This is a genomic window from Capnocytophaga sp., from assembly GCF_030532915.1.
Taxonomy (GTDB): Bacteria; Bacteroidota; Bacteroidia; order Flavobacteriales; family Flavobacteriaceae; genus Capnocytophaga.
This window is the reverse complement of sequence record NZ_JAUNKD010000002.1, coordinates 1-57671: the sequence shown is the minus strand read 5'-3', so window position 1 is coordinate 57671 and position 57671 is coordinate 1. Positions and strand designations below refer to the sequence as shown.

Genomic DNA, 57671 nt, shown 5'->3' with positions numbered 1-57671 from the left:
AAACTTTGATGCAGCAACAGGACGATTTATAAACCTACCGCCAAACAACTATACGGTAACGGTTAGAGATAATGTATTGGGTTGTGTTGTTTCCGAGCAGTTTAGATTCATCGACCCTGCCTTGCTTTCTGTGGATGCAAGCACCGTGAGTGAAACTTGTTACGGAGACAACGACGGACAAATTTCCTTTGAGATAAAAGGAGGACGACCAACGTACAGTTATGTATTGACCAATGCACAAGGTCAGCAAATAGATGCTGCCAACGCAGTGGCTGCCGGTCAGGTAATTAACCGTACCGGATTGGTACCGGGAAGTTACACCCTAACGTACGGTGATGCAGGTGGCGTTTGTACGCAAACACACACCTTGGTGGTGGGTGCTGCACCAAACTTGAAACCTGTTAATGATTTGGAAGTAAGGTATGAGTGTGCTACGAGCATTCCGTCAAATTATCTTGAAGTGGTCTTTGACAGTATGTTGTTCAACCAAGCCAATGTGTTCTACGCGTTGAATAGTACAAACATTGCGGATGCCCGCAGATTTACCGAGTTTAACGGCAATGTCGGAATTATCAGAAACTTGCCGGTGGGAAGTGATCAGTACATAACCATTTTCTATAATTCGTGCAGTTACACCATTCCGGTAAGTCAGTACTTTGATGTAGAAGATTATCAACCATTGACCTTGCAGAATATCTCTGATCCGCGACAAATGAATCAGATTAAGGTACAAGCAAGTGGCGGAAAACCGGCATACAGGTATTACTTCAACGGGAAATTGAGCGATGACGGAGATACGTACTACGTTTCAGCAAATGATCCGGGTCGTACCGATGCCAACGGACGTGTAATCAAACAAGTTGAAGTAATGGTAATTGACGCACTGGGTTGTACACGAACATTGACTATCGAGAAAGAGTTTATCGATATCCGAATTCCGAATTATTTCACGCCAAACGGCGACGGAAATAACGACGGTTGGGCGCCGGAAAATACACGAAGCTACCCACATATCGAAATATTTATTTACGACCGATATGGAAGGCATTTGGCAAAATTACGCCAAGGTGAAAAATGGGACGGTAAGTACAACCAACGTGATTTACCAACCGGTGACTATTGGTATCTTGTTAAACTCAACGGAGAAGGTGATGATGGTCGTGAGTTTATAGGAAACTTTACGTTGTTCAGATAATCAAAGTGTTATAAAAAGAATCAAGAGCCTGAGATGCGCACTGCATCTCGGGTTTTTGTTTTTTTATTATGAATTTTAAGATTTTTTTTACAAATTCATTGCCGATAATTTTTTTCTTTCAAAAAAAAAACATACTTTTGGATTTTATTTAAAAGTAGTAAGAAATTATGAATATTCCATCAGAATTAAAGTACACAAAAGACCACGAATGGGTGCGTATCGAAGGTGAGTTTGCCTTTGTAGGTATTACCGATTTTGCACAACGCGAGTTGGGTGACATTGTTTATGTTGAGGTTGAAACACAAGGTGAAACCCTTGACAAAGAGGAAGTTTTTGGAACTGTTGAAGCGGTAAAGACCGTATCAGATTTGTTCTTGCCTCTCAGCGGCGAAATCGTAGCCTTTAACGAGGCGTTGGAGCAAGCCCCCGAAAAAGTAAACGCTGACCCTTACGGAGACGGCTGGATGGTTAAAGTGAAGTTCAGCGATGCCTCTGAAATAGATACACTGCTCAGTGTAGAACAATACAGAGAGTTGATAGGTGCTTAAAAAACACAAATTTACGATTTTGCTGGTACTATGGCTTGGCGTTGTAGTAACGTTGAGCCTAATGCCGGCAAATGAGGTTAGCGATTTGCCTCGCATACCCCATTTAGATAAATTAGCACATTTTACGTTCTATTTTGTGTTCACGATTTTGTTTTTTTTAACATTAAAATATGAATGTAAATATGTTAAAAAAGTAGTTTATTTTTACACTTTTTCATTTATTGCTGCTTTTTTGTTAGGAATTTCACTGGAAGTGTTGCAAAAAATAACAACTTCAACACGAAGTGGCGAATTTTTAGATGTTTTATTCAACACTTTTGGCACGGTTGTTGCTCTATTATTTGTGAAAATCATTGATAAAAAGCTTTTAATTAATGTTAAGTGAATGTTTAATAACCTTTTAAAAAGATTTAAGTTATGCAACCTAAAAAAAATCCAAAGGCAGATTTAACCAAAAGTAGCGGGTTATTTTTTGCCATCGGTTTTGCTTTAATTTCAGCCTTGTCGTATGCAGGCTTTGAAGCAAAAACGTACGATAAACAAATTGTTGACGATAGAAAGTCTGACGTTGACAAAAATTTAGATGAAGACGTGGAGGATATCGTAATGGAAACTCCCGAAATGCCACCACCGCCACCACCACCGCCGGCTGTTGTTGTTGAGGTAGAAGTTGTGGATAACGAAAAGGATATTAAAGAGGAAATTATCCAATCAACTGAAACGACCAAAGAAGAAGTTATTCAAGTAGCTGACATTAAAGAAGTAGAGGTAGAAGAAGAAGAGGTAGATGTTCCTTTTACCATTATTGAAGATAAACCGATGTTTGAGGCGTGTAAAAATATGTCAAAAGCAGAGCAAGAAAAATGCTTCAAACAAAGTTTGGATAACCACGTGAAGAAACATTTCAATTACCCGCCTTCAGCATTAGAGATGGGAATCCAAGGAAGGGTAAACGTGAGTTTCCGTATCAACAAAGATGGTTCAGTAACTATTGTAGGGGTTCGCGGACCCGATAAGTCTTTGGAAGCCGAGGCACGCCGAATCATCGAAAAACTACCGAAACTAATCCCCGGAAAACAACGCGGAAAACCAACTTCCGTAATGTTCTCTTATCCGATAGTATTTAGATTGAACAATTAAAAATAAAATTAAGAACCTCAATGTTGAGGTTCTTTTTTTTGCCCAACCTTTGGCAAAGTTTTGAACTCTGCCAAAGATTGGCGTGTTATCATTAATCAATACCATAGAGGCGAAACATTTTTATCTGTTATACAGGAGATAAATATAACCGACAAGAAATATTTCGCTCTTGTGTAATAAAAATAGTAAAAAAATCAAAATTTCGGCTTCTTTCTGTGTAAAAAGTAATGAAAATTCTGAAACGATAGGTGTTTTCTGATAAGAAAGTATTCGGAATTCTGAAATTCTAATGTATTTCCGTGTGGAAAGTTGAAAGAATTTCAGGATTCCGGTTTCTTTCCGTAAAGAAACGGCTAAAAAACTTCAAATGATGCACGAAATCTTTGGCAAAGTTTTGAACTCTGCCAAAGATGCCCAAACGGAAATATTTAGCGGGCTTGCTTCGGTTTTTCGTGAAAAAGCCTTATTTTTGTCGGTGGAATGAACGTTTATTCTTTCTTTAAAGCGTATGAAATCTCAGAAAATAACATTAAAAATCATTTTGGGGTATTCCTTGTTGATACTCACTTCGGCAACGGTTGCCATTATCACCTACGGGGAAATTCAGAAATTAACCACTTCGGAAGAAATTCATCAGATGAATCGCGGCAAAATGCTTCGAATCAATAAAATACTTACGCTTATTAACGAAGCGGAAAGTGCCGGAAAAATTGCCATTCGTTCTGATGACGAGCAGGCGCTTGGTTTCTTTTTGGAAAAGAACCGCATTTTGGAGGATAGTATCGCCAAGTTTCGCGAAAGTGTGTCATCAAGCAAGCATTTGCAAATGATTGATTCCGTGCAGATTTTGTTGCAACTCAAAAGTAAAAACCTGCAAGAGCTTAAAGAAATTCAGCGTAATGACAGTTCAACGATTATCATACGCAACGCCATCAAAAAACTTTCGAGTTTGGAGCCTTCATTGGGCTATTTTTTGCTGAATGACAATCTGGCTTCTGCCAAGGAAAAGGAGAAGACCGAACCGCGCTTGGATTCGGTCAGAGAGGCAAACCGCTCGGATATTCCGTCGATTTTAAACCGATACAAAGACATTAAAATTCCGCCAACGCGCAGTCAATCAAAGTTTGACGAAACCGTACTGGAAGCCTTGCGCCTGCTCAATCGGGTGCATAAAGAAACACTCAAACACGAGTACAAGCAAAACGAAAAGATACAAACCCTGTGGCATAACGACAACCGTATGTCGGAGAAACTCAACGACTTGCTCTCTAATTTTGAGGACGATTTTTTGGCAAGTTCACAAGAAATTAATCGCGAACGGCGCATTATTTTTGAAAAGAGTAAGACTTACCTGATTATTTCCTATATTTTTGCCATTATTATTACGATTTTCTTTTCGTTTGTGATTGTTCGTGACTTCTGGAAAATTCAAAAATACCGACACGAATTGGAGCGGGCAAACCTGAAAAGCAACCGCCTTTTGAAAAGCCGCGAGCAACTGGTCTCGATGGTGAGCCACGATTTGCGCACGCCGCTAAGTTCCATCATCGGGTACTCCGAGTTGTTGGGCAAGCAGGAAATCACCGAAAAGAGCAAGAATTACCTCTCGCACATTAAATATTCATCGGAATATATTCAGAAATTGGTTGACGAACTGCTTGATTACTCGAAACTTGAAGCGGGGAAGGTCAGCGTTGAAAAAGTACCGCTAAATATTGCCGAGATTATCCGCGAGGTTACCGATAACGTGCGGTCTATTCATAAAGCCAAGCCCATCGCGCTACGTGTGGAGGCATCGGAAGTGGTGCAGCAAAGTAAGTTTTCAAATGATTCGTATCGCATTAAGCAGATTCTTTACAATTTGATTTCCAATGCGTTTAAGTTTACCGAAGCGGGTGAAATCTGCATAGAAAGTCACGCGAAAGCCATTTCGGACAAAATCTATGAGATTGTCATTGCGGTTACCGACTCGGGCATCGGCATCAAAAAGGAGCATCAAGCGCATATTTTTGATGAGTTTACTCAGGCAAGCCTTGATGTATCAAAACGTTACGGCGGGTCGGGCTTGGGCTTGCACATTTCGCAAAAGCTGGCGCACTTGCTCAAAGGTAACATTACACTTGTGAGTGAAGAAAATGTGGGGAGTACCTTCACGCTGACGTTTGTTGCCGAAAAAGTGTCGGAAGCGCCGAAAGTGAGCGCCCCGCAGGTTACTTCCGAAAAAGCGCCCGAGCAGATAACCATTCTCGCCATTGACGATGATGCCACAATTTTGGGGCTGATTGAAGAACTTTTACAGCAGAAAAACATCAAAGTTTTTCCGTTTAATAACGGAAAGGAGGCTTTCTCGAAAATGAATTCGTTGGAGTTTGATATGGTTATTACTGACATTCAGCTTCCGGAAATGAATGGTTTTCACTTTGTTACGCTTTTCAATGAGAAGTACAAAAACAACCCGATTCCGGTGTTGGCAATTACCGGCAGGAAGGATGTTCCTGAGAGTTTTTACACTCAAAACGGATTTTCAGGGATTTTGTCGAAACCTTTTTCGCCACATCAATTCTATCAGAAACTGAATACTTTTTTTCCGCGAATTGAAGTAAGCCCCGATGTTGTTGAGCCTCTCCCAACCGAAAGCACGGCATATCAGCCCGAGGTGTTGGAGCAATTTATGGGCGATGATAAAGAGGGAATCATCGCTTTGTATCAGAGTTTTATCAGTGAAACACAAGATAATATCGCTCGGCTAAAACTCTATGCCACCACCCGAAATAACGACGAGGTCAGAGCCATAGCCCATAAAATGCTCAGTATGTTCGGACAAATAAATGCCCGACGCGAGGTGGATGTTTTAAACCACCTGAATCATATTTCAACCGAAAGTGTTTTGGAAATCATTCTAAAAATTGAAGAACTGGAAGATTTGTTTGTGCAAGAGTGCAAACCTGCCATTGAAGCCTATTGCAAATTGTGAAAAAATAGGGTTTCAGTCAAAATTGGTACGGTTATTGCTTCATACTTTGAAATTTTAATTTGTTTTATTATGAAAAAAACGATTTTATTTTTCGCAGCGATGCTGGGGCTACTACTGTTTCCGTCCGACGGATACTCGCAGGTGAGTTTGGGGGTAAAAGCCGGAGCCAATTTGGGTAAACTTGACGGAATTGCCTATGATAAGCAATTTAAATTGGGCTACCAACTGGGCGGCTTTGTAAGCGTGAATCTGTCAGATGATTTTGCTTTGCAGGGCGAGGTTTTGTTTGACCAAACCAACACCACCTTCCGTGATTCGTATGCTTCGGTTTGGGATGATAAGTTTAATAAGGGCAAGAAACTGAACTACTTAAATCTGCCCGTGCTGTTGAAGTACAATCCCGACGGATTTATTTCATTGCTTGCCGGTCCGCAGTTTGGTATTTTAACCAACAGCAACGACAACTTGTGGCAAAACGGAGAAAAACTCTTTAAAAATCCGGACTTTTCATTCGTTGCCGGCGCAGAAGTAAATCTCGGAATCTTTTTCGTTTACGGGCGTTATGTTTGGGGCTTTGCCAACATTAGTGACTTTGGAGCCGAAGCAAAAACACAACAAATACAAATAGGAGTCGGTTTAAAATTTTAGTTTTGAAATGAAAAAACCTCGGAAAGAAAAACCTTTACCGAGGTTTTTTTTGTGATTTTCGGTCTTTATCTAATCTCGGTAAAAAACGAGCCATAAAAAAAATCTGCCCAAAGAAAGAAATTTTCCTTTGGACAGAAAAAAATAAAAAAACAAATTGTATAACCCTCAAATTTAAGTGTTAAAACTCCGCGTTTTGCGGTGTTCTGGGGAATGGAATTACGTCGCGGATGTTGGTCATTCCGGTAGTGAAAAGCACCAGGCGCTCAAATCCGAGTCCGAAACCGCTGTGTACCGCCGTTCCGAATTTGCGTAAATCCAAGTACCACCAAAGTTCTTTCTCGTCGATGCCCATCGCTTTGATTTTTTCAACCAGCACCTCGTAACGCTCCTCACGTTGCGACCCGCCGACGATTTCTCCAATGCCGGGGAAGAGAATGTCCATCGCACGAACGGTTTTTCCGTCTTCGTTCAATCGCATATAAAACGCTTTGATTTTCGCCGGATAATCGAACAAAATCACCGGACATTGGAAGTGTTTTTCCACCAAATAACGCTCGTGTTCGCTTTGTAAATCAGCCCCCCATTCGTCGATAAGGTACTGGAATTTTTTCTTTTTATTATGGTTTGAATTTTTCAGAATATCAATGGCTTCGGTGTAGCTCACGCGTTTGAAGTCGTTGTTGATGACGAACTCCAATTTCTCGATAAGCGACATTGAACTGCGTTGGTTTTGCGGTTTGGTTTTTTCTTCCTCCAAGAAGCGTTTGTTCAAAAAATCAATGTCTTCACGGCAACGTTCAAGCGTGTATTTCAGCACGTATTTGATGAAATCTTCTGCCAAATCCATATTTCCGTCAAGGTCAAGGAACGCCACTTCGGGTTCAATCATCCAAAACTCAGCCAAGTGACGTGAAGTGTTGGAATTTTCGGCACGGAACGTAGGTCCGAACGTATAAATTTTACCCAAAGCCATCGCAAAGGTTTCGCCTTCAAGCTGCCCCGAAACGGTCAAATTGGTTTCTCTTCCGAAGAAATCTTTTTTGAAATCGACTTTGCCTTCGTCGGTAAGTGGCGGATTTTTAGCATCTAAGGTTGTTACGCGGAACATTTCGCCGGCACCTTCGGCATCGCTTCCGGTGATGATAGGCGTGTTCACGTAGAAAAATCCGTTTTGTTGGAAGTAATCGTGAATGGCAAACGCCAATGCCGACCGCACCCGCATAATCGCCCCGAAAACATTGGTACGCACCCGCAGATGGGCATTTTCGCGCAAAAATTCAAACGAGTGTTTTTTGGGCTGAATCGGATATTCTTCCGGATTGGAATCACCCAAAACGTTCACTTCCGTTGCTTGAATTTCAATGGATTGCCCTTTTCCTTGGCTTTCCACAACAACGCCTTTCACTTCAAGGGCGGCTCCGGTGGTGATGCGTTTTAGTAGGGCTTCGTCCGTTTTCTCGAAATCCACAACGATTTGTACGTTTTCAATGGTTGAACCGTCGTTCAATGCAATGAAACGGTTGCTTCGGAAGGTACGAACCCAGCCTTTTAAGGTTACTTCTTGCGCTATTTTTCCTTTGTTTAATATTTCTTTTATGCTGATATACATATATTTGCGTTTTATTCTCTTCTGTCGAAAAATGAAATGTTTTGCAAAGATACTAATTTTTGTTGAAACGAAATCAGAAAAACACGTTTTGTTGTTCAATTTTATGCTTTTTACGCCGAAAATCAACCAAAATTTCGTTACCTTTGCGGGAAAATTTATTTTCGTTACTTATAAACAATTTAATATGCGTAAATTTACATTCTACCTATTGGCTTTGCCTTTCTTTTTTACTGTAAATGAAGCAAATGCACAGCTCTTCAAAAGTAAAAAGAAGAAAGCCCAAATGGAGGCGGAGGCAAAGAAAAAAGCCGAAGCCGCCAAACCCAAAGGCTTCGATGCCATCATTCCGAAATCGGCAAAAACCTCGCAGGGGCTTTTCACGCTCCATCAAGTGAATGACAAGTTTTTCTATCAAATCCCCGATTCGCTTTTAGGGAAAGAAATGTTGATGGTTACCCGCATTTCAAAAACGGCTTCGGGTATCGGGTTTGGCGGTGAAGAAGCTAACAATCAGGTAATTCGATGGGAGAAAAAAGATAAAAAAATCTTGGTGCGAATGGTGTCGCATCGTGTGATTGCCAGCGATAGCCTTCCGATTTACGAAGCCGTTATCAATTCGAACGTAGAACCGATTTTGGCAAGTTTCGACATCAAAACGCGTGGAAAAGACAGCATTTCTTCCGTTATCGAAATAAACGAACTTTTTGACAAAGACGTAAAACCCTTCGGATTGACAGAACGTTACCGCAAGCAGTTCAAAGTAGGCGGTATCGACCCGAAACGCAGTTTTATCGAACGCATCAAAACCTTCCCGAAAAATGTGGAAGTACGCAGTATCAAAACCTATTACGCTTCGGAGGCTCCCGCTCATACCAGTCGCATTGCCGGAATTATTACGCTTGAAATCAACAATTCAATGATTTTACTTCCTGAAAACCCGATGAAACGCCGTTATTTTGACGAACGCGTAGGCTGGTTCACTTCCCAACAAACCGACTATGGGCTTCCCGTTCAGAAAACAAAATCTGTTACGTACCTTGACCGTTGGCGGTTGGAAGTCAAAGATGAAGACATCGAAAAATTCAAACGAGGCGAATTGGTAGAGCCTAAAAAGCCCATCGTTTATTACGTGGATAGAGCCACACCCAAAGAGTGGATTCCGTACATAAAACAAGGCATTGAAGACTGGCAAAAAGCCTTCGAGGAAGCCGGATTTAAGAACGCCATCATTGCCAAAGACCCGCCCACCAAAGAGGAAGACCCCGATTGGGACCCGGATGATATGCGTTATTCGGTGGTGCGTTACTTGGCTTCCCCCATACCCAACGCCAACGGTCCGCACATCAGCGACCCCCGTACGGGCGAGATTCTCAATGCCAACATCAATTGGTATCATAATGTGATGACCCTGCTCCGCAATTGGTTTTTTGTGCAAACGGCGGCCATCAATCCTGATGCGCAAAAGCCTGAATTTAAGACGGAAATTATGGGGCGACTCATTCGTTTTGTGTCTTCGCACGAAGTGGGACATACCCTCGGATTACCGCACAATATGGGAAGTAGTAGCGCCTATCCTGTTGATTCACTGCGTTCTGCATCGTTCACAAAAAAACACGGAACTGCTCCTTCTATTATGGATTATGCCCGATTTAATTACATCGCTCAGCCCGAAGACAAAGGCGTGGCGTTGATGCCCGAAATCGGGATTTATGACAAATACTCCATCGCTTGGGGATACCGCCCGATTTTGGATAAATCCGCCGAAGAAGAAAAAGAAACTCTGAATCAGTGGATTTTAAAACATGCAGGCGACCCGCTTTATCGATTTGGACATCAGCAAGTTAATCACATTGTAGACCCCAGCTCGCAATCCGAAGATTTGGGCGATGATGCGATGAAAGCTAGTACTTACGGAATTGCCAACCTCAAACGCATCGTTCCGAATTTAATCAAATGGACGAGCAAAGAGGGCGAAACTTACAACGATTTGAAAGACCTTTACGCACAAGTTTTGGGGCAATATCGCCTGTATATCGGACACGTAGCTGCCAATGTCGGAGGGGTTTATGAGCATTACAAAACCACTGACCAAGCGGGCGAGGTGTATGTGTATGTTCCGAAAGAAATTCAAAAACGTGCGGTTCAATTCCTTAATAATGAAGTTTTTAAAACGCCATCTTGGCTTATCAATCCTTCGATTATCAAACGTATTGAATATGAGGGAACTTTGGAGCGAATCAAAAACACGCAATCGGCAGGGCTTAGTCATTTGTTGAATATTGCTCGATTACACCGAGTGGTTGAAAATGAGGCACTTCACGGAGAAAAAGCCTACAAAATTACCGAACTGATGAACGACATTCGCAAAGGCGTTTGGACGGAACTCACAACAGGTTCAAAAATAGACGCTTACCGCCGAAACTTGCAACGGGCTCACGTAGAGCTTTTAGGGAATATACTACTGGAAACCAAACCATTGCCTTCGGCTCCTGCCAGTCCGTATTACAAAGGAACGCGAGCCAATGCCCATACGTCGGACATCAAAGCCGCGGTTCGTGCCGAACTTTCGCAAATCCGTTCGATGGCACGCTCGGCAGCTTCGGCAGATGCAATGACCAAAAACCATTTGAAAGACATCGCCGCCCGTATCGATAAATTATTTGAAACGAAGTGATTTTCAGTTTTATGGCATTTTTAAAGTAAAATGTCATAAAATTGACGTAACGCAATTCTGTGAAAAAAGTTGCTGGTATCGTATTTTTGTAGAAAAAAAGTATGGACATCGAAATTTTATCCCAACAGATTAAAGAATTGAGAAAAATCAAATGCCTTTCACAGGAAGAATTGGCTACGCAATCGGGCGTGTCATTACGAACGGTGCAACGGGTAGAAAATGCTGAACGCACACCTTCGGCAGAAACGCTGAAACGGATTTTGGGCATTTTAGGAACGACATACGAGCAACTCAAAAAACAACAGCATAGCCGACCTTTGCGGACGCTCAAAGGTGTTCGGGAATTTGTACATATATTTGATAATAAATTGATAATCAGTAAATCGATTAAAGAAAAAGATGTATTACAAAATTATAAAACATCGGTGGCGAATTTGATGGAGGCATTCGGATTTTTTATGATTTTCATACTTTCATCGGTAATATTAACCATTGTGCTTTACTTTTTGGAAGCGAAAACCGTTGCTGCTTTGCTGTTGGTTTTTACCATATTATGGATAATAATGATTCAGTTTTTGATTCCGTTTTCGTGGGGAATTCCTTACATTGACCGTCAGCACATTGTGGAGACAAAAATGGAAAAAACAGGAGTGGGATACGCCAATTTTTTAATCGCTTACCGAGAAGGAAATCATATTAAAGAAAGGTGTATTGTGTTTAAAATGGAAGATTTAAAATACATTCTTGAAGGTTTACGAGCTGAAAAATTACTTGATGAAAAACCCATAAAGTTGAATTTTGATAACATCGTGCCTTTTCTTCTTATTCCTGTTATGGTGCTGTTAATGAATAAATTTTCCGTAGAACTTATTGCAATGGCTATCTATTGGATTATTTCGATGTCTTATGTTATGATACGAGTTATAATAAAATTTGTGTCGTATCAGAAAAAACACGCAAGGCAATCGTTATCAGTTTCTTATGTAAGATAAAAAACGATGAAAATTTTGTTTCATTTTACTGAAATTGTCGGTTTTGTATAAAATCGGCAATTTCTTTTTCTATTTTTTCTGTAAAAAGCCGTTTTTGTCGTTTCAATATAGTATCTTTGCCCACTAGAAAGATTACAACTGCGACCTTCGTAAGATGACGGACGCGCTTTTAAGCATAAGAATAACAAATAGAGAAATTTATGGAAAACAGAAAATATTCTGACCGCGAAAATTCAAATTCGCAACGCAACACCTACAAGAAAAAAGCGTATTCAACCGGTAATTACAAAAAAAAGGAATACGCCCCTTCTGAAAATTCGTATAACAAGCCGAAAACGAGCGGTTTTAGAAAAAATACCGATAATCGTTTTTCTTCCGAAAAAACGGAAACAAACACCTACAAAAAGCCGTACAACCCTAATTTCAAAGAGAATTCCGGAAAGAAAAAAACATACAATTCTAATTTCTCAAAAAGTAATAACTATAAAAAACCGTTTGTTAAAAAGAATTTCTACAATACGGACGAAACTCCGAAAGTGGAAGCTACTGAAATTCGTCTTAATAAATATATTGCCGATGCCGGAATTTGCTCGCGTCGGAATGCTGATATCTATATTGCTGCCGGAAATGTGGAAGTAAACGGCGAGGTGATGACCACTTTGGGGTATCGCGTAAAACCCGGCGATGTTGTGAAATTCGATGGAAAAGTGCTTTCTTCCGAAAAGAAAGAATACATTTTACTTAACAAACCAAAAGGATTTATCACCACCACCAGCGACGAAAAAGGACGAAAAACCGTGATGGATTTGGTTGCCAACGCCACGAATGCCCGCATTTTGCCCGTCGGACGTTTAGACCGCCCCACAACCGGATTATTGTTGTTTACAAACGATGGCGAGCTTGCCAAAAAACTCACTCACCCTACTCACGGCGTACGGAAAATTTATCACGTAGCTCTTGATAAAAAGTTGGAATACAGAGATTTTTTAAAAATTGAAGAAGGCATTGAATTGGAAGACGGCTTCATTCAGGTTGATGAAATCAGCTACGTGAACGACAAGCCTAAAAATGAAATCGGGATAAAAATTCACAGCGGACGAAACCGCATTGTGCGTCGCATTTTTGAGCATTTGGGCTACAATGTAGAAAAGTTAGACCGTGTTGTTTTTGCCGGACTCACTAAAAAAGACTTGCCACGTGGGCATTGGCGACGACTTACGCAACAAGAAATCATCAATTTGAAAAACATAAAATAACAGAAAAAACTGCTTTGATGGCAGTTTTTAGTTTATAAATACGTGTTCCAAATGTATTTTTCATAATAAGAAGGTAAGATTGAGTTTGTAAAAAAATAGAATTAAACTATCCGAACAGGCTTATTTTAAGCGAAACAAAAACAACTTTTCAGTAGATAATTTTGATAAAACACAAAAAAAACTTTTCAGATAGCTTATTTTTTAATTTAGAAGAATTTTGACTTAATACCAATTCCAATCAACGGAATTATGTATTGATAATCTTTGAATTTATTGTCAGGCAATTCGTGGGAATCAAAATAATAGCTCATTCCCAAACTAATAAAAGGTTGAACCTTACCGTTAGCTAATGAATTAAAATAACATTGAAGCCCTGCTTTCCCTCTAAAAAATACCCAATCGGGGTCGGATTTTGCTGAGGGACTCAAATCACATACACTCAAAATTACATCAGCCCGAAGCGAAAGAGCCTCGTTTGAGTACAGCAATACGTTTGCGTTGAAGCCCAAACCAACAGAAACTCCTTTATGTTTTATATTGAGATCATCGTTAAAAACCATATACGAAACCGGCAATACCGCTCCTATTCTGAATTTTTCAGAAAATTCATATCCCCCAATAAAATCCAGGTCAAGGGCGGTCATAACATTGGTGTTTTTACTAAAATTAGAACCAAAACCCACTTCTATGCTTTCATAAAACCCTTTTTGTGCCTTGATAGTCAATGAAAATAACACAAAACACCATAAAAATACCTTCTTCATAAAAATCTATTTCCTATTGAAACAATAAAACTAAAAAGAAAGCGATGTAAAAAGTATGACATATCAAAAAAGAATATTTTGCTCAGCCTTATGATCTATACTCACTTCATCTATAATAAATTAAACTCTAAACAAAAACATCATTCCTTTCGTTGGCGTTTCGCTTCAAAAATCAGAACGGCGGCAGCAACCGATACGTTCATCGAGTCAATAACGCCTTCCATCGGGATAATGATATTTTGATGTGAATGTTGTAGCCATTCTTGCGTAAGTCCCTCATCTTCCGTACCTACCACAATCGCCGAAGCCTCTTTAAAAGTCGCTTCCGTGTAGGGTTTTGAAGCGGAAAGTGCCGCGCAGTATATTTTTATGTTTTTTTCTTTCAGAAAAGAAATTATTTCGGAAGTCGTTCCCATTCCCACCGAATTGGTAAAAACGCAACCCACGCTTGAACGGATAATATTTGGGTTGTACAAATCCGTTTTAGGATTGGCAATCAAAACTGCATCAACGCCTGCCGCATCAGCCGTACGTAACAAAGCCCCGATATTGCCCGGTTTTTCGGGAGCTTCGGCAACTAAAACCAATGGATTTTCTGATTTAAAACTCACATTTTCAAGTAAGTGCGATTTTGATTGGGCAAGGGCAATAACCCCCTCGGTGGAAGAGCGATAAGAAAGTTTTTCGTAAACTTCTTTTGAAATTCGCACTGTTTCCACGTTTTGTTTGTAAGCTGAAAGTAAGTCGTTTGTCTTTTCTTCCGAAAAAATATCTTCCTGAAAAAGAAGCATTTCCAAAGTATAATTTCCTTGAATGGCAAGCCCGACTTCACGTATGCCTTCAATGAGAAAAACGCCCTCTTTTTTGCGGTTTCGAGATTTTTCACGCAACAACATCAATCGCTTAACAAGCGGATTTTGCACACTGGTAATTGCCTTCATCATCGATACGATTTCACCGCCTCCACAAAGGCTTTCGCATTTTCAACAGGAATATTGGGCAAAATTCCGTGACCTAAATTCACCACGTATCGGTCTTTGCCGAAATTGTCAATCATTTCGTGTACCATTTTTTTGATTTCCGAGGGTGGGGAAAGCAATCGCGAAGGGTCGAAATTTCCTTGTAGCGTGATTTTTCCTCCCGTGAGTTCGCGGGCTATTTGCGGCGTGCAAGTCCAATCCACACCCAACGCTGAGGCTTTGGATTTCGCCATTTCGGGCAGTGCGAACCAGCAGCCTTTCCCGAAGACAATCACCTTGGTAAGCGGAGCCAAGGCTTCCACAATTTGGTTGATGTATTTCCACGAAAACTCCTGATAATCAACAGGTGAAAGCACACCGCCCCAGCTGTCGAAAATCTGAACGGCATTAACGCCTACTTTTACTTTTTCTTTCAGATATAAAATGGTCGTGTCCGTGATTTTTTGCAACAATCGGTGTGCGGTTTGCGGGTCGGTAAAGCATAACTCCTTGGCAATGTTGAAGTCACGCGAACCTTTGCCTTCCACCGCATAACAGAAAATCGTCCACGGCGAACCTGCAAACCCGATAAGCGGAACGCGATTGGCAAGCATTTCTTTGGTAAGTTTGATGCCGTCCATTACGTAGCCCAGCGTTTCGTGAATGTCAGGAACTATCACATTTTCAACATCTTTGGTAGAACGAATCGGATTGGGAAGCCACGGCCCCACACCCGATTTCATTTCCACTTCGATGTTCATCGCCTGCGGAACTACCAATATGTCCGAAAATAAAATAGCCGCATCAGTCCCCACAATATCAATGGGTTGCACAGTAATTTCCGCTGCCAGTTCAGGCACTCGGCAGCGCGTAAAAAAGTCGTATTTGTCGCGTAAAGCTCTGAATTCGGGCAAATAACGCCCCGCCTGACGCATCATCCACACCGGCGGACGCTCAACCACCTCGCCATTTAAGGCTCTTAAAAATAAATCGTTTTTTAACATAAAGTTAGGCAATAGGCAATAGGCAGTAGGCAACAATAAACTATTGCCTAATCACTATTCCCTAAAACAATTAAATTCCGTTAATAACTGTAATTTTTAGCACAAAATTAAGAAATAGGCAACAGGATAAACTATTGCCTAATCACTATTCCCTATTCCCTAAAATATTAAATTCCGTTAATAATTGCGATAAAATCGTCTGCTTTGAGTGATGCTCCTCCGATAAGTCCGCCATCAACATCGGCTTTTGCGAAGATTTCTTTGGCGTTATCGGGTTTTACGCTTCCTCCGTAAAGAATTGATACACTGTTAGCTACGTCATTTCCGTATTTATCAGCAAGCGTTTTGCGGATAAAAGCGTGCATTTCTTGTGCCTGCTCGGGAGAAGCCGTTTCGCCCGTTCCGATTGCCCAAACGGGTTCGTAGGCCAAAACGATGTTTTTCCACGCATCGGCAGGCAAATGGAACAATCCATTTTTAATCTGATTTTCAACTACTTTGAAGTGATTGTTGGCTTTTCTGTCTGCCAATTCTTCTCCGATACAGAACACCATTCGGATATTGTGTTTCAAGGCCGTATCCGCTTTTTTGGCAAGCGATTCATCCGTTTCGTTGAAATAAGCACGACGCTCGGAATGCCCCAAAATAACGGTTTTCACGCCGATTGATTGCAACATTTCAGCCGAAATTTCGCCCGTATAAGCCCCATTTTCAGCAAAGTGCATATTTTGAGCAATCACTTCAACGGCGCTTCCTTTGGCGGCTTCCACTGCGGGGATAAGATTCACAAAAGTGGGAGCAACCATCACTTCGGCTTGCGTTTGTGGTAATTTTTTCAACAAATCGGAAATTAATTCCGTTGATTTTTTCAGGTCATTGTTCATTTTCCAATTTCCTGCAACAATTTTTTTTCTCATATAATGATTATTATTTTGATTTGACGTTTTCCGAAGCCACAAAGATACGTTTTTTATAAAAGCGAAATGCTAAAAAAATCAAAATATTTTTTTACTTTCTTTAACAATTTATAAACGATTGTATTTCAGTGATAAGTATGAATTATGTTATATTTATAACGAAAAAAATTAGAACGGAATTAAAAAAATTAGTATTATTGACCACTGAAATTGTTAATGTAAACTAAAATGAGAAACAAAGTTTATTATATTTTACTTTTTTTATCGGTTTATTTGGCGGGCGTAAAGGCACAAAACAAACCGATTTCTTTGGAAGACATCTGGGCGAGCGGAACTTTTTATCCGGAGCGAATGACACACCTCTCGGCGATGAAAAACACCAACCGATATACAGTAGTGGAGGCATCGGGGAAGCAAATCGGGGTGTATGATTTTGCTACTTTGCAAAAAATTAAAACACTTTTTGACGCAAATCAATTCCCCGAAGTGGCGCAAATTCACAGCTATACGTTTGACAAAACAGAAAACCAAATTTTAATTGCCACACGAAGCGAATCGATTTACAGAAGGTCATTTTTAGCCGATTATTTCGTGTATAACATTACAACCAATCAGCTGCGAAAAGTTAGCAACAAAAAAATACAAGAACCCGTCTTCTCGCCTGACGGAAAACGAATTGCATTTGGTTATCAGAACAATCTGTATATTTATTCGCTGGAAGATGGCAATGAAATTCAGATTACTTCTGACGGAAAACGCAATGAAATCATTAACGGAATCACCGATTGGGTTTACGAAGAGGAATTTAGTTTTGTGCGTGCCTTCGATTGGAATGCCGACGGAACAAAACTCGCTTTCTTGCGGTTCAACGAAAAAGACGTCCCTGAATTTTCAATGGATATTTACGCAAATGAATTGTATCCGCAGCAGCAGGTGTTTAAATATCCTAAGGCGGGCGAAAAAAATGCCGAGGTTTCCCTTCATTTGTATGACGTGGCTTTAAATCAGCAGCGTGAAATAGGTATCGGTGCATACTATATTCCTCGCCTTCAATGGACTAACGATGCCAACTTCCTTAGTGTGCAAACCCTCAACCGACATCAAAATGATTTTAACTTGATTTTGGTCGATGCCCGAAATTTTTCGTTTAAATCCGTTTTAAATGAAAAAAGCAACACTTATGTGGATGTTTCCGATAATCTTAGGTTCCTCAGTGACAACAGTTTTCTATTTACTTCTGAAAAGGACGGATTTAATCACATCTATCATTATGATAAAAACTGCAAATTAAAGAAACAAATCACGCAGGGCAAGTGGGAAGTAACCCAATTTTACGGACACGACCCCCGAAGCGGACGCATTTTCTATCAATCTACCGAAAACGGCTCAATCAATCGGGGCGTTTACAGCATTTTGCTCAGCGGCAAGAACAAAAAACAGCTTTCCGTTAATGTGGGAACCAATAACGCTACGTTCAGTCCGGATTACACTTTATATATTAATCAATTTTCGAGCGTAAACAAACCGCCTCACTATACGCTGAACGAAAGCAGCAGCGGAAAAGAAGTAAAAGACATTGTAAATAATTCGGCTTACATCAAACGTATTTCCGCTTACGATATTCCTAAAAAAGAATTTCTGGAACTCAGTATAAATGGCGAAAAATTAAACACTTACCTGATAAAACCGACTGATTTTGACCCGAAGAAACAATATCCGCTGTTGATGTATCAATATTCAGGACCGGGTTCACAAGAAGTTAAGAATGCGTGGCTTAACAGTAATGATTTCTGGCATATGCACTTGGTGCAACAAGGCTATATCGTGGCTTGTGTGGACGGTCGCGGAACGGGTTACAAAGGCAACGACTTCAAAAAATGTACTTACAAGGAATTGGGAAAATACGAAGTACAAGACCAAATCGATACAGCCAAATTGTTGGCTTCTTATCCGTATATTGATGCAAATCGCGTCGGGATTTGGGGTTGGAGCTTTGGCGGATTTATGTCCTCCAACTGTATTTTTCAAGCCGGCGACATTTTTAAAACAGCCATCGCGGTAGCTCCGGTAACTTCGTGGCGATTTTACGACACCATTTACACGGAACGCTTTATGCAAACCCCGCAAGAAAACCCGTCGGGCTATGACAATAATTCGCCTATCACACACGCTAAAAAACTGAAAGGAAACTATTTACTCATTCACGGAACAGCCGATGACAACGTGCACGTTCAAAACGCTATGGTGCTGATTAACCAACTCGTTCATCTAAACAAACGTTTTGACTGGCTGATATATCCGGATAAAGACCACGGTATTTACGGTGGTTACACAAGATTGCAACTTTATCAAAAGATGACGGATTATCTGTTGGAAAAGCTTTAAAAAATTATCAATATTTTGAAGCAATACAACGTAATTAACGTAGGGGCGTATTGTATACGCCCTAAACACCGATGAAATACTTTAGCGGACGTATGCAATACGCCCCTACCAGTGTGGAGATTATAAAAAAAAACAGAAAAATAAGATGCAAATAAAAAAATATTCATTTTTTCTTGCGTAAAACAATATTTTTTTTATACCTTTGGAAAAAATTTAGAGTACAACCAAAATCAACCGATTGCAGTGTATGTACTTTTTTAAGTTCTGTAATGTAATTTTATGATTTTAGCTAAAATCAGCAAGTGTATTTTTATAAAATTACGAATTAAACAAATTACGTACGATGCAATTGTTTTAAAATAATAAAATAAACCCATTGCACTTGACGAAATAAATTTAAATTAACAAATCAAGCTGATTGCAGTAAATGAAATAAGTTTATTTTTAGATTTTAAATTTACTTCACAAGATGAAATAATTTTAAAGTTATAATATAAACAGAATTCACTTGATGTTATTGGTTAAATTTAGTAAAACAAACTAATTACATTGAGCGAAACAATTAAAATAGGGAAACAAATATTAAACAAACTATAAGTAATTAATTTCTAAACTAAAAACATATAAAATATGAGATTAAATTACAGAAAATTATCAACAAAGGATTTAGCAGCCCTTGCCGAACGAATTATTGAGGCTGTAAAGAAATCAGACATTAACGAAGCGAAAAGACATTTGTTTATGACTAAATTAGAAGCTTCGTATGAAAAGTATTACCCTTCGGTATCTAAACAAGCATTCAGCGGAAAGGGAAAAACTGTGGCGCAAGCTAATAAAGAACGCGACAAAGCTTTTTCTGATATGAAGGTGTTTTTATCAGGTTACACGCGTGTTTCATCTGTTCCGAACTATAATGATGCTGTTGCGCTCTACGAGCAGTTTAAATTGTTTGGTTTGAAACAAGATCAGCTTTCGTATGCTGAACAAACCATCCAGTTAGGGAAACTCATTGAAGCACTTTCGTCCGCTGAGAACCAAGAGTACATAAAAAACTTGGCGCTTGAAACTGCTTTTGAAACAATGAAGGTAAAACACGAAGAGTTTAAGATGCATTTCAACCAGCAAGCGCAAGCCAATGCTGAACTTCGTGAAAAAACCTCCGCAACAAAGCAACGCAAGGAATTGGAGCGTGATTTACGTCGCTTTTTAGACCTTGTCACGCTGATGTTTGATGCAGATGCGTGGGTTTCTTTGTACAACAACCTGAATGAATTTGTAAAAGCTGCCAAAGGTTAAAGAATATGTATCGTGTTTGATAGAAAAAAGCTGTTTTATATTTAAAAATTTACTATTTTAAAATGTTTACCTGATAACTTTGACAAAGTTTAAAACTTTGTCAAAGTTCAGCGGGTAAAATGCTTTGAAAAACAGCTGATAACTAAATAACTAATAAATATTACATACTATGACAGATAACAGAAAACATCCCAAGGGGTTATTTTATCTCTTTTTCACGGAAATGTGGGAGCGATTCGGGTATTATTTAATGCTCGGAATCTTTGTATTGTATATGATTGACCCCAAATTAACGGGGGGGTTGGAAATTGACGATAAAAATGCGTATGATATTTTCGGAACGTTCATTGCACTTACGTACTTAACACCCTTTTTAGGCGGATTTTTAGCCGATAGGATTTTAGGATATGTCAAAGCAATTTATATCGGTGGTGCATTGATGGGGCTCGGATACATAGGGTTAGGAGTTTTTAAGGAACTTCCGTTGTTTTATGCCTCAATGGGTTTAATTATCATAGGAAATGGGTTTTTCAAGCCGAGTATATCTACCCTACTGGGGAATTTATATTCGGAAGAGCCTTATCGTGATAACAAAGATGCCGGATACAATATCTTTTATATGGGAATAAACATTGGCGCTTTTGTATGCAATATCATTGCTGCCTTTATGCGTAACAAATTCGGGTGGAGTGAAGCATTCATAACCGCAGGTATCGGAATGTTTTTAGGATTGTTTATCTTTACGATGGGGCGTAAGCACATTTTGCACGCAAATGTTTTAAAACCCGTACAGCAAGGCGATACAACCATAACTTCGGTTCTTGTGAAGGTATTTTTACCTGCTGTTGTTATGGGGGCAATTGGTTGGGTGATTGAAGGCAATATTTTTGGAAGCGATAGCACTGATGCCTTTATATTTGCTTGTGTTCCGGTGATTTTCTTTTACGTTTCGCTCTATGTGCGGGCAAGTTCAACCGACAAAAGACCTATCGGGGCATTGTTGGCTATTTTCGCCGTGAGTTTGATGTTCTGGGCGGTATTTAAACAAAATGGCACGGTGCTAACCACTTGGGCGAAGTACTATACCGACCGAAGCGTGCCTGCATCGATTGAAAAACCGATGGAAAGTATTTACCTCGTGGAAGTAAAGGATTATCAGGACAAGGAAACAACGCTTTATGATTCGGAATACAGAATAATGAAGGACGAAGCAGGCAAACCACAGAAGGAAATAGGTAAAGACATCTATTTTAGAAATATTCCGCAGGAGCAAAAGGCTATGTTGGAGGCAAATCCAACCGAAAAAGTGTTTTTATACAATCCGGAATTGTTCCAATCAATTAATCCGTTTTGGGTAATTGTTTTAACACCGCTTGTAGTAGGCTTTTTTATGTTCTTACGCAGGAAAGATAAGGAGCCGACAACTCCCGCGAAGATTGTATTGGGTATGTTTATCTCCGCTTTAAGCTGTTTGGTGATGGTAGCAGCTGTATATGCTTCGGATAACGGAATGGTCAAGGCTTCGGCATTATGGTTGGTGGCTGCTTACGGTGTTATCACGGTGGGGGAACTTTGTTTGTCGCCAATGGGATTGTCTCTCGTATCGAAGTTATCGCCTCCACGCATTACGGCACTGATGATGGGCGGTTTTTTCCTTTCCACGGCGATAGGCAACAAACTCTCGGGCGTGCTTGCGGGTATGTGGTACGGATATGAGCATAAATCGTACTTCTTTTGGGTGAATTGTGGTCTGTTGTTAGTAGCAACGCTGATAGGTTTAGCCATTTTGAAGTCGCTCAACCGAGCTTTAAAAGAAAAAGGCGTAAAATAGTAGTTTTTATAGGTGATTTTTATGGGGTTTTTATTTTAGTATCACGAAAATATACAAAATCTGTTTAAAATCTATTTACCCATAGTAAATAGTGCTTTGATTTTTGATAATTCATATGCTGAACCTTGTCTTCTTGCTGAAAGTAGTGAAGGGAAATTAAAAGTAAATGATATTGATAAATTCAATAATTTAAAATTGTATAATGATGAATGAGCAAAACACCCATTTTCAGGAAATGAAAACCAAAATTCAAAAGGGATTGGAACTTGCTTACGTACGTTTGTTAAAAGAAAAAATTAAAAATAACGGTAAGCTCGTTGTGATGCGTGATGATAAGGTTGTCATACTTAAAACTCCTGAAATAAAACAATTATTACACGACAAAAGGAATTCAATTCAAAAATAAATTAAATTAATACTAAGTACTATATGTTAAATCCAGATTACAAATTAATGTTAATAGCGTGGCTTGGAGTCGCGTTGTGGGTCGGGTTTGTTATTTTCTCGAACCGTAAAATACATCCCAAAGCTCTTTTTACACTTTTTATGGTGGAACTGTGGGAACGTTTCAGTTACTACGGTATGCGGGCGTTACTTATATTGTATATGACCGCCAATTTGGTTGATGGGGGCTTCCAGTTTGATGATGCCAAGGCTTTTGGAATTTACGGAGCCTACGGTGCATTAGTTTACTTAACGCCAATACTTGGCGGATACTTCGCCGATAAGTTAATCGGGTTTAGAAAGGCCATTGTTATCGGTGCTATACTAATGGCAGCGGGGCAATTTACTTTATTTATGAACAATCAAACTACTTTCTTCATCGGATTGGCTTTATTGGTTGTCGGAAATGGTTTTTTCAAACCGAATATCTCTTCAATGATTGGTCGTTTTTATGCCGACGGCGACAAACGACGTGACGGGGCGTTCACTTTATTCTATATGGGGATAAATATGGGTGCATTCTTGGCTCCTTTAACCTGTGGCGCTATTGGGGAGAATGAAGGTTGGCAATATGGATTCTTAGCAGCCGGTGTAGGGATGTTACTGGGCTACATTATATTCTTCTTTGCCAGTAAAACAACTATTTTTGAGAATGTGGGATTAACCCCCGATGAAAAACCGGTTAAAAATGTGGTTAGCGGCGTGCCTAACAGCGTGCTTCCGTATGCAGCCATCGTTGCCTTAGTGATTATTTCGTGGATTTTAATTCAATATAACGATGTTGTGGATTATATGTTGGGCGGTTTGGCTGTTATCATCATCGGATATTTATTATTCCAAGCCGGTAAAATGGAATTGGTTGCCAAACAACGTATTTGGGTGGTTGTAATCCTTTTGTTGTTCACCACGATATTCTGGACGTTCTTTGAGTTGGCTGGTTCGGCACTGAATCTATTCACTGCACGCAACGTTGATAAAACAATCTTCGGGGTTGGAATAAAAACAACTTTCTTTCAATCATTTAACCCGTTGTTTATAATGCTTTTCGCGCCTGTTTTTTCTTGGATATGGATAAAGTTATCAAATCTCAACAAAGAGCCGGCTGCTCCGTACAAGTTTGGAACAGGTTTGCTTTTGCTAGGGCTTGGTTTCTTGGTGCTTAAATTCGGCGGCGGCTATGCAAAATTAGGAATGGTGCCTGCTTTATTTATGGTTTTCTTGTATTTATTACATACGCTTGGGGAATTAACGCTTTCACCCGTAGGTTTGTCATTAGTAACCAAACTTTCACCAAAACATATGGTGGCTTTTATGATGGGAATCTGGTTTTTATCCTCTTCCATCGCGCATCAAGGCGGAAAACATATCTCAAAACTCACTACGGTGAACGAAAAGACAATTGTAGAGAGCGATGCATTCCAAAATTCGGATATTGATAGTGATTTGAAGGCTGTTTTATCTGAAAACGAATTTAAAACAATGCTTGAAGGTCAATCTGTGGAAACTGTTTTAGTGTCAGACAATTTTATTAACGAGATTAATAAGAAAAATCCTCAGAAACAATATGCCAAGTCGGTAGTTACGATAAAAGAGGCGTTGGATGAAGCTGAAAGTTACAGCGGAATCAAAAAGCAGAAGATGATTAAGTCTGCCACGCAAGAATTTCTTTCTTTCAAAGGAAGCGAGGTTAATACGGAAGTGGCTACATTTGCCGACTATGAGAATTTAGTTGAAAAATCGGCAAGTGTATCTGTTGCAAACGTAATTAAAGGAGAATCACTCAATAAGGGATTGTCTGTCTTCACGATGTTAGGTTTTATTGCCATTGGTTGCGGGATTGTTTTGTTCCTAATGGGTCCATTCATCACCCGTTGGATGCACGGCGTGAAGTAATTTTAATTCTTTTACATATAATAAATCGCCCCGCAAGAATTTTCTTGCGGGGCGATTTATTTTTTGTTTAATTGCAAATGATTTTTTGATATTAATCCTTCTTATTATAAATCACTTAAAAGTAGTTTTTAAACAACATTGTATAGATTAAAGGAAAAACGCCGGTTGATAAACATTTGAATTGGTTAAACTATTAGCTTCCACCACTTTTTGTGTTAATCAACCGGCGTTTTATGTATTTTCAATTAGCGTTTTTGTTGCGCCTTGCGTTGTGCTTCGGCTTGTTCCATCATTTCACGCATTTTTCGCTGAAAATTACTCTCTTTTTTAGGTTTTTTCTTGTTTTCCTCAATCTGTGCGTGGATTTTTTTCTCGTCAATAATCCAATGCTTGATAGCCAACATAATAAAGATAGTCAGTAAGTTTGATACGAAATAATATAAACTCAGTCCGCTGGCATAATTGTTAAAGAAGAACAACATCATTATGGGCGAGAGGTAAATCAAAAACTTCATATTGGGCATTCCCGGTTGCTGCTGCTGCATCGTTTGTGACATTGTCATTAGTGAATAAATCAAAATCGCTACCGATGCCAAGAACGGAAACAAACTAAAATGACTGCCGTAAAACGGAATCGAGAACGGAAGTTCAAAAACCGCATCGTACGATGAAAGGTCGTCTGCCCAAAGGAAGGCTTTTTGTCGCAAACCGAATTCCGTCGGGAAGAAATTAAATAACGCCAAGAAAACGGGTAATTGTAACAGCGCTGGAACACAACCACTTAGCGGACTTACGCCGGCTTTGCGGTACAGCTCCATTGTTTCTTGCTGGCGTTTCATTGGTTCTTTGTATTTTTCGTTAATTTCGTTGATTTCGGGGCGTAAAACTTTCATTTTTGCCTGTGAAATGTACGATTTGTAAACCATCGGCGAAAGCAACACCCGAACGATGATAGTCATCAAGATGATACACAGCCCGATAGAGAAATAACTCGACAGAAAATCAAACAACGGAATAAACAACCATTTGTTCAACCAGCCGAATATGCCCCAACCCAGCGGAATTAAATCCGTTAAATTATATTGTTCGTATTTTTTAAGAACTTGATAATCACTTGGTCCGAAATATAAATGTAACGATTCGTTAATGTCGCCACCTTTCGCCGCAATCGGGATTTGAGCTAAATATTCTTTGGTGAATTTCACTTCTTTTCCTTCGTCTTTCACCAAATTTTTGGAAGTGAATTTTCCGTTTTCAAAAGGTTTGTCCGAAATCAAAATAGAAGAAAACAAATGTTGCTTGAAAGCCACCCATTTCACGTTGGTATTTTCTTCATCATCATCGCCTCCTTCGCTCATTCGGTTTACCTTATCGCCCTCATACATAGCGGTTAATTGCGTATATCGATTTTCGTACGTAACACTTTTTTCCATTCGGCGGGCTTTGAGTCCCCAATCCAACGTAATTGATTTTGAGGTATCAAGCACGTTTGAAAATCCTTGCGAACGCACTACAAAATCAAGCATATAGCCTTCGGAAGGAAGCGTGTAAACATATTCTAAATACTGATTTTCAGAAGTTTTGAGTTTCATTGAAACCATTTTATTTCCGCCATTTTCTGAAACTGACGGCTGAAAATATAAATCTTTCGTATTCAGATTTTGATTTTGTGAAGTGGTGAAATTCAACGAAAAAGAAGCGTTTTGGTCTTTAATCAAAAATAACGATTTTTTGTCGTAGGTTTTGAATTCTTTTAGGAAAACTTCTTGAATTTTTCCTCCTTTATTGCTGATTGTCAGCTTAATGTCTTTGTTTTCCAAAACGGTAACTTCGTCTTTGGCAGAAGGCAAACTCGCCGAATAGGCAAACGCACCTAACGATGATTTATAATTTGCCAACGCCACCGAGTCAGTCGGAATGTTTTGAAAAGTAGTTGTATTTTGCGTTGCGATGGTTGTATTTTGTTTCGCTTTTTCAGCTTCAACGCGTTCTCTTTCAGCTTTTTGCTTTGCCAGTTCTTCGGGTGTTGGTTGGTTGTTGTACATCACCCACATCAGTAGCCCAAAAATAAGGACAAATCCCAAAATGGTTTTAAAGTCTATTTTTTTTTCTTCCATTTATCTTGTTGAATTTATTTTGTATTTATTAATTAAATGGTGTATTTCTGAAAAAACAGAAAATCGCATTATTTTTTACCTAATTTGTGCTTCAAAGCTGCCTTCACGAATGCCACAAAAAGCGGGTGCGGATTGGCAACCGTACTTTTGTATTCAGGGTGATATTGCACGCCTACAAACCAAGGATGTTCTTGAATTTCAATCACTTCCACTAAATTGGTTTCCGGATTTACGCCCGTGCATCGCAAGCCGGCTTTTTCCAGAATCTCTTTAAAATCGTTGTTAAACTCGTAACGATGACGATGACGTTCCGAAATCTGTTCTGTTTCGTAAGCGCTGTATATATTACTGTTTTTTAGCAATTTACAATCCCAAGCTCCTAAACGCATCGTTCCGCCTTTGTGCGTGATGTTTTTCTGATTTTCCATCAAGCTGATAACGGGAAATTCCGTATCTTGATTCATTTCTGTGGAATTGGCATTCAGCAAGTTAGCTTTATTTCTGGCAAATTCAATAACCGCCATTTGCATTCCTAAACAAATCCCTAAAAACGGAATTTTATTTTCTCGTACAAAACGAATCGCTTCGATTTTGCCTTCAATTCCCCGATTTCCGAAGCCCGGAGCTACCAAAACGCCGTCCAAATGACCTAATTTTCCTTTGATATTTTCTTTGTCAAGATGCTCAGAATGAATACTTTCCACTTCCACTTTTACCTCGTTTTCCGCCCCTGCGTGAATGAACGCTTCCAAAATGGATTTGTACGAATCTTGCAATTCCACGTATTTGCCCACCAATCCGATTTTTACGCGATTTTTCGGGTTTTTATGTCGTTGCAAAAAGGCGTTCCATTGCGTTAAATCGGGTTCTTTTTTGTCCGGAAGAGCCAATTTTTTCAGCGCCACTCTGTCCAAACCTTCCAAAAGCATCATATTCGGTACGTCGTAAATCGTTGAAGCATCGATAGATTGAATGACAGCTTCGCGTTTTACGTTACAGAAAAGTGCCAATTTGTAACGCAAGTCGTCTGAAAGCTCGTGTTCGGTGCGGCAAACCAAAACATCGGCTTTTATTCCACTCTCCATCAAGGTTTTAACACTGTGTTGAGTTGGTTTGGTTTTGAGTTCACCGGCAGCTGCCAAAAACGGAACCAAAGTCAAATGCACCACCATTGCGTTATTTTCGCCCAAATCCCACAACAACTGACGAACCGATTCGATGTATGGAAGCGATTCAATGTCGCCCACCGTTCCGCCTATTTCCGTGATAACAATGTCATAATCACCGGTTTGCCCCAAAATTTGCATTCGCTGTTTGATTTCATTAGTGATGTGCGGAACCACTTGCACGGTTTTTCCTAAAAACTCGCCACGACGTTCTTTTTCGATGACACTCTGATAGATACGCCCTGTGGTTACGTTGTTCGCCTGCGAAGTATGCACGTTTAAAAAACGCTCGTAATGCCCCAAATCAAGGTCGGTTTCGGCACCGTCTTCGGTTACAAAACATTCGCCGTGTTCGTACGGATTGAGCGTACCGGGATCAACGTTAATGTACGGGTCAAACTTCTGAATTGTAACACGATAGCCTCGGGCTTGCAAGAGTTTGGCAAGGGAAGCCGCAATGATTCCTTTTCCTAATGAAGACGACACGCCGCCCGTTACGAAAATATATTTGGTTGTAGCCATTTTATGATGATGTTGTTTTGATTTTCAACTTGCAAAAGTAGAAATTTTAATTGAAAGCACCAAAGAAAAGAAGTAAAGATACGCAGAAGTTGCTTATCATTCAGTTGTTTGCCTTTTTTAAGCGGAAATTTTTACAAATCAACTAAGTGGAACGAACACTTGAAACATCATTTTTGGAGAAAATGTTCAATAGTTAATTAATTATGGTAAGAAGTTTTTATATAAAAGTGCAAACTTAAAAGTGTTTACTAATAATAATTCTTAGTTAAAACCTTTTATAGTTTGCTTAGTTTTTTAGTAATATATTATAATTATTTCCTAAAAATAGTAAATCAAATTAGTTTTCTTATTAAAATAATTTCTTTTTTAAGTAATCTATCTTCTTAAAAATAGACTGCTGACAGAATAATAAATACTACTTTAAACTAAAATATTATCAAATAATTATAAATACTTACTTTTTTAAAATCCTAATACAATTTTTGCAATTGAAAAGTAAATCAGAATTCCTAATACATCATTACTTGTAGTGATAAATGGACCTGTGGCAACCGCCGGGTCAACACCTCGTTTATGTAAAAAAATAGGAATGAATGTTCCGATAACTGCGGCATTGATAATCACGGTAACTAAGGCTATTGCTACAGTCAGGCTGATTAAATAACTGGTTTGGAAGGCAAAATGACTAACAAGAATCACTACACCGGCAATAGCAAGTCCGTTTATTAAACCCAAAAGGAATTCTTTGAACAACCGGCTCCATATTTCTCCATCGATGGAATCATTAGCAAGTCCTTGAACCACAATGGCTGATGACTGCACCCCAACGTTTCCTGCTGTTGCTTGAATGAGTGGTATGAATATCAAAAGCACCGGAAATCGTTCCATAGCACCTTGAAATCCATTAATAATACTTGCTGCTCCCAATCCGCCGAACATTCCGATAAGTAACCACGGCAGTCGTGCTTTCGTTAGCTTCCATATACTGTCATCGGCTTCTACATCATTGGTAATACCGGCTGCTAATTGGTAATCTTTCTCTGCTTCTTCCTTAATAACGTCCACTATGTCATCAATAGTAATTCGTCCGACTAACCGTTTCATCTCATCGACTACCGGAATCGCCTCTAAGTCATATTTTGCCATTATTCGGGCTACATCTTCCGCTGTATCGTTTACATAAACGTAATCTACCTTTGGTATATAGATGTCTTTGATATTTGAACGCGTTGATGTTGTTAGTAAATCTTTCAGTGATAAACGCCCTTTTAATACATCATTATCATCAACAACGTAAATAGAATGTACACGCTTCACAAATTCAGCTTGTTCGCGCATTTCCTTTACGCATTTTAATACATTCCAATTCTCATTGACCCGTACCAATTCTTTTGCCATCAATCCCCCTGCCGTATCGTCATCATACCGAAGTAAATCAACGATATCCTTAGCGTGCTCGACGTCTTCGATATATGAAATGACCTCTGTCTTCCGTTTTTCAGGAAGTTCTGAGATAATATCTACTGCATCGTCCGTGTCAAGCTCTATTAACTCATCGGCAATCTCTTTTGCGGACATATTTTCAAGGATTTTGTCCCTGAAATCTTCATCTAACTCCGTAATAACGTCTGATGTCTTTTCCGTATCGAGCAGTCGGATAATATAAATCGCCTCTTTGATATGCAATTCGTGTATAATCTCTGCAATATCAGCGTAGTGCATATCATTTAAAAGCGACTCCAATTCCTTGTTTCGCTCCTCATTGATTAATAATTTAATCTGCTCGATAAGTTCATCTGTGAGTTTAAATGTTGCCATACGGTCTGTTAGTTTAATTGAATGGTTTTAATAGTATATCTATTTCTATTCCTATTTTAAAGAATAATAGAAAGCATTAATATGCTGATTTTTATTATTTATATGCTAATAAAAATCTATTTTATTATATTTATTTCTTCTGAAAGGAAGATTTATAAAGTGTTATGACTACTTTTTTACACTTTGCTTTGAACACGTGCAAGTAACTTTGAAATCGTGTACTCTGACTTTTTATAACTGTCTTTGTAAATTATTTTACCGGCATCTGCAATTTCACTTATATACTTATAAAGGTTTTTATAAATGGGTTTTCGCTCATTACTCATCTTTTTTACTTCATTCGTATATTTGTTTTGTTCTGTATTAAGTCCTTCAATAGCAGTAACAAGCGGTGGTATTTTATCTAAAAAGTTTTCAGGCATATCAACCAACGATTCTTGAATGCTAATGAAGTACGGAAGTATATCACGCAATGATTTTATAGCACCTTCTATATTCTTTGTCTTCAGATAGGTAATTGTTTCTTGTAATTTAGGTGCATCAACTGATGCTCGTTGTGCATATTTTTTCAAAAATACAAGAATATCACTTAATTCTTTTGCTTTTTCGTGCAGATTTTTTGTTGTTTGCTTTCGTTTTACAACCAATTCTGTTGGTGCAACCGAATTTTTAGCTACTTCAATTGCTTGTTTAAAGGTTTCTAAATATGATTCATTCATTGTTTTGAATGTTTTGGAAAAATCGGCTAAATCTCTCTCAAAACTAACAGCAATAAAGTCAGCTACTGCCGTATAATGTTCTTGTTTGAAGTTCATTTTTTTTACCATAATTACGTATTTTTAGGGTTGTTACTAATTTTATTTTATTCTTGAAAAATTTTCACGCGGTAAAAGTACGTAATAAAATAATACAAAGCAAATTTTTCTTCAAAAATTTTATTTTTTGAAGAAAAAGTGTAGATTATTTTTCAGTTGAAATTTTTTAATAAAAAGAAAGAAGTGCTGAATATAAATAGATATTCAGCACTTCTTATAATTTTGCTCTAAAAGAAAAAATATAAAGGATTTTATTAAATTAGGTGTATTTTTTTAAATAGTTACTATTCCTTTTTTGGTAATACGAATATATTTTTAAGAAATTAATTGTATTTTTTCGATACTGCCAATGGATTTTTATTTATTTTAATGTCTTTTTTGTGTAATACCACATCTTTTTTATTTATTTCTGATGGATTATCGTTTGATAAAGTGTCTTTTTTGCTTGGTTTGTATGTGTTTTTGCTTAGTAAAATGTCTTTTTTGAGTATTTCTATTCACTTATCATCTGGGTGATATGGATAAAATCTTGCCACGATAGTTGTTCAGGACGCTTGTCAAAGATTTTATGCTGTTTTGTTTCTTCGTTAGTCAAGTATTGTTTCAAGCTGTTACGAAGCGTTTTTCTTCTTTGATTAAATGCAGTTTTTACAACGGAAAAAAACTTTTTTTCATCGCAGTCAAGGCGGTAATTTTCTTTTCTTTGCAGTCGTAACACGCCACTTTTTACTTTTGGCGGCGGATTAAACACGTTTTCTGACACGGTGAACAGGTATTCTGCTTCATAAAAGGCTTGTGTCAGCACAGAAAGGATGCCGTATGTTTTGGTTCCGGGTTTTTCACAGATGCGTTCGGCTACTTCTTTTTGAAACATACCGCTAAATTCGGGAATATAATCGCGTAATTCTAAGGTTCTGAATACGATTTGCGAAGAAATATTGTACGGAAAGTTACCAATCACGGCGAAAGGCTCACTTTGGAAGTATGACAGAATGTCGAACTTTAAAAAATCACCGCTAATGATTCGGTTTTGCAAACTCGGGAAGTTTTTTTGCAAATACCCAACCGATTCTTTATCAATTTCAATGACGTGCGTTTCAGTTTCTTTTCGTAACAGAAATTGAGTGAGTACGCCCATTCCGGGACCGATTTCTAACACCTTACTATATCCGGAAAGTGAGAGGGTCTCGGCTATTTTTTGAGCAATATTAAGGTCTTTTAAGAAATGTTGCCCCAGATATTTTTTAGCTTTTACGGTTTCCATAGCGGTTTGTTATTTTTATGATGTGGTTTTATATTTATTTTATTGAGTTCGATTTATTTTAGCGAAACTTCTTTCAGTTGTGTGCCAAATGTAAGTACTTTGTCTCCAAATAACTGAAAACACCTGCTTTGTACCCGCGGAATATCCTCTTGTGTAAAGCTAAGAAGCTGCTGTGGCGATTCCGTTTGGTGGTGTATGGCGTATGTAGGCTCGGGTTGAGTGGTTAGAACTTTAAAAACCCTTACCTGACTGACCAGTTTTGAAGTTTTAAGGCTTGGGAGATATTCTTTTTCAAACCATTCAAGCCATTGATTGTGAAGTTGATTGTCAATTACGAAAGTTAAATTATAAATATACATAGGTTTTGTTTTTTGATAAAGATATAAAAAGTTATGATTGCTTACAACAGATTGAAAACTAGGTGTTTTATTGTTTTTATGTAATACTACTTAAAGAAAAATGTTCACTTTCAATTGCATATTGTTCACTAATAAAATTTATTCATTTGCAACCAATTGCATTAGTTTCAGTGCTTGATTTACGCTGGTAACTCGCTCGAAGTGAAGCAGTAGTCGCAGTCCGTTGCGGGTTTCTTTTTCCTGCATTTTGCATCGGTCGGGGTGGCGTTGCACGAATTGCAAGATTTTATAAAACCGCGGACTTTGATAAAACGGACTTTCTTGGTCGGAAATAAAATAACCCGTCATTTTGCCGTTTTTCATCACCAATTTTTCGATGCCCATTTTGGTGGCAATCCATTTCAGGCGTACGCTTCCTAACAAATCCACCGCCTGCGGAGGCAACTGCCCGAAACGGTCAATCAAATTTCTTTCGTAAATCGCCAATTGTGCTTCCGAAGTGATGTTACTCAGCTCGTTATAAAGATTTAAACGTTCCGCCACCCGATTTACGTAGGTGTCGGGGAACAGAAGCTCAAAATCGCTATCAATTTGGGTGTCAGTAAGGTAGGATTTGTCTTCTTCTTTGGTTTGATAGAGGTCGGCAAACTCGTTTTCTTTCAGCTCTACGATGGCTTCCTGCAAAATTTTCTGATAGGTTTCAAACCCGATTTCGTTAATAAATCCGCTTTGTTCACCGCCGAGCAGGTCGCCCGCCCCGCGTATTTCGAGGTCTTTCATCGCAATGTTAAATCCGCTTCCCAAATCGGAAAATTGAGCAATCGCCTGAATGCGTTTGCGGGCATCGTCGCTCATCGCCACAAACGGAGGCGTGATGAAATAACAGAAGGCTTTTTTGTTGCTTCTCCCCACACGCCCACGCATTTGGTGCAGGTCGGAAAGCCCGAAATTATGGGCGTTGTTAATAAATATGGTGTTGGCATTGGGCACGTCCAACCCGCTTTCGATGATGGTCGTGGCAACCAAAACGTCGTACGCCCCGTCCATAAAGGCAAGCATCGTTTCTTCGAGTTTTTTGCCGTCCATTTGCCCGTGTCCGACAGCGATTCTGGCATCGGGAACGAGCCTTTGCAGCATTCCTGCCACTTCGCGAATGTTTTCCACCCGATTATTGATGAAAAATACTTGTCCGCCCCGCTGAATTTCATATGCCACGGCATCGCGGATTATTTCTTCGTTAAAATGAATTACTTGGCTATCAATCGGATAACGATTTGGCGGAGGCGTATTTATAACGGAAAGGTCGCGAGCCGCCATCAAGCTGAATTGCAACGTACGCGGAATGGGCGTTGCCGTAAGTGTCAGTACGTCAAGGTTTTCTTTCAGCGTTTTGAGTTTGTCTTTTACGCCCACGCCGAATTTCTGTTCTTCATCAACGATTAAAAGCCCTAAATCCTTGTGTTTCACGCTTTCATTTACGATTTGATGCGTACCGATGATGATGTCGAGCGATCCTTTGGCGAGTTCGTCCAAAATGGCTTTCTTTTCCTTCGCCGTGCGGAAGCGATTCAGATAATCCACCCGAACGGGGAAATCTTTCATTCGTTGGCTAAACGTCTGATAATGTTGGAACGCCAGAATGGTTGTCGGTACAAGCACCGCCACTTGTTTGCCGTTATCGACCGCCTTGAAAGCGGCACGAATGGCAACTTCCGTCTTCCCGAAACCAACGTCGCCACACACGAGCCTGTCCATCGGTTTGGGGCTTTCCATATCGGCTTTGACCTCGGCAGTGGCTTTGCTTTGGTCGGGCGTGTCTTCGTACAAAAACGAAGCTTCCAATTCGTTCTGTAAATAACTGTCGTGAGCGAAGGCAAAACCGCTGGCTTCCTTGCGTTTGGCGTAAAGCTGAATGAGGTTGAAGGCGATTTCTTTAACGCGGGCTTTCGTTTTCTGTTTCAGGGCTTTCCACGCATTGGAGCCGAGTTTGTAAATCTTGGGCGGTTTGCCGTCTTTGCCGTTGTATTTCGTGATTTTGTGCAGGGAATGAATGCTGACAAACAGCACGTCGCGGTCGCCGTAGATGAGTTTGATGGCTTCCTGCATTTTGCCTTCCACCTCGATTTTTTGCAAGCCTGCGAACTTCCCGATACCGTGGTCGATATGCGTAACGTAATCGCCCACAGTGAGTTGCGTGAGTTCTTTTAGTGTGATGGCTTGCTTTTTGGCATATCCGTTTTTTAGGTGGAATTTATGATACCGCTCAAAAATCTGATGGTCGGTAAATAGGTTGATTTTGTTGTCGTTATCCGAAAATCCGCTGTGGAGCGACAAGATGGCGGTTTGGTAATGCACTTTTTGTTCTATCTCGCCGAAAATATCGTCAAAACGCTTTGCCTGTTGCTCGGTAGAGCAGATAATATAATTAGTGTAGCCTTCTTCGTATTTTTCGTTTAAATAACTGATTAACAGCTCGAATTGTTTGTTGAAAGACGGCTGGGGTGAAGTGTGAAACGCAATGTTTTCGGCAGGAAAAACGGAATTTACGCCCGTGAAAATCGTTTGAAATCCGCTGAATTGCCGTAAAAGTTCGTCGCTTTGGCAGAAAAGCATTTGCGGCGGAAGATGTTTGACTTCCTGCGAAAGTTTTTGATGAATTTCTTCCGATTTTTGGAATAATTTATCGATTTTTGGTTGAAATCCGTCTATATCTTTGGCGATAATGAGCGTTTCTGCGGAAATATATTCCAAAATGGATTGGCGGACTTCCTCCACTTCCTTGTTTTCCACATTCGGAATGATGGTAATTTGCGAAAGTTGTTTGGTAGAAAGCTGACTTTCAACGTCAAAACACCGAATGCTGTCAATCTCATTGCCGAAAAACTCAATCCGATACGGTTCGTTGTTTGAGAAGGAAAACACATCGACGATTCCGCCCCGCACGGAAAATTCGCCGGGTTCGGTTACGAAATCGGTTCGGTTGAAATGATAAGCGAAAAGCATTTCGTTGAGGAAGTCCAAGGTGAGCGAATCGCCTTTTTTCATTTTTAACGTGTTCTTTTCTAACTGTTTGCGTGTGATAACTTTTTCAAAAAGAGCTTCGGGATAGGTAACGACCACCAAAGGCTTTGCGGATGAGCCTAATCGGTTCAGCACTTCGGCACGCAGCAATACGTTGGCGTTGTCGGTGTCCTCAATTTGATACGGACGACGATAACTATCGGGAAAGAAAACTACGTTTTCATCGCCGAGCAAACCCTCCAAATCGTTCAAAAAATAAGCGGCTTCCTCCTTATCGGAAAGCATTACAAACAGGTTTCGCCGAGCAGATTGAAAAATACTGGCAATGGCAAACGATAAAGCTGAACCTGTTAAACCACTGATAGATAGTTGTTTATTGGTTTTGATTGAAGTGAGTAGCTTGTCATAAAGTTTGTTTTCAGCAAATAGGTTTAGTAACGTTTTCACGGATATTAAATTTGAAATAAGGGATTTTTAGTTGTATTTTTTCAACCTGCAAATATACGACAGAAAACATAAAAGAGGGTTAATTACAAACAAAAAACTCGACTTTACGCCGAGTTTTTACATTTACAAACAAGAAAAATTACATTTTATCTCCTTTATCTTTACTGCAAGATTTTTTGTCTTTGTTACAAGATTTTTTTGATTTACAACATTTTTTTTCTTGCTTTGGTTCACTTTGTTCAACTTTAACTTCTTGGTCTAAGGTAATTGCTTGAACATTAGAACTAAATACGAACATACAGAACGCTGCTGTGACTAACTTTAAAGTGTTTTTCATCTGTTTGAATTTTAAAATTTATAAATTATTATTTTGTTACTTGGTTAGACGCTTCCACAGATAAAAGGTTTAATGGTTAAGCAAAGAATATGCCATTGAAGCAATGCCTATTTTTGTGTTTGGGGCTTTTGTTAGTTGGTTGTAACAGCTCTCAATGGTTGAACCTGTGGTAATTATATCATCAACCAGCAAAATGTTTTTATTTTCAATTTTTTTTTGATTTTGTATGGAAAAAATGTTTTTACTGTCATTAAACCGCCTCCATACGTCTTTTTTCGTTTGGGTTGAATTGGTTTTAATTTTGATAAGTACGTCATCAAGATAGGTTGCCTGCAAAATTCGAGCCAATTCTTGCGCAAAACGGGCAACTTGGTTGTATCCTCGTTTTTTTAACTTTTCTTTATGTAAAGGAACCGGAATTACAACGTCTGTTTTTTGAAATTCGTTTACGGTTTTGATTTTTTCGCCCAGCCATTTTCCTAACCATTGCCCGATTTCTTCTTTGCCTTTGTATTTCAGTTCGTGGATTAAATGCTGTACGGCACTGTTTTTATGAAAATAGAAAAGGGCTGTGGCACAGGTTAAATCGCATTGCCCATAAAATCGTTTTATGATTCGGTTTTCTTTTTGCAGATGTAAGGTTGTTTCGGGTAGGTTACCTCGGCACGCAAAACACAAGAACGATTCATTACGCCCCAAAATACATCCGCAATTGAGGCAATAATGAGGGTAAATTACTGAAAATAAATCTGAAAAAATCATAATTCAACATTTTTTCGTTCTTAAAATCTTAAAAAATCTTTTTCAAACCTAAAAAACAATTTTTGTATAAAGTGTTGATTTTTAGTGTTTAATGATGGTTTGTGCGATAAATAAACAGATTGTTGTGTATTTATTTGTCTGACAGGTACAAAAATAGCAAAAAAAGTTATATATTTGTCCCTTAATATGTTTGTTTTGCTTTTTAACAAAATTTTAAGGTAAAAATCACAACATCATTACGATAAAATATACGAATGACCACAATAGATATTATTCTGCTACTTTTTTTAGGATTCGGTTTAGTACGCGGTTTTTGGCGGGGCTTAATCATTGAATTAGCTTCTTTACTTGCCATTGTATTAGGGATTTACGGCGCTATTCACTTTTCGTTTTATGTGGCTGATTTGCTCAATAAGTATGTGTCGCTTGACAAATCGGGGGTGGAAGTCATCTCATTTGCTTTCACGTTGATTTTAATAATGGTAGCGGTTATGTTACTGGCAAAAATGATTACCAAAATGATGGAATCGGTTTCGCTTGGCTTTTTCAACCGGCTTTGTGGCGGTATTTTTGGGGTGTTAAAAGCGGCGGTTATTGTCGGGTCGATGCTTTTGTTTCTTGAAAGAACCTCACAGACATTCCGTTGGCTTCCGCAAGATGTAATAGGGCAATCGTTTTTGTATCAGCCGGTTAAAACTATTGGCGGTTGGGTGTACGGCAATGTTTTTTAAAATAGAAATAATAAAAAAAATAAGAAAATAACACGAATGAAACAAACTGATATTATCATCATTGGGGCAGGGCCTACGGGGCTTTTTGCCGTATTTGAAGCCGGATTGCTTAAACTCAAATGCCATCTGATTGATGCACTCCCGCAACCGGGGGGGCAATTGGCTGAACTTTATCCGAAGAAGCCCATTTTTGATATTCCCGGCTACCCGAGTGTTGGGGCGGGCGAACTGGTGAATAACCTGATGGAGCAAATCAAACAGTTTCAGCCCGAATTCACGCTTTCCGAAACCGCCGAACATATCGAGAAGATAAACGACACTACCTTTGTCGTTACCACAAATAAAGGAACGAAAATTCAAGGCAAAGCCGTTGCCATTGCCGGCGGATTAGGAACGTTTGAACCCCGAAAACCCGAAATTCCTAATCTGCAAGCCTATGAAGAAAAAGGGGTGGAGTATTTTGTAAAAAATCCGGAGCAATTTCGTGGTAAAAACATCGTCATTGCCGGTGGGGGCGACTCGGCTCTTGACTGGGCTATCTTCCTGACCGATGTAGCCAAATCCGTTACCTTAGTGCATCGCCGTAATGAATTCCGTGGGGCGTTAGATTCGGTAGAAAAAGTGCAAAAACTAAAAAACGAGGGTAAAATCAATTTAATCACTCCTGCCGAAGTGGTTGAAATTAGCGGAAACGGCAAGGTGGAAAGCATCAGCTTAGTTAAAGAAGGAGAAAAACAAACCCTGCCGACGGATTATTTTATTCCCCTCTTCGGATTAGTGCCCAAACTGGGAGCAATCGCCAACTGGGGGCTTGAAATTGAAAAGAATGCCATCAAAGTAAATAATGCTTTGGATTATCAGACCAATATTGAAGGTATTTATGCCATTGGCGATATCAATACGTATCCCGGTAAGCTCAAACTGATTTTGTGTGGCTTCCACGAGGCTACTCTAATGTGCCAAAGTATTTACAATCGCCTGAATCCGAATAAGAAATACGTGCTTAAATACACCACCGTGGCAGGCGTTGATGGTTTTGACGGAAGCCGAAAAGAAGCCGAGAAAGCCGTAGTAAAATCCATAGAATAATTATAAAAGCATATAAATTTAATTTTTTTAGAGATGAGAGAGAAGATGAACGTGAACAACTGGCGCTTACTTTTTGCGCTGTTGATGATGAATGTGGTTACACTACAAGCCCAGACTGATACCATCAATCCCAAAAACTTATCCATTAAAGGAAAGGTGAAAAAGGTTGAGGATTACTCGTATTATTTGGAAGCCAACGCAAAAGGCGATAAAACCATCGGTGGGAAACGCTTCAACACAATGCCGTTTATGGAAGATTGGACAATGCAAAAAGACAAACCCAAACATTCGCTTACCAATATTTCGTATGAATTTGACAAAAACGGCAAAAACACAAATGTTACAACCTACTATGCCGAAGGAAAACCTTTCGGTACGGCTGACTTCACGTATGACTTCGGGGGGCGACTTGTGAAAAGTCAGACTTGCTTTCGTGTGTCGGACGGAGACTTCATTACGCACAAGAAATATTCCTATGACGGTAAAAAGCGTTTGGTAAAAATAGAGGAATACGAAGGCAATCAGATGCTTGAAACTATAGCTTTTGAATATGACAAACTCGGTAATTGCATCGCGCGGCGCAAAGAAGCGAGCTTTTTTCAGCCGGTAAATGAGGCGTCGCATCACGCGGGTTCAAAGGCACTGCCTTCGGATAGGGTACAAGAGAAATACACCAAACAAGAGCAGTTTCAGTACAATTCGGCTAAGAAAATTACCTTTTCCGAAGAGTCATTTCCTGAACACAACGTGTTCTTACGGATTGAAAAAGAGTACAATCGGCAAAATAAACTGGTCAAAGCCACGTACTTGAACGAAGAAAAAAAGGAAACCGTCTGTACCTATACGTACGACAAAAACGGTCGGTTGATTGAAACGGTCTGTACAGCCAAAGACGACCCCAGCTTCTATCACCAACTCAACACGTTGTACGGAACGATGGGCAAAACCGAAATCATCAAATCGGAAAGGGGCGAGGTGCTCTCCAAGAAAGTCTTTGACAAAAACGGCTTGCTCAAAACACACCGAACCCCCGCTTTTAACCACCAATACAAATATACCTTCGACGCCAAAGGCAATTGGAAAGAAGCCGTGTTGTACGAGCAAGGCGTGCCAACCAAACTACGCGTTCGTAAAATTCAATATTATTAATAATGAATGACATTACACTGAAAATAACAGACCGTGAGGGGAACTTGTTTGAACTGCAAGCTCCGACCGATATGAATATGACGCTGATGGAAGTGATGCGCGCCTATGAAATTGCCCAAGACGGCGAGATAGGCGTGTGTGGCGGAATGGCAATGTGCGCCTCTTGTCAGTGCTATGTGCAAAATAACGTAGTGCTACCCGAGAAATCCGATGAGGAGGAGGCAATGCTTTTCGAGGCGTATCACGTGCAAGAAAACAGCCGATTGGGGTGCCAAATCCCAATCACTGCCGAAATTGACGGGCTTGAAGTTACGCTGGCACCCTATCCGTAACAGGCAGTCGGGCGTTGCGCTCACGTAAATGATTTTGAGAAAACGAACCAAAGTCGGGGACTTCCGTCAAGGAACGTTCCCGACTTTTATATATATAATAAGGTGTAACCATTAAAAAATAACGCTACTTTTATGTTTGATGTATTGATTATTGGCGCAGGTGCAGCGGGCTTTTTCACGGCAATAAACTGCGCAGAGAAAAATCCGCGACTGAAAATTGCCTTGCTTGAAAAGGGCAAAGAGGTACTTTCAAAAGTGCGAATTTCGGGAGGCGGCAGGTGCAACCTAACCCACGCCGAGTATCTGCCCAAGCAATTGGTCAGGAACTATCCGCGGGGTGAAAAGGAACTTCTCAGTCCCTTCCACCGCTTTATGTGTGGTGATGTGATGGAGTGGTTTGAAAATCGGGGCGTGCCGCTCAAAGTGGAAGATGACGGGCGTGTCTTCCCACAATCAAACACTTCCGAGAGTATTATCAGTTGCTTTCTGTCAAAAGCCAAGCAGCATAACATTCAAATCCTGCGCGAACAAAACGCAACCAACCTTAAAAAGCACACTGAATATTGGGAGGTTTTTACCCAATCTTCCGTATTTACAACCAAAAAGCTGGTTATCGCCACGGGCAGTAACCCTAAAATATGGCAACTTTTAGCTAAGTTAGGGCATACGATAGTACCGCCGGTTCCGTCCCTTTTTACCTTTAATACGGCTGACCCGTTTATCGAAAACTTGGCAGGGGTAAGTGTTGCTTGGGCAGAAGCCTCGCTTGCTGATACGGACGGAAACGCCTTAAAGCTGAAAAACCTCGCACCACTTCTCATCACACATTGGGGGTTTAGCGGGCCTGCCATCTTGAAACTTTCGGCATTTGCAGCGCGCGTTTTGGCAGAACGTTCCTATCAATGTTGTTTGCTAATCAATTGGTTAGCAGATTCCGACGGGGTGCTTAACCAAGAAGAAGCCTTTGTGTTACTGCAACAAACCAAGCAAGAACAACCACGCAAAGGGGTGCAAAACACAGCGCTTTATAATCTTCCGAAGCGATTGTGGGTACGGCTTTTGGAAAGGGCAGGGGTTAACCCCAACCAAGTGTGGGCAGAACTTAACAAAGCCCAATTGCGAGCTTTGGCAAAGGAGCTGACAGTTTGCGAATTTCGCATTGACGGAAAGTCTGTTTTTAAAGAAGAATTCGTAACAGCCGGCGGGGTTGCTTTGAGTGAAATAAACTTCAAAACCTTTGAAAGCAAGCTGTTTAGTGATTTATTTCTGGCAGGTGAAGTCATCGATGTTGATGCCGTAACTGGTGGATTTAACTTTCAGAATGCCTGGACAGGCGCGTATATTATTGCTGAAACCATAGCCGAAACCACGCTTTTAAACCCGTAAATTTATGAAAAATGACCGAGTATAAACCTAAAATTGACCGTTGGAGTATGGCAATCGGGCTGTTGTTTACCTTGTTTTCTGTCGGAATTGTAGTGTGGAGCATACCTACTGTTGCGGTGATTTTGACGTCGCTTATTGCAGTAATAATCGTGCTGATATTGATGCTGATAGGTGCTTTTAGTGTTAAATATCAGATAGATGGCGATAAATTCATCGGGCGAATAGGGTGTTTTTACAAGAAGGAAATCGATATTCATTCTATCCGAAAGATAGAAAAAACTAAATCGATTTTGAATACGCCACTGGTAACTTCATTTGACCGGATTGAGATTTTTTATAATCGATATGATTCGGTAATGCTGTCTCCCCTTGACAAAGAGGTATTTATTGCCGACTTAAAGCGTATAAACCCCCGTATAGAAGTCATTTCCTGATGTTGCAATATTAAAAAATGCTATTGTTTTTATCGTTTATAATACATTTAATTTCATTTATGGGGACGTATTTTTTATGATTTTAACCATTACAAACAAACTCAACCTTTTTAGCAATTTTTCAAACCACCTCAAAACATTCATCAAAATACCTCAAACCATTCATCAAACAAACTAAAACAAACTTTCAAATTACCTCAAACAATCTATCAAACCATATCAAAACAGACATCAAACTACCTCAAACAATTTCTTTAATAGAAACGTACAAAAAACCTTTGCGAAAGTGCTGAACTTTGGCAAAGGTTTTTTTAAATAAAAAATCCGCCCGTGTGAGGGGCGGAGGTTAAACGGTTTGTTTTACAATTTCTTGAAGGTCGCCAGCTTAATCATATTGCTTAACATCTTTCCGGGGCGAAAGAGAATATGGCAACTCTTCACTTTACTTGAATTAACTTCTTCTTCTTTTTCAGACGGAAGCCCCGTAAGCCCCATCTGTAAGGTAAAGTACTCACCCACGCGCACGATGCGCCCTTCTGAGAGGTCAGCACTTACTTTGGTCAAAACGGTTTCAAGCACTGCCAAAATATCTCCTTTTGACACGGTTGAAACAGACGATGCATAATCGGCAAGGTCTTGCAGATTTGTTTCGCCATCACCGATGGCGTGCGGATACCACTTGGCGGGTTCAGTGCGTTTCTGCGGATTTTGCTTCTGAACAGCTTTAAATTTTACAGGCATAACACAAGATGTTTTAAAAAATTAATACTTATTTTTAACTATAACCACACGTTTGAATTTCAAAAATGCGACGTATCATTTTGTGAAATGCGACGTTCCGTTTTCAAAAATGCGACGTATCATTTTGCAAGTCCCAACGTATGAGTTTTTGGTTCGTCAATAAAGAAACGAACCAATCACCTGCCAAAGGTATGAAGGATATTTCTAAAAAGCAAATATTTTGTGCTTTTTATTACAAAAAAGTTTTTTAATGTTTGTTTTAACCGGCAGGGAGGTTCGTTGCAAAGGTTAGTGGTGTAGGAGGGAGGTTATTGTGTGGGCTTGGATTTGTTATGGTGTTTGCCTAAAAAAAAAGAAAAGCACGAATCTGAAACTCGTACTCTTCAAAATGGTAAAACAATGTAACTTATACGGATTTTGGGTTGTTGATTTTCCCGAAAGATACGGATTTTCTACTCCAAACTATACGTGGTTCCGTCTTTTCCGTCTTTGAGTTGAATGCCGATGGCAGAAAGTGCATCACGGATTTTGTCAGACAAAGCCCAGTCCTTATTGGCACGAGCTTCCATTCGCATTTGTATGAGGAGTTGCATCACACCGTCGAGTTTGTCGTTGTTTTCGGTGGTTTGTTGCTCGTCTTTCAGTCCGAGTACGTCAAACACAAAGGCATTGAAAGTGGTTTGAAGCGTGTGGAGGTCGGCTTGGGTCAGTGTCTCTTTTCCGTCTTTGACTAAGTTGATAACGCGAACAGCCTCAAAGAGTTGGGCAATGAGTATAGGGCTGTTGAAATCGTCGTTCATCGCCTGATAACATTGCTCCTGCCAGTTTTGCACGTCAAACGAGGTGTTTTTTGAAACAGGCAAGGACGAAAGGATTTTCCCCGCCTCCATAAGTCGGTTAAAGCCCTTTTCAGCGGCGATCATCGCCTCGTTGGAAATGTCCAAAACGCTGCGGTAATGGGCTTGCATAAAGCAGAATCGCACCACCGACGGCTTAAAGGGTTTCTCAAAAAAGTCGTTTTTGCCCAAGATAAGCTGCATTGGTAATATGTAATTTCCGGTGGATTTGCTCATTCGTTGCCCATTCATAGTCAGCATATTGGCGTGCATCCAATAACGAACGGGGGCTGTACCGTTAGCCGCCTTGCCCTGCGCGATTTCGCATTCGTGATGTGGGAATTTCAAATCCATTCCGCCTCCGTGAATGTCAAACTGCTCGCCTAAATATTTGGTGCTCATTGCGGTACACTCCAAGTGCCAGCCCGGGAAACCCTCTCCCCACGGCGAAGCCCATCGCATAATATGGGCGGGTGAGGCATTCTTCCAGAGGGCAAAGTCCTGCGGATTGCGTTTTTCGCTCTGCCCGTCCAAGTCGCGCGTGTTGGCAAGCAGTTCGTCTATATTTCTGCGTGAAAGCGCTCCGTAATTCAGTCCGCGTTGGTTGTATGCCTGCACGTCGAAATACACCGAGCCGTTACTTTCGTAGGCAAAACCGTCTTTGATGAGTTTTTCGGTCAGTTGGATTTGTTCGAGGATATGCCCCGTTGCGGTGGGTTCGATGGTCGGAGGCAGGGTGTTGAAGAGTTCGAGCACTTTGTGAAAATCAACCGTATATTTCTGTACGATTTCCATCGGCTCTAACTTTTCCAATCGGGATTGTTTCACGAAACGGTCGTTATTTATGTCGCCATCGTCCGTTAGGTGTCCCGCATCGGTGATGTTCCGCACGTAACGAACCTTATAGCCGATGTGTTTTAAGTAACGGAAAATCAGGTCGAACGACATAAAGGTTCGGCAATTCCCTAAATGGACGTTGCTGTAAACGGTCGGCCCACAGACGTACATCCCGACGTGTCCGTCTTTCAAAGGCGTAAAGGTTTCTTTTTCCCTCGTTAGGGAGTTGTATATTTTTAGTGCTTGCATTTTATATAAGGTTACAAGTTAAATATTTTTACGTATATATAGTATATGGTGTAACGGCAATTGCCTTTTTGTTACGTCGGCAGGGTGATTGGTGCTGTTGTTGCGTTTTTTCTGTTGGGGTTGTTTAAAATATTTTAGAAAAACATAAGGTTAAATCGCCCTGCAAAACTTTGCAAAAATATAAAATATCTTTTACTTTACGGAATTTTACGACTGATTGTTAAAAAAAAGAAAATAATTTCACGATTCAAAAAATAAGGCTTACTTTTGCCCTCTAAAATGAGCTTTGCGGTAATCTATATGTATCCTTTTGTGGATTAAGCCGTGTAAGTTGTTATAAACAAATAAATAAAATAGAAAAAAATGAAGCATATTAAACGATCCTTATTGGCTATTTTTGTGGTAACGGCAGTGGTTTCCTGTAAAAAAGACGAGCCTAAGCCAATGCCGGCGCCCGTACAAACGGGGAGTGTGAAACTTGAATTTCAGCACAATTATCAAGATGCGCCACTTGACCTTGATGGTGAATACACGATGCCGCCTCCGCACGCGCAAAAACTTCAATTTAAACGATTTTCGTATATCATCAGCGACATAACGTTGATTAAGGCAAACGGTGAGGAAGTTTCGTACCATCACACCAATCCTGATAAAGGTGCTTTTTTGGTGATTCAACAAGGAAAGCAAGCGCCGCCATCCGTTACTTTGGAGAGAATCCCCTTTGGTGAGTATACAAAAATCAAGTTCCGTTTGGGAATTTCAAACGAGGCTTGGAAGTTGGGGCAAGGCAAACAATCCGCTTTTTGGAGTGCTGCTCAAAAAGCCGGTATGGCTTGGGCTTGGGAAAGAGGCTACAAGCACACCAATTTTGAAGGTACTTGGGCAGAGAACGGCACGCCTGCTGATACGCATCCGTTTGGTTTTCACCTGACAAGCAAGCTTTCGGGAATGGTTGATGACTCAATGATTTTCACAAGAGATTTCGCAACAGATTTGCAAGACTACTCGTCACAAACATTAATTATTGCTGATGAAAAAGTGAAAAATATCCGTTTTGACGTTAATGCCAGCAGTATTTTTGGTGGGAAAAATAAAATTCAATTAACCGAGCAAAACGCTCAGCAAAGCGATACAAACACAAGTCTTTACCCGAAAATAAAAGAAAATATGGCTATGGGACTTTTTAAAGTGGCTTCGATATATTAATTTCATCAACTAAAATAGACTTGTAAACCGACAAGGTTTTGCCGTTTGTGGCAGAATTTTGTCGGTTTTGTTATTTTGAACAAGCTGTTTAATTTCGCCAAAACATACTTATTTTGCATTTCAATGAATTGAATGTTTCTTAAAAAAGGTAGGATGCAATGAGTGTTATATGGCAAAAAGAATCAAAAACACTTTATTTACTGATGCTTACACGTTTACTTAAATTATACTGATTATAAATTAGGGGTAAAAAGTCGTTTTTTGTTGTTTAACAGTTAAAAAACACGTAATTTTGTGAGAAATTTAAGTAATAATTAACTAACATAATGGCAGCACTATTCAAAACATCTATTGCTCGAAAGGTGGCGATGGCATTATCGGCACTTTTCTTGATTGTCTTTTTGGTGATACACTTGGCTGTGAACCTCACATCGGTTTTTAGTGCCGATTTGTTCAACCAATTATCACATTTTATGGGAACCAACCCGATTGTTCAAGGCTTAATGCAACCCATTCTGATGCTGGGAGTTATCTTCCACTTCGTGATGGGTTTTGTTTTGGAAATCCAAAACCGAAAAGCACGCGGAGCCAATGCGTATGCTCGTTACAACGGGGGAGCGAACTCCACTTGGATGTCCCGAAATATGATTATCAGCGGGGCGGTTATCCTATTGTTCTTGCTTTTCCACCTGAAAGACTTTTGGGTACACGAGATGACCGTGAAGTACGTAAACGGCGATATGTCGGGATTGGCAACTGACGGAGGCTTCCGTTACTACACCGACCTTATCGTAGCGATGAGCAATCCGTTTCGGGTAGCGGTGTACGTATTGAGTTTCGTATTCCTGTATCTCCACCTGATTCACGGATTTCAGTCTTCGTTCCAATCTGTCGGACTTAAAGACGACAAGCGCAAGAAGTTCATCAGCCGTTGCGGAAAAATCTACTCTATCGTGATTTGCGGTGGATTTATCCTTGTGGCTCTTTTCCATTTTATTAATAACTGTGGGGCAACCTGTAATGCATAAGAAAGTATGAAGAAATTAGATTCTAAAATTCCGGAAGGTCCAATAGCGGACAAATGGACGAAACATAAAAATAAAATCAATTTGGTGAACCCCGCCAACAAACGTAACATCGACGTTATCGTGGTGGGAACGGGGCTTGCCGGTGGTTCGGCAGCAGCAACGTTGGCTGAATTGGGCTACAACGTAAAGGCGTTTGCTTATCAAGATTCGCCACGTAGGGCACACTCCATCGCAGCACAAGGAGGTATCAACGCTGCCAAAAACTATATGGGCGACGGTGATTCAAGTTACCGATTGTTCTACGACACCGTAAAAGGAGGCGACTTCCGAGCTCGTGAGGCAAACGTATATCGCTTGGCGGAAGTTTCAGCCAATATCATCGACCAGTGTGTGGCTCAGGGAGTTCCGTTGGCTCGTGATTACGGCGGATTGTTGGACAACCGTTCGTTCGGGGGTACGCAAGTTTCTCGTACTTTCTATGCGAAAGGGCAAACAGGGCAACAGCTTTTGCTCGGGGCGTATTCGGCGATGAACCGACAGATCGCTCGCGGTAAGATAGATATGTACAACCGTCACGAAATGTTGGACATCGTTATCGTGGACGGAAAAGCACGCGGTATCATCGCTCGCGATTTGGTAACGGGGGCTATCGAGCGTCATTCGGCTCACGCTGTGGTAATTGCAACGGGCGGTTACGGAAACGTTTACTTCCTCTCTACCAATGCGATGGGCTGTAACGGAACGGCAGCTTGGAAAACGCACAAACGCGGGGCTTTCTTCGCCAATCCGTGTTTTACGCAAATCCACCCGACTTGTATTCCGCGTTCGGGCGACTATCAATCGAAATTGACTTTGATGTCCGAATCGCTTCGTAACGACGGGCGTATTTGGGTTCCGAAGAAAATGGAAGACGTTCACGCCATCCGCGAAGGGCGTAAAAAACCTACCGAAATTGCCGAAGAAGACCGCGATTACTACTTGGAAAGACGTTATCCCGCTTTCGGGAACTTGGCTCCGCGTGATATTGCTTCGCGTGCCGCCAAAGAACGTTGCGATGCCGGATACGGCGTAAATGCCACAGGTGAAGCGGTTTACCTTGACTTTTCTTCCGCCATTGAGCGTTACGGAAAAGAGCAGTGTAAAATCCACGGAATTGAAAATCCTTCCAAAGAGGAAATCATCAAACGAGGCGAGAAAATCGTTGAGGCGAAATACGGAAACCTTTTCCAAATGTATGAAAAAATCGTTGATGAAAATCCGTATAAAACACCGATGATGATTTATCCTGCAACGCACTACACAATGGGCGGAATTTGGGTAGATTATAACCTAATGACCACAATACCCGGTTGTTACTGTATCGGTGAGGCGAACTTCTCTGACCACGGAGCTAACCGCTTGGGAGCTTCGGCGCTGATGCAAGGTTTGGCGGACGGATATTTCGTACTTCCGTACACCATCGGGGATTATTTGGCGGCGGACATTCGTACGGGTAAAATCTCAACCGACTTACCCGAATTTGCAGAAGCAGAGCGTGTTGTGAAAGAGCGTTTGGCGTTCTTCATTAATAATAAAGGAACGAATTCCGTTGATTATTACCACAAAAAACTCGGAAAAGTGATGTGGGATAAAGTAGGAATGGCACGTAACGCACAAGGTTTGAAAGAGGCGATTCAGGAAATTCGTGAAATCCGTGAAGATTTCTGGAAGAACGTAAAAGTTCCGGGTGAGCTTACGGGAATGAATACCGAGCTTGAAAAAGCAGGACGTGTAGCCGACTTCTTGGAGCTTGGCGAGCTTTTTGCCAAAGATGCTTTGGAGCGTAATGAATCGTGTGGCGGGCATTTCCGTGAAGAGTACCAAACTCCTGATGGTGAGGCGCTTCGTGATGATGAAAACTATGCTTACGTAGCCGCTTGGGAGTACACAGGAAATCCGAACGAGGTGAAATGTACTTACAACCCAAGTGAGGAAATTATGCACAAAGAAGAATTAGAGTTTAAAGATATAAAATTAGCACAACGTAGTTATAAATAGGAGAAAGAAGGAATAGAAAAAATAGAACGATTAGAAAAATAGAACGATAAAAGGAGGTAGGCTTGTAACAATGTAAAGTAAAGTTACGTCATATAAAGAATTAATAGTTTGGAAAAAATCAATGGATTTAGTCAAAAGAGTGTATGAAGTAACTCGCTTATTTCCGGAGGAAGAAAAATTTGGACTAACAAGTCAAATTCGCCGAAGTGCAGTTTCCATTCCTTCAAACATAGCAGAGGGTTGGGGACGAGGTTCTTTGAGAAGTTGTTTAAACTTTTTAAGAATAGCACGAGGCTCTCTTTTTGAATTGGAAACACAAATATATATTGCAAAAGGATTGGATTTCGTATCCGATAGTCATATAGAAGAACTCATTTCTGAAATAGGAAAAATGATAGGTTCTATGATTTTTAAAATGAAATCCAAAGATAATACCCAAAGCAATCAAAAAAACTGAAAATTCTATATATCTAATCATTCTTACTTCCTAATCTCCCTAAACCCTAAGTACAATGAATTTAACATTAAAAATTTGGAGACAGAAAAACGCCAGCGACAAGGGTCGAATGGTAGAATATAAAGTAACCGATATTTCCGAGCATATGTCGTTCTTGGAAATGATGGACATACTTAACGAGGAATTGGTAGCCAAAGGCGAGGAGCCGGTGGCTTTTGACCACGATTGCCGCGAGGGAATCTGTGGAATGTGTTCGCTTTTCATCAACGGGGAAGCTCACGGGCCTGACCGCGGGATTACTACCTGTCAGTTGCATATGCGTATGTTTAAAGACGGCGACACCATCACCATTGAACCGTGGAGAGCAACGGCTTTCCCCGTGATTAAGGATTTGATTGTGGACAGAACCGCTTTTGAACGTATCCAACAGGCAGGCGGGTACATTTCGGTGAACACATCAGGAAATACGCAAGATGCCAATGCCATTCCGATTCCGAAATACGATGCCGATCGCTCAATGGACGCTGCTTCGTGCATCGGGTGCGGGGCTTGCGTGGCTACGTGTAAAAACTCGTCGGCGATGTTGTTCGTAGCGGCGAAAGTATCTCAGTTTGCGTTACTTCCGCAAGGGCGCGTGGAGGCTGCCGACCGTGTGATGAATATGGTGCACCAAATGGATTTGGAAGGCTTCGGAAACTGTACCAACACGGGAGCTTGCGAGGTGGAATGCCCCAAAGGAATTTCCTTGGAAAACATCGCACGTATGAACCGCGAGTATTTGAAAGCAAGTTGCAGATAGTTAAACAGTTATAATTTTATAGAACCGAAAGTTGAGACGGAAAAAGAGCTTGGCTTTCGGTTTTTTGTTTTATCAATATGAAGAAAATTTTTGTTATAATCGCACTGTTTTTTGCGTTGATTTCGTCGGCTCAAAATGGAAAAAACATTCAGTTTTTGGTAGGTACTTATACCGATTCGGGCAGTGATGGGATTTATTTGTATGAGACTGATAATGAATTCGATACGTTTGAAAAAGTAACGTCCGTTTTTGTGAAAAATCCGTCGTATATGGCGTTGTCTTCTGATGAAAAATTTCTTTTCTCGGTAAGTGAAAACGACCAAAACGATAGCGAGGTGTTTTCTTTTTCGTTGGATAAAAAAGAAGGAAAAATACAGCCTGTAAATCACCAAAATACGTTTGGCGGAGCACCGTGTTATATTATGTATGATGCTGATAATAAAAATGTTATAACGGCGAATTATACGGGAGGAAATATTTCGGTTTTTTCGGTGGCGGAAGACGGAAATCTGTCAGAAATTTCGCAAAATATCGCTTTTGAAAAACATTCGCATTTGCATTCCGTGCAGTTTTCACCCGATAAAAAGCGAATTTTAGCTACGGATTTGGGTGCGGATAAAATATATTCTTTTCAGTTGAAAGATAGAAAGTTACAACGGGTTCAGAATGAGGAGGTGTCGTTAGGGAAAGGCACGGGACCGCGTCATTTTGTGTTTTCCTCGAATGGGAAATTTTTGTACGTTTTGGGGGAATTATCCCGAAAAATTTCTGTTTTCAGCTATAAAAATAATAAAATTACTGAAATACAATCTGTTGCGACGGACGAATTTCGAGACGGACAAGGAGCAGCCGACATTCATGTCAGTCCCGACGGGAAGTTTTTGTACGCTTCCAATCGGTTGGTAAATGACGGAATTGCTATTTTTTCAATTCAAAAATCAGGAAAATTGAAAAAAGTGGGCTATCAATCCACCAAAAAGCACCCCCGAAATTTTGCGATAACCCCCGACGGAAAGCATATGCTTGTGGCTTCACGAGATGAAAATGCTGTTCAAGTATTTGAAATTCAAAAAGATGGTTTGTTGCGGTTGAAAAATGAATTGCGTCTTCCCAAGCCTGTGTTTATTCGTTTTTTGAAATGAAAGTCATTTTTTTTGCTCGAAAATAATAAAATAGCTTTTTTGTTAAAAAAATGAGAAATTCTTAATAAATTGCCGGTTGCTTGTGAAAACTCTAATGCTTTATACTTAAAAGTGTTGCGATTTATTTAGAAAGTCAAAACATTAACATTTACTTAACAAATATTTCTTTTAAAATACGCAACTTTGTACGCTCAAAAACTAACTATTTATATTACTAAAATGAAAAACTGGGTTTTAAATTTAGCTTTGATTTTATTAACTTCAATGACTTACGCTCAGGGAGTTGTTACGGGAACAATCATTGACGGAGAGTTGAACGTACCGCTTCCGGGGGCAAGTGTGGTGGTAAAAGGTACATCGAAAGGGGTCTCGACCGATATGGACGGGAAGTTTTCCTTGCAAGTGTCTTCCAATACGGGAATACTCGAAGTTTCGTACGTGGGTTTTGTAACTCAAAAACTAAACTACACGCTTTCAGCAGGAAAGGCGAGTGTTAGAGTGGTTTTGCAACCCGATGCCCAAGCCTTGGATGAGGTAATCGTAACGGGAAGTGCACTTTTGGATATTGCACAAGAACGCAAAACGCCTGTGGCGGTTTCAACCATTAAAGCCAGCGAAATTGTTGAGCGATTGGGAACGAAAGAATTTCCTGAAATTTTGAACCGAACCCCGTCAGTCTACGCAACCAAAGGCGGTGGCGGTTTCGGGGATTCTAAAATTAACATTCGTGGGTTTGCCAATGAAAATATCGCTGTGATGGTTAACGGAATGCCCGTGAACGATATGGAAAACGGGAAAGTATATTGGAGCAACTGGGCGGGTATTTCTGACGTTACTTCGGCTATGCAGGTACAACGCGGTTTGGGAGCTTCAAAGTTGGCGATTGCCTCAGTGGGCGGAACCATAAACGTGGTGACGCGTGCTTCGGAAATGGCACAAGGCGGAACAATTTATGCAGGTTACGGAAATAACGGAGGAAATCACGAGTACAAAGGCTTGGTGTCCTACAACACAGGAAAGAGCCAAAGCGGTTGGTCGTCTTCTGTATTGTTTAGCCGTAGTTCAGGTCAAAAATATGCTGACGGAACCCGATTTGAAGGATATAATTACTATTTTGCTTTGGGATATGCGCCTTCTGAAAAACATAGTTTGCAGTTTATGATAACGGGCGCTCCGCAGTGGCACGACCAACGTTCTTCGTCTGTATCAATTGCCGATGCCATAAAATATGGCGGTACAATGGATAAGCCTAACAGACGATACAATTCAGATTGGGGGTATCTTAACGGAGAAGCCTATTCAAATCGCCGTAATGCCTACCACAAACCGGTAATGATGCTTAACTGGGATTGGAATATAACTGAACAATCAGCTTTAAGCACAGTGGTTTATGCTTCACTTGGGCGAGGTTTTGGAACAGGGGATACGGGTTCAGCTTGGTCAGGTGAATTTAATCAAGATAGAAAAACGGGTAAGTACAGCCCAAGAACAGTCAGATTAACAAGTATAAGAAATTCAGACGGGCTTATTGATTTTGACGCTGTTGAAAAATACAATAAAGGAGAAGATATTCGTCCGGATTACAAAATTGAACAAAAAGCAGAAGCCGGTAATGTTAATTCAAGACGTACAGTAACCGATCCAGATAATAAACAGCATTCAGTTTCAGAGGGTTTTGCTCGCAGAGCCAGTGTAAACTCTCACGACTGGTATGGGTTTCTGACCAATTTTAATCACAAAATTGACAAAAACTTCACCGTAAATATTGGTCTTGACGGAAGATACTACTACGGATACCACTATCAAGTACTTACTGACCTTTGGGGAGCTTCTTCTTACAGAGATACTTCAAACAAAAATCTTTCTGCGCCTAATAACGTATCAGCTGTGATGAGTGATAAACCAAATTACAATCCTTTCGGTGGAAAAATAGCTCCTATCGAAGAACGCATAACATATAGTAATGATGGCGAGGTACGTTGGATGGGACTTTTTGCTCAATTGGAATATTCCGATGATAATTTCTCTGCTTTCGTTCAAGGTTCATCTTCTCTGCAAGGTTTCCAACGAATTGATGAATTCTTAAAACCCGGAACCGAAGCCGTTAAAGGAAATCCGGCAACCGTAATGGAACGAAAAACAGGATTTAAAGATATTTTGGGTTACAATATCAAAGGAGGTGTGAATTATAACATTAATGAGCAACACAATGTTTTTGCCAATGTTGGATATTACTCAAAACAACCGTTCCTTAATGCGGTTTATCCAAACAACAGAAACTTCTCAAATCCGAACCTGACTAACGAGAAAATTTTTGGAATGGAAGCAGGATATGGTTTTAAATCAAGCATTGCTAACGTAAATTTAAACGTTTATAGAACTTCTTGGAAAGACCGTTTTGTACGAAAAAGCAATGATGTAACCAATGCTGCCGGTCAAACAATTCGTGCGTATGCTAATGTACTTGGTGTTGTGGAAATTCACCAAGGGGTTGAGTTGGAGGCAAATGTAACCGTTACTGACTATTTGAAATTCAGAGGTTCATATTCATTAGGAGATTGGTTTTATGAAGGAAATGCAGAAGGAAGTTTGTTTAACGAAAGTAATGAATTGATTGACAATCAAGGGAATGTAGTTACTTCGGGAGGAGCAGAATCAATCACATTGTTTTTGGATAAAGTAAAAGTAGGCGATTCGGCACAGCAAACCGTTTCATTGGGAGCTACCGTAACACCCTTGGAAGGTTTGAATATCAATGCAGACTGGCGTTATGTTAGCAACTTGTACGCTAATTTGAATGTAACTGATTTTACAACGCAAGCCGCTGCCGATAAAGGAGCTTTACGTTTGCCTAATTACAATTTGTTTGACTTGAATGTTTCATATAAATTGCGTTTCAAAGAAAAACAAGCGCTTACAATTTCTGCCGGAGTTGATAACCTGTTGGATACACACTACATAGCAGAATCGTACGACAATAAGCACGCAAAAACGTTAGCTGATTTTAAAGATGATGCTGCCAAAGGAACGGCACAACAACAGTTTGATACTTATCAAAGTAACAATCTTTACAAAGGTGTTGATACCTCAAACCGTGTGTATTTTGGTGCAGGACGCACTTGGAATGTTGGTTTGCGATATACATTCTAAAAAAAATAGATTAATAACCTAAAAAGCCACTTTTTAAAAGGTGGCTTTTTTTAAGATATACAATTATGAATCAATTTATTAAAAATCAGAAAAGGGCACTTTTTTTGCTTGTTTTGCTTCTTGTGGGCTGTACAACGCAAAAAACGGCGGTTGGTGATGCTACTGAAAATTATGTGCTTTTGGTGTCGTTTGACGGATTCAGGCACGATTATGCAGAAAAATATAACTTACTCAATTTTAAGAAATTGGTAAAAGAAGGAGCTTCCGCCGAAATGATGCTTTCGTCCTTCCCGAGCAAAACGTTCCCGAATCATTATTCCATCATCACGGGAATGTATGCCGGAAATCACGGGTTGGTCGATAATAAATTCTACGTGAAGGAAAAAGATGCTTTTTATACCATTGGCGACAGAAGCAAGGTAGAAGATGCTTCGTACTACAAAGGATATCCGCTGTGGCAGTGGTTGCAAAAACACGGAATGAAAACGGCTTCGTACTTCTGGGTGGGCTCGGAAGCGCCCATTCAAGGCGAATTCCCAACCTATTATTACAAATACGATGAAAAAGTGCCTGATGAAGAGCGTATCAATCAGGTAATGCGTTGGTTTGGAATGCCTAAAAGTCAGCGTCCGCGTTTTATAACGCTTTATTTTTCGTTGGTCGATACCGAAGGACATCATTCAGGACCTAATTCCGAAAAACTAAAAGAAACCGTGCAGGAAGCCGACCGATTGTTAGGGATAATCATCGAAAAGGTAAAAAAAACGAACTTGCCCATCACAACCATCGTTGTTTCCGACCACGGAATGACCGAAATGGAATCGAATGACGAAAATCTCGTATATATCGAAGAAGTGGCTGATTATCTGAAAGATAAAGCAAAGTTTGTAAACAACGGAATGCACGGACATATTTATGTTAAAAATCCTGAAAAAATCAACGAGATTTATGATTATGTTCAATCAAAATTAGCGCCACGCGTGTCGTTGTATTACCGAAATGAAACGCCCGCACATTGGCATTACAATAAAGATGAACGCATTGGTGATATTTTCCTGATTTGTGAGCATCCGTATTATATGATACCCAATAAAAACCACCCGACGGCGAAGAAAACCAACAAATGGGGGACGCACGGTTATGACCCGTACACCACGCCTGATATGGGCGGAATTTTCTACGCTTTCGGACATAACATAAAAGAAGGCTACAAACTGAAATCGTTTGAAAATATAAATGTATATCCGCTGATTACAAATATATTAGGGGTTAATCCGCCTGCTGAAATTGACGGAAAAGAACACGTGTTGCAACCTGTTTTAAAATAAGATTTACTAATAATAAAACTCCGAATGCAGTCATTCGGAGTTTTTTATTTTTAGAAATTTTATGAAATAAATCGTTGCGGTGTATAGTAAAACATAACTATGTTTTGATTTGTTGTTTAGCTTATGTTAAAATAGGGTGTCGATGTTCCCCAAGCCATTGAGGAATGTTTAGAAGCAGGAATACAAGTAAAAATCGTAACTGGAGACACTCCCGGAACAGCGAAAGAAATCGCTCGACAAATCGGTTTGTGGGATATCAACTGTAATGAAGAAAATCATATCACAGGAGCTGAATTTGAGGCTCTGTCTGATGTAGCCTTAAAAGAAAAAATAGATAAAATAAGGATAGTATCCAGAGCCAGACCGATCGATAAAGCTCGTTTAGTGAGCTTGTTACAACAAAAAGGTGAAGTAGTGGCAGTTACAGGCGACGGAACAAATGACGCTCCGGCTTTGAAAGCAGCACAAGTAGGGCTTTCAATGGGTGATGGAACTTCCGTAGCAAAAGAAGCCAGCGATATTACGATTTTAGACAATTCTTTTTCAAGCATAGGAAAAGCAGTAATGTGGGGCGTTCACTATATTTGAACATACAACGATTTATTCTTTTCCAAATGACGATAAATGTGGCGGCTTGTATTATCGTATTGATAGGAGCATTTTTAGGAACAGAATCACCTTTAACAGTTACACAAATGTTGTGGGTAAATTTGATAATAGATACATTTGCGGCATTGGCATTAGCTTCATTGCCTCCAAGCAAAGAAGTAATGAATGAGAAACCCAGAGCCACCAATGCCAATATTATTTCTAAACCTATGGCAAAGAGCATCTTCGGAGTAGGAGGTTTATTTGTTGTTCTCCTTTACGGATTGATTCAATATTTTAAACATATCGAAGTAACATCATTATCTCATTTTTCATTTCAAGATTATTTAAGCAATTTCTTTAACTTTACTTCTGTGGAAGGAAGATTGTCAGAATATGAATTGTCATTGTTTTTCTCTGTCTTTGTAATGCTTCAATTTTGGAATATGTTTAATGCAAAGGCTTACCATACGAGCAAAACAGCCTTTATAAATTTACGAAAAAGCATAAATTTTTTAGTAATAGCCTTGGTAATTATCGTAGGACAAATATTGATAACCTCTTTTGGAGGAAAAATGTTTAGTGTTGTACCATTAAGTATTATGGATTGGGGAATCATCATCGCCTCTACCAGTAGTGTTCTTTGGACAGGGGAGATAGTTAGAGTTGTTTCAAAGAAATAAATTATTTGAAGCAAGAGACTTTCATAAGTTTTCTTTTCCTCTGTTACAGCTTAGTTTGCGCACACTTAAAAAAAAAAATAGGCGACAACGGGTTTAACTTTGAGTTAAGCTCGTTGTTGTCCTTTATAATTGAAAAGGTATTTTTAAGTTTATAGCTAACTCACCTTAAATTGTCATTTTACAAAATATTCCTTATTGGAGGATGCTGTGAAAGCAGGATACGCGGGAAAGGGCGGAGGATGTGTTTTTTTTTTTAATCACATTTCTCTCATCACTTTCTCGCTTTCGCTCACACTTTTCAAAGGGGGAATT

The 57671-nt window shown here is 40.0% G+C and carries 43 protein-coding genes and 2 pseudogenes (1 of these 45 running past the window's edge); 29 read left to right on the top strand and 16 right to left on the bottom strand.

Annotated features, from left to right (window positions below; translation table 11 throughout):
* The 6 genes from Q4D72_RS00880 to Q4D72_RS00855 all read left to right on the top strand — a co-directional run.
* On the top strand, positions 1-1195 hold the 3' end of the coding sequence (locus Q4D72_RS00880) for a T9SS type B sorting domain-containing protein (RefSeq protein WP_303075525.1). Its footprint begins 14054 nt before the window's first position; the window shows 1195 of its 15249 coding nt (coding positions 14055-15249); its start codon lies beyond the left edge, outside the window; its stop codon occupies positions 1193-1195.
* 167 nt (positions 1196-1362) lie between these two features.
* Positions 1363-1743, top strand: a complete 381-nt coding sequence (gcvH, locus tag Q4D72_RS00875; protein WP_303075524.1) for a glycine cleavage system protein GcvH — start codon at positions 1363-1365, stop codon at positions 1741-1743.
* Positions 1744-1804: 61 nt separating this feature from the next.
* A complete protein-coding gene (locus Q4D72_RS00870) occupies positions 1805-2128 on the top strand; it encodes a VanZ family protein (RefSeq protein WP_368502021.1) in 324 nt (107 codons plus the stop codon).
* Between the two features lie 32 nt (positions 2129-2160).
* Complete coding sequence (locus Q4D72_RS00865; RefSeq protein WP_303075522.1) at positions 2161-2883, top strand: energy transducer TonB; 723 nt, start codon at positions 2161-2163, stop codon at positions 2881-2883.
* Positions 2884-3391: 508 nt separating this feature from the next.
* Entirely contained in the window at positions 3392-5857 is a 2466-nt protein-coding gene (locus Q4D72_RS00860; RefSeq protein ID WP_303075521.1) for a hybrid sensor histidine kinase/response regulator, read from the top strand.
* Between the two features lie 69 nt (positions 5858-5926).
* Positions 5927-6505, top strand: a complete 579-nt coding sequence (locus Q4D72_RS00855; RefSeq protein ID WP_303075520.1) for a porin family protein — start codon at positions 5927-5929, stop codon at positions 6503-6505.
* A 178-nt stretch (positions 6506-6683) separates the two neighbouring features.
* Here Q4D72_RS00855 and asnS read toward each other — a convergent pair whose 3' ends face one another.
* Positions 6684-8114, bottom strand: coding sequence for an asparagine--tRNA ligase (asnS, locus tag Q4D72_RS00850; RefSeq protein ID WP_303075519.1), 1431 nt, complete (start codon positions 8112-8114; stop codon positions 6684-6686).
* Between the two features lie 184 nt (positions 8115-8298).
* Here asnS and Q4D72_RS00845 point away from each other — a divergent pair, with 184 nt between their 5' ends.
* The 3 genes from Q4D72_RS00845 (at position 8299) to Q4D72_RS00835 (ending at position 13036) form a co-directional block, all read left to right on the top strand.
* On the top strand, positions 8299-10788 hold the full coding sequence (locus tag Q4D72_RS00845) for a zinc-dependent metalloprotease (RefSeq protein WP_303075518.1): 2490 nt from the start codon (positions 8299-8301) through the stop codon (positions 10786-10788).
* 101 nt (positions 10789-10889) lie between these two features.
* Complete coding sequence (locus tag Q4D72_RS00840) at positions 10890-11780, top strand: helix-turn-helix domain-containing protein (RefSeq protein ID WP_303075517.1); 891 nt, start codon at positions 10890-10892, stop codon at positions 11778-11780.
* A gap of 200 nt (positions 11781-11980) precedes the next feature.
* Entirely contained in the window at positions 11981-13036 is a 1056-nt protein-coding gene (locus Q4D72_RS00835; protein WP_303075516.1) for a pseudouridine synthase, read from the top strand.
* Positions 13037-13242: 206 nt separating this feature from the next.
* On the opposite strand, the gene Q4D72_RS00830 is transcribed toward Q4D72_RS00835, so the two are convergent.
* The 4 genes from Q4D72_RS00830 to tpiA form a co-directional block, all read right to left on the bottom strand.
* On the bottom strand, positions 13243-13800 hold the full coding sequence (locus Q4D72_RS00830) for a hypothetical protein (RefSeq protein WP_303075515.1): 558 nt from the start codon (positions 13798-13800) through the stop codon (positions 13243-13245).
* A gap of 140 nt (positions 13801-13940) precedes the next feature.
* Positions 13941-14741: an RNA methyltransferase gene (locus tag Q4D72_RS00825; protein WP_303075592.1), complete on the bottom strand. Its 801-nt coding sequence runs from the start codon at positions 14739-14741 to the stop codon at positions 13941-13943.
* Entirely contained in the window at positions 14741-15763 is a 1023-nt protein-coding gene (gene hemE, locus Q4D72_RS00820; RefSeq protein WP_303075514.1) for a uroporphyrinogen decarboxylase, read from the bottom strand. Before hemE ends, Q4D72_RS00825 begins: the two co-directional genes overlap by 1 nt.
* Before the next feature lie 167 nt (positions 15764-15930).
* Entirely contained in the window at positions 15931-16680 is a 750-nt protein-coding gene (tpiA, locus tag Q4D72_RS00815; RefSeq protein ID WP_303075513.1) for a triose-phosphate isomerase, read from the bottom strand.
* Between the two features lie 228 nt (positions 16681-16908).
* Between tpiA and Q4D72_RS00810 the strand changes: the two genes are divergently transcribed.
* The 5 genes from Q4D72_RS00810 to Q4D72_RS00790 all read left to right on the top strand — a co-directional run bounded on the left by Q4D72_RS00810 (position 16909) and on the right by Q4D72_RS00790 (position 24529).
* Positions 16909-19065, top strand: a complete 2157-nt coding sequence (locus Q4D72_RS00810) for a S9 family peptidase (protein ID WP_303075512.1) — start codon at positions 16909-16911, stop codon at positions 19063-19065.
* Between the two features lie 630 nt (positions 19066-19695).
* Complete coding sequence (locus Q4D72_RS00805) at positions 19696-20361, top strand: DUF6261 family protein (protein WP_303075511.1); 666 nt, start codon at positions 19696-19698, stop codon at positions 20359-20361.
* 169 nt (positions 20362-20530) lie between these two features.
* On the top strand, positions 20531-22192 hold the full coding sequence (locus tag Q4D72_RS00800; RefSeq protein ID WP_303075510.1) for a peptide MFS transporter: 1662 nt from the start codon (positions 20531-20533) through the stop codon (positions 22190-22192).
* A 235-nt stretch (positions 22193-22427) separates the two neighbouring features.
* On the top strand, positions 22428-22598 hold the full coding sequence (locus tag Q4D72_RS00795) for a hypothetical protein (RefSeq protein WP_303075509.1): 171 nt from the start codon (positions 22428-22430) through the stop codon (positions 22596-22598).
* Positions 22599-22621: 23 nt separating this feature from the next.
* Entirely contained in the window at positions 22622-24529 is a 1908-nt protein-coding gene (locus Q4D72_RS00790) for a peptide MFS transporter (RefSeq protein WP_303075508.1), read from the top strand.
* Between the two features lie 245 nt (positions 24530-24774).
* Here the strand turns inward: Q4D72_RS00790 and yidC are convergent, their stop codons facing one another.
* The 9 genes from yidC to Q4D72_RS00745 all read right to left on the bottom strand — a co-directional run bounded on the left by yidC (position 24775) and on the right by Q4D72_RS00745 (position 37157).
* Complete coding sequence (gene yidC, locus Q4D72_RS00785; protein WP_303075507.1) at positions 24775-26646, bottom strand: membrane protein insertase YidC; 1872 nt, start codon at positions 26644-26646, stop codon at positions 24775-24777.
* A 68-nt stretch (positions 26647-26714) separates the two neighbouring features.
* A complete protein-coding gene (locus tag Q4D72_RS00780; protein WP_303075506.1) occupies positions 26715-28334 on the bottom strand; it encodes a CTP synthase in 1620 nt (539 codons plus the stop codon).
* A 462-nt stretch (positions 28335-28796) separates the two neighbouring features.
* Positions 28797-30152 carry a magnesium transporter gene (gene mgtE, locus Q4D72_RS00775; protein ID WP_303075505.1) on the bottom strand — a complete coding sequence of 452 codons (1356 nt, stop codon included), beginning with the start codon at positions 30150-30152 and terminating at the stop codon, positions 28797-28799.
* A 176-nt stretch (positions 30153-30328) separates the two neighbouring features.
* Positions 30329-30967 (bottom strand): hypothetical protein, encoded by a 639-nt coding sequence (locus Q4D72_RS00770; protein WP_303075504.1) that lies wholly within the window; start codon positions 30965-30967, stop codon positions 30329-30331.
* Positions 30968-31460: 493 nt separating this feature from the next.
* Positions 31461-32231 (bottom strand): 16S rRNA (adenine(1518)-N(6)/adenine(1519)-N(6))-dimethyltransferase RsmA, encoded by a 771-nt coding sequence (gene rsmA / locus Q4D72_RS00765; RefSeq protein ID WP_303075503.1) that lies wholly within the window; start codon positions 32229-32231, stop codon positions 31461-31463.
* Between the two features lie 53 nt (positions 32232-32284).
* Positions 32285-32590 carry a DUF4286 family protein gene (locus Q4D72_RS00760; protein WP_303075502.1) on the bottom strand — a complete coding sequence of 102 codons (306 nt, stop codon included), beginning with the start codon at positions 32588-32590 and terminating at the stop codon, positions 32285-32287.
* A 138-nt stretch (positions 32591-32728) separates the two neighbouring features.
* Positions 32729-36058, bottom strand: coding sequence for a transcription-repair coupling factor (gene mfd / locus Q4D72_RS00755; protein WP_303075501.1), 3330 nt, complete (start codon positions 36056-36058; stop codon positions 32729-32731).
* Positions 36059-36197: 139 nt separating this feature from the next.
* Positions 36198-36395, bottom strand: a complete 198-nt coding sequence (locus tag Q4D72_RS00750; RefSeq protein ID WP_303075500.1) for a hypothetical protein — start codon at positions 36393-36395, stop codon at positions 36198-36200.
* 69 nt (positions 36396-36464) lie between these two features.
* A complete protein-coding gene (locus Q4D72_RS00745) occupies positions 36465-37157 on the bottom strand; it encodes a ComF family protein (protein WP_303075499.1) in 693 nt (230 codons plus the stop codon).
* Between the two features lie 254 nt (positions 37158-37411).
* Between Q4D72_RS00745 and Q4D72_RS00740 the strand changes: the two genes are divergently transcribed.
* The 6 genes from Q4D72_RS00740 to Q4D72_RS00715 all read left to right on the top strand — a co-directional run bounded on the left by Q4D72_RS00740 (position 37412) and on the right by Q4D72_RS00715 (position 42278).
* Positions 37412-37888, top strand: coding sequence for a CvpA family protein (locus Q4D72_RS00740; protein ID WP_303075498.1), 477 nt, complete (start codon positions 37412-37414; stop codon positions 37886-37888).
* Between the two features lie 36 nt (positions 37889-37924).
* Positions 37925-38977 carry an NAD(P)/FAD-dependent oxidoreductase gene (locus tag Q4D72_RS00735; RefSeq protein ID WP_303075497.1) on the top strand — a complete coding sequence of 351 codons (1053 nt, stop codon included), beginning with the start codon at positions 37925-37927 and terminating at the stop codon, positions 38975-38977.
* Positions 38978-39010: 33 nt separating this feature from the next.
* A complete protein-coding gene (locus Q4D72_RS00730; RefSeq protein WP_303075496.1) occupies positions 39011-40126 on the top strand; it encodes an RHS repeat domain-containing protein in 1116 nt (371 codons plus the stop codon).
* Between the two features lie 2 nt (positions 40127-40128).
* On the top strand, positions 40129-40458 hold the full coding sequence (locus tag Q4D72_RS00725; protein ID WP_303075495.1) for a 2Fe-2S iron-sulfur cluster-binding protein: 330 nt from the start codon (positions 40129-40131) through the stop codon (positions 40456-40458).
* Between the two features lie 132 nt (positions 40459-40590).
* The gene (locus tag Q4D72_RS00720; protein WP_303075494.1) at positions 40591-41844 is read left to right on the top strand and encodes an NAD(P)/FAD-dependent oxidoreductase; all 1254 of its coding nucleotides are present in this window, start codon (positions 40591-40593) and stop codon (positions 41842-41844) included.
* 11 nt (positions 41845-41855) lie between these two features.
* Entirely contained in the window at positions 41856-42278 is a 423-nt protein-coding gene (locus Q4D72_RS00715; RefSeq protein WP_303075493.1) for a PH domain-containing protein, read from the top strand.
* Between the two features lie 360 nt (positions 42279-42638).
* Here Q4D72_RS00715 and Q4D72_RS00710 read toward each other — a convergent pair whose 3' ends face one another.
* Together Q4D72_RS00710 and cysS are read right to left on the bottom strand one after the other, a co-directional pair.
* Positions 42639-43019, bottom strand: coding sequence for a DNA-binding protein (locus tag Q4D72_RS00710; RefSeq protein WP_303075492.1), 381 nt, complete (start codon positions 43017-43019; stop codon positions 42639-42641).
* 452 nt (positions 43020-43471) lie between these two features.
* On the bottom strand, positions 43472-44941 hold the full coding sequence (cysS, locus tag Q4D72_RS00705; protein WP_303075490.1) for a cysteine--tRNA ligase: 1470 nt from the start codon (positions 44939-44941) through the stop codon (positions 43472-43474).
* Positions 44942-45304: 363 nt separating this feature from the next.
* On the opposite strand from cysS, the gene Q4D72_RS00700 reads away from it, so the two are divergent.
* The 9 genes and pseudogenes from Q4D72_RS00700 to Q4D72_RS00660 form a co-directional block, all read left to right on the top strand.
* Positions 45305-46147, top strand: a complete 843-nt coding sequence (locus tag Q4D72_RS00700; protein WP_303075489.1) for an MbnP family protein — start codon at positions 45305-45307, stop codon at positions 46145-46147.
* A gap of 326 nt (positions 46148-46473) precedes the next feature.
* Positions 46474-47175 carry a succinate dehydrogenase cytochrome b subunit gene (locus Q4D72_RS00695; RefSeq protein WP_303075488.1) on the top strand — a complete coding sequence of 234 codons (702 nt, stop codon included), beginning with the start codon at positions 46474-46476 and terminating at the stop codon, positions 47173-47175.
* A gap of 6 nt (positions 47176-47181) precedes the next feature.
* Positions 47182-49212 carry a fumarate reductase/succinate dehydrogenase flavoprotein subunit gene (locus tag Q4D72_RS00690; RefSeq protein WP_303075487.1) on the top strand — a complete coding sequence of 677 codons (2031 nt, stop codon included), beginning with the start codon at positions 47182-47184 and terminating at the stop codon, positions 49210-49212.
* Between the two features lie 97 nt (positions 49213-49309).
* Positions 49310-49669 (top strand): annotated as a pseudogene (locus Q4D72_RS00685) (four helix bundle protein); the annotation flags it as partial.
* A 55-nt stretch (positions 49670-49724) separates the two neighbouring features.
* Positions 49725-50468 (top strand): succinate dehydrogenase/fumarate reductase iron-sulfur subunit, encoded by a 744-nt coding sequence (locus Q4D72_RS00680; protein WP_303075486.1) that lies wholly within the window; start codon positions 49725-49727, stop codon positions 50466-50468.
* Between the two features lie 77 nt (positions 50469-50545).
* Positions 50546-51610 (top strand): lactonase family protein, encoded by a 1065-nt coding sequence (locus Q4D72_RS00675; RefSeq protein WP_303075485.1) that lies wholly within the window; start codon positions 50546-50548, stop codon positions 51608-51610.
* 219 nt (positions 51611-51829) lie between these two features.
* A complete protein-coding gene (locus Q4D72_RS00670; RefSeq protein WP_303075484.1) occupies positions 51830-54760 on the top strand; it encodes a TonB-dependent receptor in 2931 nt (976 codons plus the stop codon).
* A gap of 65 nt (positions 54761-54825) precedes the next feature.
* The gene (locus Q4D72_RS00665) at positions 54826-56088 is read left to right on the top strand and encodes an ectonucleotide pyrophosphatase/phosphodiesterase (protein ID WP_303075483.1); all 1263 of its coding nucleotides are present in this window, start codon (positions 54826-54828) and stop codon (positions 56086-56088) included.
* Between the two features lie 141 nt (positions 56089-56229).
* Positions 56230-57359: pseudogene (locus Q4D72_RS00660) on the top strand (HAD-IC family P-type ATPase); the annotation flags it as partial.
* Positions 57360-57671: the final 312 nt, after the last annotated feature.

Bases quoted from the DNA above. Each gene is read 5' to 3' on its own strand.
- gcvH (WP_303075524.1), top strand. From the start codon at position 1,363: ATGAATATTCCATCAGAATTAAAGTACACAAAAGACCACGAATGGGTG.
- Q4D72_RS00870 (WP_368502021.1), top strand. From the start codon at position 1,805: ATGCCGGCAAATGAGGTTAGCGATTTGCCTCGCATACCCCATTTAGAT.
- Q4D72_RS00865 (WP_303075522.1), top strand. From the start codon at position 2,161: ATGCAACCTAAAAAAAATCCAAAGGCAGATTTAACCAAAAGTAGCGGG.
- Q4D72_RS00860 (WP_303075521.1), top strand. From the start codon at position 3,392: ATGAAATCTCAGAAAATAACATTAAAAATCATTTTGGGGTATTCCTTG.
- Q4D72_RS00855 (WP_303075520.1), top strand. From the start codon at position 5,927: ATGAAAAAAACGATTTTATTTTTCGCAGCGATGCTGGGGCTACTACTG.
- asnS (WP_303075519.1), bottom strand. From the start codon at position 8,114: ATGTATATCAGCATAAAAGAAATATTAAACAAAGGAAAAATAGCGCAA.
- Q4D72_RS00845 (WP_303075518.1), top strand. From the start codon at position 8,299: ATGCGTAAATTTACATTCTACCTATTGGCTTTGCCTTTCTTTTTTACT.
- Q4D72_RS00840 (WP_303075517.1), top strand. From the start codon at position 10,890: ATGGACATCGAAATTTTATCCCAACAGATTAAAGAATTGAGAAAAATC.
- Q4D72_RS00835 (WP_303075516.1), top strand. From the start codon at position 11,981: ATGGAAAACAGAAAATATTCTGACCGCGAAAATTCAAATTCGCAACGC.
- Q4D72_RS00830 (WP_303075515.1), bottom strand. From the start codon at position 13,800: ATGAAGAAGGTATTTTTATGGTGTTTTGTGTTATTTTCATTGACTATC.
- Q4D72_RS00825 (WP_303075592.1), bottom strand. From the start codon at position 14,741: ATGAAGGCAATTACCAGTGTGCAAAATCCGCTTGTTAAGCGATTGATG.
- hemE (WP_303075514.1), bottom strand. From the start codon at position 15,763: ATGTTAAAAAACGATTTATTTTTAAGAGCCTTAAATGGCGAGGTGGTT.
- tpiA (WP_303075513.1), bottom strand. From the start codon at position 16,680: ATGAGAAAAAAAATTGTTGCAGGAAATTGGAAAATGAACAATGACCTG.
- Q4D72_RS00810 (WP_303075512.1), top strand. From the start codon at position 16,909: ATGAGAAACAAAGTTTATTATATTTTACTTTTTTTATCGGTTTATTTG.
- Q4D72_RS00805 (WP_303075511.1), top strand. From the start codon at position 19,696: ATGAGATTAAATTACAGAAAATTATCAACAAAGGATTTAGCAGCCCTT.
- Q4D72_RS00800 (WP_303075510.1), top strand. From the start codon at position 20,531: ATGACAGATAACAGAAAACATCCCAAGGGGTTATTTTATCTCTTTTTC.
- Q4D72_RS00795 (WP_303075509.1), top strand. From the start codon at position 22,428: ATGAAAACCAAAATTCAAAAGGGATTGGAACTTGCTTACGTACGTTTG.
- Q4D72_RS00790 (WP_303075508.1), top strand. From the start codon at position 22,622: ATGTTAAATCCAGATTACAAATTAATGTTAATAGCGTGGCTTGGAGTC.
- yidC (WP_303075507.1), bottom strand. From the start codon at position 26,646: ATGGAAGAAAAAAAAATAGACTTTAAAACCATTTTGGGATTTGTCCTT.
- Q4D72_RS00780 (WP_303075506.1), bottom strand. From the start codon at position 28,334: ATGGCTACAACCAAATATATTTTCGTAACGGGCGGCGTGTCGTCTTCA.
- mgtE (WP_303075505.1), bottom strand. From the start codon at position 30,152: ATGGCAACATTTAAACTCACAGATGAACTTATCGAGCAGATTAAATTA.
- Q4D72_RS00770 (WP_303075504.1), bottom strand. From the start codon at position 30,967: ATGAACTTCAAACAAGAACATTATACGGCAGTAGCTGACTTTATTGCT.
- rsmA (WP_303075503.1), bottom strand. From the start codon at position 32,231: ATGGAAACCGTAAAAGCTAAAAAATATCTGGGGCAACATTTCTTAAAA.
- Q4D72_RS00760 (WP_303075502.1), bottom strand. From the start codon at position 32,590: ATGTATATTTATAATTTAACTTTCGTAATTGACAATCAACTTCACAAT.
- Q4D72_RS00750 (WP_303075500.1), bottom strand. From the start codon at position 36,395: ATGAAAAACACTTTAAAGTTAGTCACAGCAGCGTTCTGTATGTTCGTA.
- Q4D72_RS00745 (WP_303075499.1), bottom strand. From the start codon at position 37,157: ATGATTTTTTCAGATTTATTTTCAGTAATTTACCCTCATTATTGCCTC.
- Q4D72_RS00740 (WP_303075498.1), top strand. From the start codon at position 37,412: ATGACCACAATAGATATTATTCTGCTACTTTTTTTAGGATTCGGTTTA.
- Q4D72_RS00735 (WP_303075497.1), top strand. From the start codon at position 37,925: ATGAAACAAACTGATATTATCATCATTGGGGCAGGGCCTACGGGGCTT.
- Q4D72_RS00730 (WP_303075496.1), top strand. From the start codon at position 39,011: ATGAGAGAGAAGATGAACGTGAACAACTGGCGCTTACTTTTTGCGCTG.
- Q4D72_RS00725 (WP_303075495.1), top strand. From the start codon at position 40,129: ATGAATGACATTACACTGAAAATAACAGACCGTGAGGGGAACTTGTTT.
- Q4D72_RS00720 (WP_303075494.1), top strand. From the start codon at position 40,591: ATGTTTGATGTATTGATTATTGGCGCAGGTGCAGCGGGCTTTTTCACG.
- Q4D72_RS00715 (WP_303075493.1), top strand. From the start codon at position 41,856: ATGACCGAGTATAAACCTAAAATTGACCGTTGGAGTATGGCAATCGGG.
- Q4D72_RS00710 (WP_303075492.1), bottom strand. From the start codon at position 43,019: ATGCCTGTAAAATTTAAAGCTGTTCAGAAGCAAAATCCGCAGAAACGC.
- cysS (WP_303075490.1), bottom strand. From the start codon at position 44,941: ATGCAAGCACTAAAAATATACAACTCCCTAACGAGGGAAAAAGAAACC.
- Q4D72_RS00700 (WP_303075489.1), top strand. From the start codon at position 45,305: ATGAAGCATATTAAACGATCCTTATTGGCTATTTTTGTGGTAACGGCA.
- Q4D72_RS00695 (WP_303075488.1), top strand. From the start codon at position 46,474: ATGGCAGCACTATTCAAAACATCTATTGCTCGAAAGGTGGCGATGGCA.
- Q4D72_RS00690 (WP_303075487.1), top strand. From the start codon at position 47,182: ATGAAGAAATTAGATTCTAAAATTCCGGAAGGTCCAATAGCGGACAAA.
- Q4D72_RS00680 (WP_303075486.1), top strand. From the start codon at position 49,725: ATGAATTTAACATTAAAAATTTGGAGACAGAAAAACGCCAGCGACAAG.
- Q4D72_RS00675 (WP_303075485.1), top strand. From the start codon at position 50,546: ATGAAGAAAATTTTTGTTATAATCGCACTGTTTTTTGCGTTGATTTCG.
- Q4D72_RS00670 (WP_303075484.1), top strand. From the start codon at position 51,830: ATGAAAAACTGGGTTTTAAATTTAGCTTTGATTTTATTAACTTCAATG.
- Q4D72_RS00665 (WP_303075483.1), top strand. From the start codon at position 54,826: ATGAATCAATTTATTAAAAATCAGAAAAGGGCACTTTTTTTGCTTGTT.